Annotated in this window: 54 protein-coding genes and 1 tRNA gene (1 of these 55 running past the window's edge); 32 read left to right on the top strand and 23 right to left on the bottom strand. The window is 67.7% G+C overall.

From position 1 onward, the window contains the following. Positions 1-1,034, bottom strand: the 5' portion of a protein-coding gene (locus NHN26_RS00980) for a flagellar hook protein FlgE (protein WP_253087660.1). It extends 295 nt beyond the left edge of the window; the window shows 1,034 of its 1,329 coding nt (coding positions 1-1,034); it begins with the start codon at positions 1,032-1,034; the stop codon falls past the left edge of the window. A gap of 86 nt (positions 1,035-1,120) precedes the next feature. After that, the gene (locus tag NHN26_RS00975) at positions 1,121-1,984 is read right to left on the bottom strand and encodes a flagellar motor protein MotB (protein WP_253087659.1); all 864 of its coding nucleotides are present in this window, start codon (positions 1,982-1,984) and stop codon (positions 1,121-1,123) included. Positions 1,985-2,217: 233 nt separating this feature from the next. Between NHN26_RS00975 and NHN26_RS00970 the strand changes: the two genes are divergently transcribed. Then, positions 2,218-3,156, top strand: a complete 939-nt coding sequence (locus NHN26_RS00970; RefSeq protein ID WP_253087658.1) for a VOC family protein — start codon at positions 2,218-2,220, stop codon at positions 3,154-3,156. A gap of 40 nt (positions 3,157-3,196) precedes the next feature. On the opposite strand, the gene NHN26_RS00965 is transcribed toward NHN26_RS00970, so the two are convergent. The 4 genes from NHN26_RS00965 to NHN26_RS00950 all read right to left on the bottom strand — a co-directional run bounded on the left by NHN26_RS00965 (position 3,197) and on the right by NHN26_RS00950 (position 6,833). Further along, positions 3,197-3,272, bottom strand: a tRNA-Thr gene (locus tag NHN26_RS00965). Between the two features lie 58 nt (positions 3,273-3,330). Next, positions 3,331-4,728 carry a heme biosynthesis protein HemY gene (locus tag NHN26_RS00960; protein WP_253087657.1) on the bottom strand — a complete coding sequence of 466 codons (1,398 nt, stop codon included), beginning with the start codon at positions 4,726-4,728 and terminating at the stop codon, positions 3,331-3,333. Positions 4,729-4,741: 13 nt separating this feature from the next. Further along, a complete protein-coding gene (locus tag NHN26_RS00955; protein ID WP_253087656.1) occupies positions 4,742-6,031 on the bottom strand; it encodes a COG4223 family protein in 1,290 nt (429 codons plus the stop codon). Between the two features lie 79 nt (positions 6,032-6,110). Then, a complete protein-coding gene (locus NHN26_RS00950; protein ID WP_253087655.1) occupies positions 6,111-6,833 on the bottom strand; it encodes a uroporphyrinogen-III synthase in 723 nt (240 codons plus the stop codon). A gap of 75 nt (positions 6,834-6,908) precedes the next feature. On the opposite strand from NHN26_RS00950, the gene tsaD reads away from it, so the two are divergent. Genes tsaD through NHN26_RS00930 form a run of 4 tightly spaced genes read left to right on the top strand, consistent with a single transcriptional unit; the run spans position 6,909 to position 9,648 of the window. Next, positions 6,909-7,994: a tRNA (adenosine(37)-N6)-threonylcarbamoyltransferase complex transferase subunit TsaD gene (gene tsaD, locus NHN26_RS00945; protein WP_253087654.1), complete on the top strand. Its 1,086-nt coding sequence runs from the start codon at positions 6,909-6,911 to the stop codon at positions 7,992-7,994. Next, positions 7,991-8,956, top strand: a complete 966-nt coding sequence (locus NHN26_RS00940; RefSeq protein ID WP_253087653.1) for an NAD(P)H-dependent glycerol-3-phosphate dehydrogenase — start codon at positions 7,991-7,993, stop codon at positions 8,954-8,956. The genes tsaD and NHN26_RS00940 overlap by 4 nt, the downstream gene beginning before the upstream one ends. Positions 8,957-8,959: 3 nt before the next feature. Then, on the top strand, positions 8,960-9,235 hold the full coding sequence (locus NHN26_RS00935; RefSeq protein ID WP_253087652.1) for a YciI family protein: 276 nt from the start codon (positions 8,960-8,962) through the stop codon (positions 9,233-9,235). After that, positions 9,235-9,648, top strand: a complete 414-nt coding sequence (locus NHN26_RS00930; RefSeq protein ID WP_253087952.1) for an EVE domain-containing protein — start codon at positions 9,235-9,237, stop codon at positions 9,646-9,648. Before NHN26_RS00935 ends, NHN26_RS00930 begins: the two co-directional genes overlap by 1 nt. A gap of 252 nt (positions 9,649-9,900) precedes the next feature. Here NHN26_RS00930 and NHN26_RS00925 read toward each other — a convergent pair whose 3' ends face one another. Continuing rightward, positions 9,901-10,242, bottom strand: coding sequence for a DUF2853 family protein (locus NHN26_RS00925; RefSeq protein ID WP_253087651.1), 342 nt, complete (start codon positions 10,240-10,242; stop codon positions 9,901-9,903). A 183-nt stretch (positions 10,243-10,425) separates the two neighbouring features. Between NHN26_RS00925 and trpB the strand changes: the two genes are divergently transcribed. Continuing rightward, on the top strand, positions 10,426-11,631 hold the full coding sequence (gene trpB / locus NHN26_RS00920; RefSeq protein ID WP_253087650.1) for a tryptophan synthase subunit beta: 1,206 nt from the start codon (positions 10,426-10,428) through the stop codon (positions 11,629-11,631). Positions 11,632-11,728: 97 nt separating this feature from the next. On the opposite strand, the gene ahcY is transcribed toward trpB, so the two are convergent. Further along, positions 11,729-13,123 carry an adenosylhomocysteinase gene (gene ahcY, locus NHN26_RS00915; protein WP_253087649.1) on the bottom strand — a complete coding sequence of 465 codons (1,395 nt, stop codon included), beginning with the start codon at positions 13,121-13,123 and terminating at the stop codon, positions 11,729-11,731. A gap of 107 nt (positions 13,124-13,230) precedes the next feature. Here ahcY and NHN26_RS00910 point away from each other — a divergent pair, with 107 nt between their 5' ends. Beyond that, a complete protein-coding gene (locus NHN26_RS00910) occupies positions 13,231-13,821 on the top strand; it encodes an HD domain-containing protein (RefSeq protein ID WP_253087648.1) in 591 nt (196 codons plus the stop codon). Here the strand turns inward: NHN26_RS00910 and NHN26_RS00905 are convergent. The 3 genes from NHN26_RS00905 to NHN26_RS00895 are packed head-to-tail and all read right to left on the bottom strand — an operon-like array spanning position 13,818 to position 15,390. Then, the gene (locus NHN26_RS00905; RefSeq protein ID WP_253087647.1) at positions 13,818-14,147 is read right to left on the bottom strand and encodes a hypothetical protein; all 330 of its coding nucleotides are present in this window, start codon (positions 14,145-14,147) and stop codon (positions 13,818-13,820) included. The two genes, NHN26_RS00910 and NHN26_RS00905, sit on opposite strands and share 4 nt — an antisense overlap. Beyond that, a complete protein-coding gene (locus NHN26_RS00900) occupies positions 14,144-14,698 on the bottom strand; it encodes an ActR/PrrA/RegA family redox response regulator transcription factor (RefSeq protein ID WP_132696051.1) in 555 nt (184 codons plus the stop codon). The genes NHN26_RS00905 and NHN26_RS00900 overlap by 4 nt, the downstream gene beginning before the upstream one ends. Before the next feature lie 47 nt (positions 14,699-14,745). Further along, positions 14,746-15,390, bottom strand: coding sequence for an SCO family protein (locus tag NHN26_RS00895; protein ID WP_253087646.1), 645 nt, complete (start codon positions 15,388-15,390; stop codon positions 14,746-14,748). An 85-nt stretch (positions 15,391-15,475) separates the two neighbouring features. On the opposite strand from NHN26_RS00895, the gene regB reads away from it, so the two are divergent. The 11 genes from regB to NHN26_RS00840 all read left to right on the top strand — a co-directional run bounded on the left by regB (position 15,476) and on the right by NHN26_RS00840 (position 30,539). After that, positions 15,476-16,879, top strand: coding sequence for a sensor histidine kinase RegB (regB, locus tag NHN26_RS00890; RefSeq protein ID WP_253087645.1), 1,404 nt, complete (start codon positions 15,476-15,478; stop codon positions 16,877-16,879). A 49-nt stretch (positions 16,880-16,928) separates the two neighbouring features. Further along, on the top strand, positions 16,929-18,506 hold the full coding sequence (locus NHN26_RS00885) for a PAS-domain containing protein (RefSeq protein WP_253087644.1): 1,578 nt from the start codon (positions 16,929-16,931) through the stop codon (positions 18,504-18,506). 42 nt (positions 18,507-18,548) lie between these two features. Next, positions 18,549-19,064, top strand: coding sequence for a tRNA (adenosine(37)-N6)-threonylcarbamoyltransferase complex ATPase subunit type 1 TsaE (gene tsaE, locus NHN26_RS00880; protein ID WP_253087643.1), 516 nt, complete (start codon positions 18,549-18,551; stop codon positions 19,062-19,064). Then, entirely contained in the window at positions 19,057-20,073 is a 1,017-nt protein-coding gene (locus NHN26_RS00875) for an aminoglycoside phosphotransferase family protein (protein WP_253087642.1), read from the top strand. Before tsaE ends, NHN26_RS00875 begins: the two co-directional genes overlap by 8 nt. Beyond that, entirely contained in the window at positions 20,058-20,744 is a 687-nt protein-coding gene (locus NHN26_RS00870) for a nucleotidyltransferase family protein (protein WP_253087641.1), read from the top strand. The genes NHN26_RS00875 and NHN26_RS00870 overlap by 16 nt, the downstream gene beginning before the upstream one ends. After that, positions 20,737-23,679 carry a double-strand break repair protein AddB gene (addB, locus tag NHN26_RS00865; RefSeq protein ID WP_253087640.1) on the top strand — a complete coding sequence of 981 codons (2,943 nt, stop codon included), beginning with the start codon at positions 20,737-20,739 and terminating at the stop codon, positions 23,677-23,679. Before NHN26_RS00870 ends, addB begins: the two co-directional genes overlap by 8 nt. Beyond that, positions 23,676-27,050 carry a double-strand break repair helicase AddA gene (gene addA / locus NHN26_RS00860; protein WP_253087639.1) on the top strand — a complete coding sequence of 1,125 codons (3,375 nt, stop codon included), beginning with the start codon at positions 23,676-23,678 and terminating at the stop codon, positions 27,048-27,050. The genes addB and addA overlap by 4 nt, the downstream gene beginning before the upstream one ends. A gap of 59 nt (positions 27,051-27,109) precedes the next feature. Next, entirely contained in the window at positions 27,110-27,430 is a 321-nt protein-coding gene (gene trxA / locus NHN26_RS00855) for a thioredoxin (protein WP_253087638.1), read from the top strand. 116 nt (positions 27,431-27,546) lie between these two features. Continuing rightward, the gene (hslV, locus tag NHN26_RS00850) at positions 27,547-28,107 is read left to right on the top strand and encodes an ATP-dependent protease subunit HslV (protein WP_253087637.1); all 561 of its coding nucleotides are present in this window, start codon (positions 27,547-27,549) and stop codon (positions 28,105-28,107) included. Then, complete coding sequence (gene hslU / locus NHN26_RS00845) at positions 28,104-29,414, top strand: ATP-dependent protease ATPase subunit HslU (protein ID WP_253087636.1); 1,311 nt, start codon at positions 28,104-28,106, stop codon at positions 29,412-29,414. Before hslV ends, hslU begins: the two co-directional genes overlap by 4 nt. A gap of 21 nt (positions 29,415-29,435) precedes the next feature. Beyond that, positions 29,436-30,539: an alpha/beta hydrolase gene (locus NHN26_RS00840; protein WP_253087635.1), complete on the top strand. Its 1,104-nt coding sequence runs from the start codon at positions 29,436-29,438 to the stop codon at positions 30,537-30,539. A gap of 4 nt (positions 30,540-30,543) precedes the next feature. Here NHN26_RS00840 and NHN26_RS00835 read toward each other — a convergent pair whose 3' ends face one another. The 3 genes from NHN26_RS00835 to NHN26_RS00825 are packed head-to-tail and all read right to left on the bottom strand — an operon-like array spanning position 30,544 to position 32,823. Then, positions 30,544-31,122, bottom strand: a complete 579-nt coding sequence (locus tag NHN26_RS00835; protein WP_253087634.1) for a Smr/MutS family protein — start codon at positions 31,120-31,122, stop codon at positions 30,544-30,546. A gap of 4 nt (positions 31,123-31,126) precedes the next feature. Next, positions 31,127-32,158, bottom strand: a complete 1,032-nt coding sequence (gene mltA / locus NHN26_RS00830; RefSeq protein WP_253087633.1) for a murein transglycosylase A — start codon at positions 32,156-32,158, stop codon at positions 31,127-31,129. After that, positions 32,155-32,823 carry a Tim44/TimA family putative adaptor protein gene (locus NHN26_RS00825; protein WP_253087632.1) on the bottom strand — a complete coding sequence of 223 codons (669 nt, stop codon included), beginning with the start codon at positions 32,821-32,823 and terminating at the stop codon, positions 32,155-32,157. Before NHN26_RS00825 ends, mltA begins: the two co-directional genes overlap by 4 nt. A 105-nt stretch (positions 32,824-32,928) precedes the next feature. Here NHN26_RS00825 and NHN26_RS00820 point away from each other — a divergent pair, with 105 nt between their 5' ends. Both NHN26_RS00820 and secB read left to right on the top strand, forming a co-directional pair. Further along, complete coding sequence (locus tag NHN26_RS00820) at positions 32,929-33,414, top strand: FxsA family protein (RefSeq protein ID WP_253087631.1); 486 nt, start codon at positions 32,929-32,931, stop codon at positions 33,412-33,414. Between the two features lie 57 nt (positions 33,415-33,471). Continuing rightward, on the top strand, positions 33,472-33,987 hold the full coding sequence (secB, locus tag NHN26_RS00815; RefSeq protein ID WP_132696034.1) for a protein-export chaperone SecB: 516 nt from the start codon (positions 33,472-33,474) through the stop codon (positions 33,985-33,987). Positions 33,988-33,991: 4 nt separating this feature from the next. Here secB and dnaQ read toward each other — a convergent pair whose 3' ends face one another. The 4 genes from dnaQ to NHN26_RS00795 are packed head-to-tail and all read right to left on the bottom strand — an operon-like array spanning position 33,992 to position 36,705. Then, positions 33,992-34,684, bottom strand: a complete 693-nt coding sequence (gene dnaQ, locus NHN26_RS00810) for a DNA polymerase III subunit epsilon (RefSeq protein WP_253087630.1) — start codon at positions 34,682-34,684, stop codon at positions 33,992-33,994. After that, the gene (gene coaE / locus NHN26_RS00805) at positions 34,677-35,276 is read right to left on the bottom strand and encodes a dephospho-CoA kinase (RefSeq protein ID WP_253087629.1); all 600 of its coding nucleotides are present in this window, start codon (positions 35,274-35,276) and stop codon (positions 34,677-34,679) included. The genes dnaQ and coaE overlap by 8 nt, the downstream gene beginning before the upstream one ends. Beyond that, entirely contained in the window at positions 35,273-36,106 is an 834-nt protein-coding gene (locus NHN26_RS00800; protein WP_253087628.1) for a shikimate dehydrogenase, read from the bottom strand. Before NHN26_RS00800 ends, coaE begins: the two co-directional genes overlap by 4 nt. Further along, positions 36,103-36,705 (bottom strand): Maf family protein, encoded by a 603-nt coding sequence (locus NHN26_RS00795; RefSeq protein ID WP_253087627.1) that lies wholly within the window; start codon positions 36,703-36,705, stop codon positions 36,103-36,105. The genes NHN26_RS00800 and NHN26_RS00795 overlap by 4 nt, the downstream gene beginning before the upstream one ends. A gap of 423 nt (positions 36,706-37,128) precedes the next feature. Here NHN26_RS00795 and NHN26_RS00790 point away from each other — a divergent pair, with 423 nt between their 5' ends. The 7 genes from NHN26_RS00790 (at position 37,129) to NHN26_RS00760 (ending at position 44,505) form a co-directional block, all read left to right on the top strand. After that, positions 37,129-37,578 carry a CopD family protein gene (locus NHN26_RS00790; RefSeq protein ID WP_132696029.1) on the top strand — a complete coding sequence of 150 codons (450 nt, stop codon included), beginning with the start codon at positions 37,129-37,131 and terminating at the stop codon, positions 37,576-37,578. Positions 37,579-37,693: 115 nt separating this feature from the next. Continuing rightward, positions 37,694-38,965, top strand: coding sequence for a transcription termination factor Rho (gene rho, locus NHN26_RS00785; protein WP_253087626.1), 1,272 nt, complete (start codon positions 37,694-37,696; stop codon positions 38,963-38,965). Positions 38,966-38,987: 22 nt separating this feature from the next. After that, the gene (mnmE, locus tag NHN26_RS00780; protein ID WP_253087625.1) at positions 38,988-40,277 is read left to right on the top strand and encodes a tRNA uridine-5-carboxymethylaminomethyl(34) synthesis GTPase MnmE; all 1,290 of its coding nucleotides are present in this window, start codon (positions 38,988-38,990) and stop codon (positions 40,275-40,277) included. A 12-nt stretch (positions 40,278-40,289) separates the two neighbouring features. Continuing rightward, positions 40,290-42,155, top strand: a complete 1,866-nt coding sequence (gene mnmG / locus NHN26_RS00775) for a tRNA uridine-5-carboxymethylaminomethyl(34) synthesis enzyme MnmG (protein ID WP_253087624.1) — start codon at positions 40,290-40,292, stop codon at positions 42,153-42,155. Further along, positions 42,152-42,772, top strand: coding sequence for a 16S rRNA (guanine(527)-N(7))-methyltransferase RsmG (rsmG, locus tag NHN26_RS00770; RefSeq protein ID WP_435594156.1), 621 nt, complete (start codon positions 42,152-42,154; stop codon positions 42,770-42,772). Before mnmG ends, rsmG begins: the two co-directional genes overlap by 4 nt. Beyond that, positions 42,765-43,574 (top strand): ParA family protein, encoded by an 810-nt coding sequence (locus NHN26_RS00765; protein WP_253087623.1) that lies wholly within the window; start codon positions 42,765-42,767, stop codon positions 43,572-43,574. Before rsmG ends, NHN26_RS00765 begins: the two co-directional genes overlap by 8 nt. A gap of 16 nt (positions 43,575-43,590) precedes the next feature. Continuing rightward, entirely contained in the window at positions 43,591-44,505 is a 915-nt protein-coding gene (locus NHN26_RS00760; RefSeq protein WP_253087622.1) for a ParB/RepB/Spo0J family partition protein, read from the top strand. Positions 44,506-44,511: 6 nt separating this feature from the next. Here NHN26_RS00760 and hemW read toward each other — a convergent pair whose 3' ends face one another. From hemW to rph, 3 genes are read right to left on the bottom strand one after another with little or no spacing between them, the layout of a single operon-like run. Next, the gene (gene hemW, locus NHN26_RS00755) at positions 44,512-45,675 is read right to left on the bottom strand and encodes a radical SAM family heme chaperone HemW (protein ID WP_253087621.1); all 1,164 of its coding nucleotides are present in this window, start codon (positions 45,673-45,675) and stop codon (positions 44,512-44,514) included. Further along, the gene (gene rdgB / locus NHN26_RS00750; RefSeq protein WP_253087620.1) at positions 45,665-46,273 is read right to left on the bottom strand and encodes an RdgB/HAM1 family non-canonical purine NTP pyrophosphatase; all 609 of its coding nucleotides are present in this window, start codon (positions 46,271-46,273) and stop codon (positions 45,665-45,667) included. The genes hemW and rdgB overlap by 11 nt, the downstream gene beginning before the upstream one ends. A 3-nt stretch (positions 46,274-46,276) precedes the next feature. Further along, entirely contained in the window at positions 46,277-46,993 is a 717-nt protein-coding gene (gene rph, locus NHN26_RS00745; RefSeq protein ID WP_253087619.1) for a ribonuclease PH, read from the bottom strand. Between the two features lie 149 nt (positions 46,994-47,142). Here rph and hrcA point away from each other — a divergent pair, with 149 nt between their 5' ends. Then, on the top strand, positions 47,143-48,183 hold the full coding sequence (gene hrcA / locus NHN26_RS00740; protein WP_290442766.1) for a heat-inducible transcriptional repressor HrcA: 1,041 nt from the start codon (positions 47,143-47,145) through the stop codon (positions 48,181-48,183). Between the two features lie 3 nt (positions 48,184-48,186). Then, on the top strand, positions 48,187-48,732 hold the full coding sequence (locus tag NHN26_RS00735) for a nucleotide exchange factor GrpE (protein WP_253087618.1): 546 nt from the start codon (positions 48,187-48,189) through the stop codon (positions 48,730-48,732). Here NHN26_RS00735 and mutS read toward each other — a convergent pair. Beyond that, on the bottom strand, positions 48,729-51,356 hold the full coding sequence (gene mutS, locus NHN26_RS00730) for a DNA mismatch repair protein MutS (protein ID WP_253087950.1): 2,628 nt from the start codon (positions 51,354-51,356) through the stop codon (positions 48,729-48,731). The two genes, NHN26_RS00735 and mutS, sit on opposite strands and share 4 nt — an antisense overlap. A gap of 179 nt (positions 51,357-51,535) precedes the next feature. On the opposite strand from mutS, the gene NHN26_RS00725 reads away from it, so the two are divergent. The 3 genes from NHN26_RS00725 to NHN26_RS00715 are packed head-to-tail and all read left to right on the top strand — an operon-like array spanning position 51,536 to position 55,352. Next, positions 51,536-52,237 (top strand): YrbL family protein, encoded by a 702-nt coding sequence (locus NHN26_RS00725; protein ID WP_253087617.1) that lies wholly within the window; start codon positions 51,536-51,538, stop codon positions 52,235-52,237. Next, positions 52,234-54,492 carry an NADP-dependent malic enzyme gene (locus NHN26_RS00720; RefSeq protein WP_253087616.1) on the top strand — a complete coding sequence of 753 codons (2,259 nt, stop codon included), beginning with the start codon at positions 52,234-52,236 and terminating at the stop codon, positions 54,490-54,492. Before NHN26_RS00725 ends, NHN26_RS00720 begins: the two co-directional genes overlap by 4 nt. Beyond that, on the top strand, positions 54,492-55,352 hold the full coding sequence (locus NHN26_RS00715; protein WP_253087615.1) for a ribokinase: 861 nt from the start codon (positions 54,492-54,494) through the stop codon (positions 55,350-55,352). Before NHN26_RS00720 ends, NHN26_RS00715 begins: the two co-directional genes overlap by 1 nt. Here NHN26_RS00715 and msrA read toward each other — a convergent pair. Further along, entirely contained in the window at positions 55,349-56,005 is a 657-nt protein-coding gene (gene msrA, locus NHN26_RS00710) for a peptide-methionine (S)-S-oxide reductase MsrA (RefSeq protein WP_435594155.1), read from the bottom strand. The two genes, NHN26_RS00715 and msrA, sit on opposite strands and share 4 nt — an antisense overlap. Between the last annotated feature and the right edge of the window lie 184 nt (positions 56,006-56,189).

Below are 56,189 nucleotides of genomic sequence, written 5' to 3'. Positions count from 1 at the left end.
CCCGTGTCGAAGACGGCCTTGACGAACCCGTTGCCATCGACCTCGACCGAGGTCAGGTTGCCCACCGGAAAACCGTTCTTGATGATCGAGGTGGGCGCGAAACTGTCGGAAAGCTGGCTCATGATGCCGCCCGCATTCTGGGCGCCGATATTGATCGACATGGTATCGCCAAGCGGGCCCACATCGACGTTCAGAACCCCCGTCACCGGGTTCCATGCCCCCGCACCGGCCGCGGTTCCGGCTGCGGTCAGGGTGACCGACTGGAGCGTGCCGCCATTGGCCTGGGTTGCGTCGAAGACCAGTTCGTATTCGCCGATCAAGGCGCCGCCCTGGGCGGAGTCACGCAACTCCATCGTCCATCTGTTGGAGGCGGGAGCTGCGCCGGGAACGTCCGGCGTATAGGTCACCGCGATGCTCTGGGAGGTGCCGAGATTGTCGAAATACTCGACCGACAGGTTCAGCGGCGTCCCGGAGGCGCCGGGCTCGGTCTCGGTCGCGGGCAGGTTGACGCCCAGCGTGATCTCGGTGGTCGGTTCGGCCGCGAACTGGTTGGTCTGGATCTGGACCGGCCGCAAGCCGTCGGACGTGTCCCGGGGATAGGGCGGGATCGTGCCGTCGGGGTTGGCAGGCCAGCCCAGCAGCACAAGTCCGGTCGAGGTGCGCAGGATTCCGTTGGCATCGGTCCGGAACGAGCCCGTTGTTGAAAGAAACATCGGATAGTCGTCGGTGTTCGAGATCAGGGACGTTTCCTGCGTCACCGGCAGAAATCCCCGCCCGCGCACCGCAAGATCGGTCGGATTGTTCGTCGCCTCGAGCGCGCCCGACTGGTCGATCATGCGCGACGAGGTGATCCGCACGCCGCCGGCGGTATAGGTCCCGCGGTTGCCGTCCAGCACCATCGAGTGGAAATCGGTCTGCGCCCGCTTGTAGCCATAGGTCGACGAGTTCGCGATGTTGTCGGCAATGGTCGCAAGCCGGTTCGCATTGGCGGCGAGGCCAGAGACACCGGCGTTAAGCGAGGAGGAAATGGTCATGTAAGCGCCTTTCTGCAGCTTGATCCCCAGCCGACAGCACCGTTACACCCCGACATTTAACGCCCCCCTAACATCTAAAATCCCACCTAGTTCCCCGTGTCCGAGCGCAGCAGCACCAGTTCCAGCCGATTGTTGCGCGGCGCCATCGCGACCGAGACGGCGGGCTTGCGGTCGGCATAGCCGGTGATCCGCTCGAACCGGTCCTGGCGCAGCCCGGCCTCCTCGAGCAGGCGGCGGACCGCATGGGCGCGCGCGGTCGAGAGATCCCAGACCGGGTTGTCGGCCAGAACGATGGGCCGGGCGCTGACATGGCCGGCCACCGCCACCTCGTTGCGCACCAGCGTGAAGGCCTGGCCGATGACCGCGATCAGTTCGTCGAGCACAGGCATCGGCTCGGTGCCGTCACCGACGAAGAGCGGCGCGTCGTCGAGGTCGAATATCTCGACGATCAGCCCCTCGTCGGTCAGGCGCGTCGCGATGTGGCGCAGCAATTGCTCGCTGAAGACGGTTTCGCCGCTCTTGCCGTTCAGCAGTTCCTCGATCTCGCGCAGGGCCTCGGCCTCGGCCTGGGCCAACGCGTCGTTCTTCTGCCTTGCGTCCTGCTCCGAGCCGACCTCGCCGCGGGCCTGCCGTTCGGGCGTGGGGCTGGGCTGGGCTGCGCCGGTCCCGGTCTGGGACAGGATGCGTTCGGAGAACACGCTGTCCCCGCCGAAGGCGCCCTCGCCGCCACCGGAGACCCGGTTGACCGGAATCGTGGGATTGAAATAGTCCGCAATCCCCTTGCGTTGTTTTTCCGTCGTCGCGTTCAGCAGCCACATCAGCATGAAGAAGGCCATCATGGCGGTCACGAAGTCGGCATACGCGACCTTCCACGCCCCACCGTGATGTCCGTCGCCGCCCACTACCTTCTTACGCTTGATGATGACTGGCGCGTTCGTACCATGCGCCATCGCACCACCTTCGTATTTGTACCCCACCGCTTTTCTAGTGGGCAGCCATGCCGATCGGGCTAACGCCGAAACTTGGCGGAATTCGGGCGGTAACGCGCGGAACTGAAGCCTTTTTTCGCGCATGTCCCGAGCCTGGTGCGGCCTGGACGTGCAGACGCGCACAGGGCCGGTGTTCCGGCCCGCCCTTGCGGCGGGGCGTCGCGGCGCCAAGCTTCGTGCGAGGGAAAGACACGATGGAAGGGAGACGCGCGATGGCGGTGGAGGGTCTGCACCATGTCACCTCGCTGGCAAGCGGGGCGGTGGCGAACAATGCGTTCTTCACGACGGTTCTGGGCCTGCGGCGGGTGAAGACGACAGTGAATTTCGACGCGCCGGAGGTCTATCACCTCTATTACGGGGACGAGGTCGGGCGGCCGGGCAGCGTGCTGACCTGTTTCCCCTACGAAGGGGCCAGACGCGGGCGCCGGGGCACGGGCGAGGTGCATGTGACGGCGTTCTCGGTGCCCGAGGGCAGCCTGCCGGACTGGCAGGCGCGGCTGCATGCGGCGGGCGTGCCCGGGCTGTCGGTCGAGGAACGCTTTGGCGAGGCGCGGCTTCTGTTCGACGGGCCGGATGGCGAGCGGCTGGCGCTGGTCGAACGGGCGGACGGGCGCACGCCCTGGGCCGGGGGCGGCGTGGCCGCGGCAATGGCGATCCGGGGCTTTCATGCGGTGACGCTGCGGCTGGCCGATGCCGGACCCACGGCAGAGCTGTTGCAGGCCATGGGCTATGCCGAGACCGGCCGGGACCGGGCGCTGCGGCGGTTCGAACTGGCCCGTCATAACGGGGCCGGGATCGTCGATCTGGAAACGGTCGCGGCTGCGCCCGCGGTTCAGGGCGCGGGTTCGGTTCACCATGTCGCCTTCGCGGTGCCCGACCGGGCGGCGCAGGATGCGCTGCGGCAGGCGCTGGCCGATCAGGGGCTGCGCGCGACCCCGCCGATCGACCGCGACTATTTCCACGCGATCTATTTCCGCAGCCCCGGAGGCGTCCTGTTCGAGATTGCGACGAACGCGCCGGGCTTTACCCGCGACGAGGCGCCCGAGCATCTGGGCGAGGCGCTGAAACTGCCGCGCCAGCACGAACACCTGCGCGGGCGGCTGGAGCGCGACCTGGTCCCGCTCGACCCCTGAAACCGCAAGCGGCGCCCGATGGGGCGCCGCCTGGGAGGTCTGGTGCCGGTGAAGGGACTCGAACCCCCGACCCCATCATTACGAATGACGTGCTCTACCAGCTGAGCTACACCGGCACTGGTGGCGGGGTCTTTAGCACCCTCTTGGGGGGGTGTGTAGACCCTTTTTTCGCAGCTAGCCCGCAGACCCGCCCTTGGCCCCGCCGACCAGCAGGGGCAGCATGTCGGCCGCGCCGGGCAGGGCGATCTGGGGCGCGGGGGCGCGTTTCCAGGCCAGCGTGTCGAAGCCGTGGCAGCGGGTGCAGACCGGCGCCCAGGTTTCATGCGCGGCGCCGCAGCTGTCGCAGACCCATTGCGACCCGCGCGGCGCGCTGAGGGCACGGGCGAGGTAGCCGCGCACCACGCTGTCATCGGCGCCCATGCCGCGCTCGATCGCGGCCATCAGGGTCAGCACGCGCGCGGTGGGGTCGGTCTCGACCAGATCGCCCAGCGCCTTGCGGGCGGCGGGGAAATCCTCGGCGGCGATGTGCAGTTCGGCCATCAGCATGCGGGTTTCGGGCTCGTCGGGCTTGCCTGCGGCCAGGGTCTCGAACCGGGCCACCCGCTCGGCCGGGGTCTCGTCGGGCTGAAGCTCGGCGAAGGCGGCGGCGAGGTCGGGATGGGGCTGGATATCCCAGGCGCGTTTCAGGACCTTGAGCGCCTGTTTCGGCTTGTCCTGCTGGTCCAGCGCACGGGCGGCCAGCGCCGCGGCGGGAATCAGGTCGGGCGACAGCCGGTTCGCCTCGATCGCCATGTCGCGCGCCCGCGGCCCCTCGCCATCGACCATCAGGTCGCGCGCCTCGCACAGCGCGAGGATCGCATCGCGCCGCTTGTGGACGTCGCGGGGCAGCGAGCCATGGCGCAGCTTGGCGTTCAGGGTCTGGCGCGCGCCCTTCCAGTCCTCGGCCCGGGCCTGCAGCTGCAACAGCGTGTCCTGGGTTTCCTCATGCCGGGGTTTCAGCGCGAACGCCTTTTCGGCCAGCTTCATCGCGGTGTCGGTGTCGCCCTCGGACAGTTTCTGCTTCATCAGCCCGCGGATGCCGACGAAGCGGGTCCGGTCGTCCTGCAGGAGCTTCTTGTAGATCTCGGTGGCGCGCGTGCGGTCGCCGGACATCTCGGCGGCCTGCGCGGACAGGAGGTTGGTCAGTTCCGGCCGGCGCAGGTAGCGTTCGGCCTTGGCGGCATTCGACATCGCCAGCCGGGATTCGCCCGAGGCCAGCGCCAGCATGCCATCGGCCAGCGCCTGGAAGCCGCGGCGTTCGCGCGAGCGGTTGAAATAGCGCGAGATCGCGGTTTCGTCGCCGTTCAGAAAGCGCAGGAGCGCGACCAGAAAGCCCGCCAGCTTGAGCAACAGCCACACCGCGGCCATCAGCGCCAGCGCGAGGATCACCGCCTGCAGCGGGCCGAGGGCGAATTCGATATCGGCCACCGCGATGCGCAGGCCGGGGGCGTTTTCCATCAGGATGCCGGCGCCATAGGTCAGGCCCGCGACGATCGCGACGAAGATGAGGATCTTGAGAATAGACCAGAGCATGTGTCGCGCGTCCTTACTGGTTCAGGCTTTGCTCGAGCGCGCGGGCGGCCTCGAGGGCATCGGCGCGATCCGTGGCGGCGGCGATCCAGCCCGACATCTCGTCGCGGGCGGGGTCCGGCAGGGCGTCAAGCTCGGTCAGCGCGGCGCGCAGGTCGCCACCGCGCAGCGCCGCCTCGGCCCGCGAAAGGACGGCATCGGCGTCATCCCCCTCGCGAGGCGCGAGCGAGCGCAGGCCAAGCTGGCTGCGCAGGAAGGCATTGACGCGGTCGCCCGCGCTGCCCGCGGCCTCGACCCGCAGCGCCGCGTCCAGCGCCGCGCGCGCGGCGGGCGGGAAATCGCGCTGGAGCGTGGCGAGCGTGGGCGCGCCCTGTGCGGCGAGGCGCGCCAGCACCTCGGGCATCTCGACCCCCGCGAACTGGTCCAGCGCGCCGTCGAAGGCGGCACCGCTGGCCAGCGCGGCGTCGATCCGCATCAGCGCGGCGCGCGCCTCGATCTGGGCGGCGCGGTCCATGGCGGCATCGACCTCGGCCTCGGCCCGGTCGGCGACGGCAGACACCGACTCGGCCAGCTGGGCATTCTCGTCGCGCTGCGTGGCGAGTTCCGCGCGCATCGCGGCGATCTCGCGCTCATAGGCGGCGACGGCCTCGGCGGCCTGTTCCCCGGCCACGGCAAGCTGGGCCTTGGAAAGATCCTCGACCCGGGCATCGAGCCCGGCAAGGCGGTCGGCAAGATCCGCCGTCCGGCCCGATAGCCCGGAGGTCTGCTCGGCCAGGGCGGCGATCTGGGGGGCAAGCGCCTCGGCCCCGGCATTGCCCGCCTCGGCCAGCGCGGCGATCTGGTCCTGAAGGGCCGCGATCTGGGCCTGCGTCTCGGCCAGCCGGGCGTCCGAGGCGGCCAGGACGGCGCGCATCTCGTCGCCGAGACCGGCGCCGGATCCGGGGAAGGGCCAGCCCTCGGGCTTGATGACATTGGCGGCGGCAAAGCCGAGGCCCGCGGCCAGAACGCCGCCGATCACGGGCGCGAGGAAGCCGCCCCGGGCCTGGGGCGCGGGGGCCGGCTTCGCGGGTTTCGGGGCCGCGGCGGGTGCGGGCTCGGCGCTCGGCCTGGCATCCTCCCAGGCGGCGGTCGCCTCGTCGATCGTGTCGGCCAGATCGCGGGGCGCGTCGCCCTGGGTCTCTGTGCCGTCGGTGGCGGGGGGCGTCTCGGATTCCGTGGGCGCGGGCTGTTCGGGGCCGGTTTCGGCCTCTGGCTGCGACAGCGTGTCGGTCTTCACGGGATCCTTGTCGTCTGGGGTATTTGCCACGGAAAACCGCCTTTCGATTCGCTACGCCTTGGGCCGCGCTGGGCGACGCGGCGAACCATACTGGCTCGCCCCTGCGGTCTCAAGACGCTGGGGCCGTGGTAATCGCCTCGCCCAGGGCGTCCAGCATCGCCGGGCCGTCTGGCCGCGCGGCCGGGCACAGGACAACCGGCGCGGGGCCGGTCCAGGCGGCGGTGACCGCAGGGCTCATGGGCACAAGGGCAAGCCGGGCCGGGCTGTCGCCAAGCTGCGCGCCCACCAGCCGGGCGGAACGCGGCGAAAACAGCGGCAGCAGCGTCAGCGGCGCCTGCGCGACGCGGGCCAGAACATCCGCGCCGAAGGGCAGCGCCGCCTGCCGGTAGACCACGCGCGTCTCGATCTCGAAGCCCAGCGCGGTCAGATCGCCCTTTACATCGCCCGCGGCATGTTCGCCCCGCAGATGCAGCAGCATGCCGCTTGGCCCCGCCGCCGCAAGGTCGCGCACCAGGGTTTCGGCGGTGCCTTCGGACGCGGTGGCGGTGAACCCCGCGGCCCGGGCCGCATCCGCCGTCCGCTCGCCCACGCACCAGGCATGAAGCGAGCGGTCGGGCTGGACGGCGGCAAAGGCCGCGACCCCGTTCTCCGAGGTGAAGATCAGCGCCGCCACTCCGTCCAGCGGGATCGGATCGGCCTCGGGCACGATTTCCATCACCGGCGCGGTCAGGATGTCGAAGCCCGTGCCGAAGCGGGCGGTGAACTCGTCGGCGAAGCGGGCCGATTGCGCCCGGGGACGGGTCAGCAGCAGAAGGGGGCGTTCATGGGGCAAGGCGGGCCTCGCGGGATTGTGCCGGTGGTCGGGCTGGTGTTACCTGCCGCGGTCAGACGAGGCAACGGCAGAGCCATGGGCGACACCCTTACCGTATTGGGGCTGGAAAGCAGCTGCGACGATACCGCCGCGGCCGTGGTGCGCCAGCGCGCCGGGTGCCTGCCCGAAATCCTGTCCTCGGTCGTGCGGGGGCAGACCGCGCTGCACGCGCCCTTTGGCGGCGTGGTGCCCGAGATTGCGGCCCGCGCGCATGCCGAGAAGATCGACCTGTGCGTGGAGCAGGCGCTGGCCGCTGCGGGTGTGGGGCTGGGCGATCTGGACGCGGTGGCGGTGACGGCGGGGCCGGGGCTGATCGGCGGCGTGCTGGCGGGCGTGATGTGCGCCAAGGGGATTTGCGCGGCGACCGGGCTGCCGCTGGTGGGGGTGAACCACCTGGCGGGGCACGCGCTGACCCCGCGGCTGACCGATGGGCTGGGTTTTCCCTATCTGATGCTTCTGGCCTCGGGCGGGCATTGCCAGTTCCTGTCGGTCGCGGGGGTCGAGGATTTCACGCGGCTGGGCGGCACCATCGACGACGCACCGGGCGAGGCGTTTGACAAGACGGCAAAGCTGCTGGGCCTGCCCCAGCCCGGCGGGCCGGAGGTCGAGCGTGCGGCGATGGCGGGCGATCCGGGGCGGTTCGCCTTTCCGCGCCCGCTGATGGACCGGCCGGGCTGCGACATGTCTTTTTCCGGGTTGAAGACCGCGCTGCTGCGGGCGCGGGATGCCATCATCGCGGAAAAGGGCGGGATCACCGTTCAGGACCGCGCCGACCTGTGCGCGGCGTTCCAGGCGGCGGTGCGCGATGTGCTGGCGGGCAAGGCGGCCCGGGCGGTGGCGGCGGCCCCCGGCGCAACCGCGCTGGCGGTGGCGGGGGGTGTCGCCGCGAACCGCGTGATCCGCGCGGCGCTGGAGCAGGTCGCAGGCGATGCGGGGCTGCGCTTTGTCGCGCCACCGCTTGCCTTGTGCACCGACAACGCGGCGATGATCGCCTGGGCGGGGCTGGAGCGGTTCCGGCTGGGCGCGCGCGACGGGATGGACCTGGTCGCCCGGCCGCGCTGGCCACTGGACGAGACACAACCCGCCCTGATCGGTGCGGGCAAGAGGGGAGCCAAGGCATGAGCGTGATCGGGATTGCAGGCGCGGGGGCGTTCGGGACGGCGATGGGCGTCGTTCTGGCCGAGGCCGGGCGCGACGTGGCGATCTGGGCGCATGACGAGGCGTTTGCCGAGGAAATCCGGCAGCGCAACGAAAACCCCCGCCTGCCGGGTGTGCAACTGCCCTCGAACGTGGCGATCACTTCCGATATCGACGCGATCGGCGGCTCGGAACTGGTGCTGCTGGCAACGCCGATGCAGGTGCTGGCCAGCGTGCTGGAAACCTTTGGTCCCCGGCTTGGGGCGAAGGCGATGGTGGCCTGTTGCAAGGGCGTCGATCTGGCGACCGGGCGGGGGCCGGTGGAGATCATCGCCGAGAATTGCCCCGGGACGGTGCCCGCGGTGCTGACCGGGCCGAGTTTCGCCACCGACATCGCGCGCGGACTGCCCACCGCGCTGACGCTGGCCTGCGCCGACCCGTCCGTGGGCGTGGCCTTGCAGGAACGGCTGTCGACCCAGACGCTCAGGCTTTACCGCACGACCGACACGGTGGGGGCGGAACTGGGCGGCGCGCTGAAGAACGTGATGGCGATTGCGGCGGGCATCGTGATCGGAACGGGGCTGGGCGAAAGCGCGCGGGCGGCGCTGATCACGCGGGGCTTTGCCGAGATGCAGCGCTTTGCCCGCGTCTATGGCGCGGACCCCGAAACGCTGGCAGGGCTGTCGGGCTTCGGCGATCTGGTGCTGACCTGCACCTCGGCGCAGTCGCGCAATTTCAGCTTTGGCGTGGCGCTGGGCAAGGGTCAATATTTCGACCCCGAGGTGACGGTCGAGGGCGCGGCCACCGCCCGCGCCGTTGCCGCCATCGCCACGGCGCGCGGCATCGACATGCCGGTGACCCAAAGCGTCGCCCATGTGATCGACGGCCGGCGCAGCATTTCCGAGGCGGTCAAGATCCTCTTGAGCCGCCCGCTGAAGGAGGAATGAGACATGCCGCTTTTCGCGCTGATCTGCCGGGACAGGCCCGGCCATCTGCAAACCCGCCTGGACAACCGCGCCGCCCATCTGGGCTATATCGAACAATCCGGCGTGGTAGCGCAGGCCGGGCCGTTCCTGGACGGCGCCGGGCAGATGTGCGGCTCGCTGGTGATCCTGGACGTGGCCGACCGCGCGGCGGCCGAGGCCTGGGCGGCGGGCGACCCTTACGCCAAGGCGGGGCTGTTCGACAGCGTCGTGATCGAGGAATGGAAACGGGTGATCGGCTGATGGCGTATTGGCTGTTCAAGTCCGAGCCCAGCACCTGGAGCTGGGACGACCAGGTGGCCCGCGGCGATGCGGGCGAGGAATGGGACGGCGTGCGCAACTATCAGGCGCGCAACAACATGCGGGCGATGAGGCTGGGGGATCGGGGGTTCTTTTACCACTCGCTCAGCGAAAAGGCGGTGGTCGGCATCGTCGAGGTGATCGCCGAGGCCCATCCCGACAGCAAGGCCGACGATCCGCGCTGGGAATGCGTGGACATCAAGGCGGTGCAACCGCTGCCCCGGCCCGTGACGCTGGAGATGTGCAAGGCCGAGCCGCGTCTGGCGGACATGGTGCTGGTCAACAACTCGCGCCTGTCGGTGCAGCCGGTGACGGACGATGAATGGCGGATCGTCTGCGAGATGGGCGGGCTGTAGCGGGAATTTCCGCCAGCGGCACTCCGAAAAAAATGGAGGGCTCCACCAGATGCGGAACCCTCCATCACCCCACGTGCACCCTGCGCACCACACGTGAACCTATCTGAGGGCCCCACCATACTGGAGGGCATGTCCGGACCTTAACCCGGGCTGCCGCTCGGCGCAAAGGGCAAGTGCCCGCAATTTGAGACGACTGGGCAGGGAACGCTAAGGGCGCCCGCCGGGGGCGCCCCCGATCCGCGCCGCGAAGGATCAGCCGTAGATCTGTTCCTTGCCGAAATGCTTGGTCAGCATGTAGTAGACCACCGCGCGATACTTGTTGCGCTCGGACTGGCCATAGGTCTCGATCACCGCGTTGATCGCCTCGGTCAGTTCGGGACCGTCGGGCAGGCCAAGCTTCTTGATGAGGAAATTGGTCCGAACCGTCTCGATCTCTCCCGGCTGGGTGGCGGCGACGGTCGCGGCGTCGGCATCGTAGATCGCGGGGCCGCAGCCGATGGTGACCTTGGTCAGCAGTTCCATGTCCGGTTCGATCCCGCATTTGTTGCGCAGGTCGTCGGCATATCGTGCGATCAGCTCTTCGCGTTTTCCCATCTTGCTCCTCCACATATGGCGTTCCGGTTTCTCCGGATGGCCGAAGCCTAGGCCCAAACGAATCGGGGACAAAGGAAAAACCGGGCGACCCGGCGGCAGGCCGGGCATGTGTCGCTTTCACGCCTTGAGGCCGCCGCCGGGGCGCTGTCATATCGGCGCCAGTCACGACGAGGAGGGAACGGGATGGCGTCCTATCTGAAGACCACGCCGACGCGGGAGGGATGGTTTGGCGAGTATGGCGGCGCGATGCTGCCGCCGCCGCTGGAGCCGCATTTCAAGGCGATCCGCGACGCCTATGACCGGATTTCCAAGTCGGCCGAGTTCATCCGCGAGCTGCGCTATATCCGCAAGCATTTCCAGGGCCGGCCGACGCCGGTCTCGCATCTGAAGAACCTGTCGGCGCTGTGCGGCGGCGCGCAGATCTATGCCAAGCGCGAGGATCTGAACCATACCGGCGCGCACAAGCTGAACCATTGCATGGCCGAGGGGTTGCTGGCGCGCTTCATGGGCAAGACGAAGCTGATGGCCGAAACCGGCGCGGGCCAGCATGGCGTGGCGCTGGCCACGGCAGCGGCCTATTTCGGCATGGACTGCGAGATCCACATGGGCGAGATCGACATCGCCAAGGAGGCGCCGAACGTCACCCGGATGAAGCTGCTGGGCGCGACGGTGGTGCCGGTGGGCTTTGGCGGGCGGTCGCTGAAGGAGGCGGTGGATTCGTGCTTCCAGAGCTATCTGGGGCAGGCCGACACGGCGCTGTTCGCCATCGGCTCGGTGGTGGGACCGCATCCCTTTCCGATGATGGTCAGGAACTTCCAGCATGTGGTGGGCGTCGAGGCGCGCGAGCAGTTTCTGGAACTGACGGGCGAGCTGCCCGACATGGTGGCGGCCTGCGTCGGCGGGGGCTCGAACGCGATGGGCCTGTTCTCGGGCTTCATCGACGACGACGTGGCGCTTTACGGGGTCGAGCCGCTGGGCACGTCCTCGACGCTGGGCGACCATGCCGCGACGATCACCTATGGCGAGGATGGCGATATCCACGGGTTCCGGACCATGGTGCTGAAGGATGCGGAGGGCAATCCGGCGCCGGTGCATACCGTGGCCTCGGGGCTGGACTATCCGGGCGTGGGGCCGGAACATGCGCATCTGCATCGCACCGGGCGGGTCACCTATACGGCGGCCGACGACAAGGAGGCGCTGGCCGCCTTCTTCGCGCTGTCGCGGCACGAAGGCATCATCCCGGCGCTGGAAAGCGCGCATGCCGTGGCCTTTGCCATGCGCGAGGCGGAGAACCATCCGGGCAAGTCGATCCTGATCAACCTGTCGGGGCGGGGCGACAAGGATATCGACTATGTGACGCAGACCTACGGGTTCGGCGAGAACCTTTAGGCCGATCAGTCCCTGTTCCGGCTGAAAACGCCCGCCGAAACGAAACGCGCCGCCCGGTATCCCCGGACGGCGCAGCTGTCCCGCGAAGGGACCGATCTCAGTAGCGGTAATGTTCCGGCTTGAACGGGCCTTCGGGGGTGACGCCGATATAGGCGGCCTGTTCGGGCGACAGCCGGGTCAGCTTGACGCCGATCCTGTCCAGATGCAGGCGGGCGACCTTTTCATCCAGATGCTTGGGCAGGATGTAGACGCCGGGCTGGTAGTCGTCGCCCTTGGTCCACAGTTCGATCTGCGCCAGAACCTGGTTGGTGAAGCTTGCGGACATCACGAAGGACGGATGGCCGGTGGCGTTGCCGAGGTTCAGCAGGCGCCCCTCGGACAGAAGGATGATCCGCGCGCCCGAAGGCATCTCGATCATGTCCACCTGGTCCTTGATATTGGTCCATTTGTGGTTCTTCAGCGCGGCGACCTGAATCTCGTTGTCGAAATGGCCGATATTGCCGACGATCGCCATGTCCTTCATCTCGCGCATATGCTCGATGCGGATCACGTCCTTGTTGCCGGTGGTGGTGATGAAGATGTCGGCGGTGCCGATCACATCCTCCAGCAGCACGACCTCGAACCCGTCCATCGCGGCCTGAAGCGCGCAGATCGGGTCGACCTCGGTCACCTTGACGCGGGCACCGGCGCCGCGCAGCGAGGCGGCCGAGCCCTTGCCGACATCGCCATAGCCGCAGACGACGGCGACCTTGCCCGCCATCATCGTGTCGGTGGCCCGCCGGATGCCGTCGACGAGGCTTTCCTTGCAGCCATACTTGTTATCGAATTTCGACTTGGTGACGCTGTCGTTCACGTTGATCGCCGGGAAGGGCAGCAGGCCCTTGGCGTGCAGCTCGTAAAGGCGGTGAACGCCGGTGGTCGTTTCCTCGGACACGCCGCGGATCGCCTCGCGCTGGCGGGTGAACCAGCCGGGGGTTTCGGCCAGGCGCTTGCGGATCTGGGCGAACAGCGCCTCTTCCTCTTCCGAGGTGGGCACGGCGATCAGGTCTTCCTCGCCGTTCTCGACACGCGCGCCGAGCAGGACGTAAAGCGTGGCATCCCCGCCATCGTCGAGGATCATGTTGGCGGTGCCCTCCGCGAACTGGAAGATCCTGTCGGTATAGGCCCAGTAATCGACCAGCGTTTCGCCCTTGATGGCGAAGACGGGCACGCCCGCCTCGGCGATGGCGGCCGCAGCGTGGTCCTGGGTCGAGAAGATGTTGCACGACGCCCAGCGCACATCGGCGCCCAGCGCCACCAGCGTCTCGATCAGGACCGCGGTCTGGATCGTCATGTGCAGGCTGCCCGCGATGCGTGCGCCTTTCAGCGGTTTCGTCTCGCCGAATTCGGCGCGCAGCGCCATCAGGCCCGGCATCTCGGTCTCGGCGATGTCCAGTTCCTTGCGACCGAACGCGGCCAGCGAAATGTCCTTGACGATGTAGTCCTGCGCCATTGCGCCAATCTCCTCGTGTGTCGAAGCTCAGGCGGCACATAGCACCGCGCGCCCGGGTCGACAATGCGCGCGCCCCGTGGCAATCGAACGACCGAAGGAGAGCGGAAATGAAGCAACCGCGCGCGTGGCAAAGGATGCTGTCGGGCAGGCGGCTGGACCTGCTGGACCCGACACCCGTGGATATCGAGATCGAGGACATCGCCCATGGGCTGGCCTTTGTTGCGCGCTGGAACGGGCAGACGCGGGGCGACTGGCCCTATTCTGTGGCGGAACATTCTTTGCTGGTCGAGGCGATCTTTGCCCGGCTGATGCCCGAGGCGCCGGTGAAATGGCGGCTGGCGGCCTTGTTGCACGACGCGCCGGAATATGTGATCGGCGACATGATCTCGCCGGTGAAGGCCGCGGTCGGGCCAGCCTATGGCGAGCTCGACAAGCGGCTGGCGGCGGCGATCCATATCCGCTTCGGACTGCCGGCCGAGGTGCCGAAGACGGTCAAGGCCCAGATCAAGAAGGCCGACCAGATGTCCGCCTGGCTGGAGGCGACGCAACTGGCCGGGTTCTCGGAGAAGGAGGCGGACCGCTTCTTCACCGCGCCGAAACCCGAACTGGTCGCGGGGCTTTGCCTGCATCTGCGCCCGCCGGTCGAGGTGCGCGCGGCCTATACCGCGCGGCACGCGGAATTGCTGGCGCTGCTTTAAGCGCAGATCTGCCCGGCCGCGGCCCCGGCCTGTCGCCAGCCGACGAATTGTTCGCGGGTGAAGGTCAGGACAAGATCGCCCCAGGCCAGTTGCCGCTCGATCCCCTGCGGACAGCCGGTCAGCGGCAGGCTGCGGGGCGGCCCCAATTCGCGGGAGAGCGGCGCGATCACGCCTGATGGCGCGCGGCCGAAATCGACGCGCAGGGCGCTGCCGGAAACGGCAAGACCCCCCGCATCGGGCAGGAACAGGGTCGAAACCCTGTCCTGCGGCGGGGCCGCGACGCAGCCCGCCAGCAGAAGGGCAAGCGCAGCGGCGCCCGCCCTCACCTCGGGCTGCGCTTGGCGAGGATGCGTTGCAGCGTCCGGCGGTGCATGTTCAGCCGCCGCGCGGTTTCCGACACGTTGCGATCGCATTGCTCGTAGACGCGCTGGATATGCTCCCACCGCACGCGATCGGCCGACATCGGGTTCTCGGGCGGGGGCGGCAGCGCCTCGCCATCCGACAGCAGCGCGGCGGTCACATCATTCGCGTCGGCCGGTTTCGACAGGTAATCTGTCGCACCGATCTTGACCGCGGCCACGGCGGTCGCGATGGCGCCATAGCCGGTCAGCACCACGATCTTGGCATCGGGGCGCTTTTCGCGCAGCACCTCGACCACGTCGAGCCCGTTGCCATCCTCAAGCCGCAGATCGACCACCGCATAGGCCGGTGGGCGGGCGGTCGCGATGGCCTTGCCGGCCGCCACGGAATCCGCGGTTTCCGTCTGGAACCCGCGCTTTTCCATCGCCTTGGCAAGACGGCGCAGGAACGGTTCGTCATCGTCCACGATAAGCAGGGTCGGATCGGGGCCGAGATCCTTCAGTTCGCCGTCGGCCATGGGGGCAACCTCCTGATGGGGCCAGACATTTTTTTCCTTGTAGGACGTTAACGCGGATGGGTCAATTTCACTCGGAACGAATCGGCAAAGCAGGCAACCCGGTCCGCCATTTCCTCGGGCGTCATGTCGCGGCCGAAGACCTCGACCACACCAAGGCCCGGAAAGGCGAGGTAGGTAAAGGTGGAATGGTCGATCAGGTAATAGGGGTCTTCCGTGTCCTGCACGCTGTAGAAGGTGCGATAGGCGCGGCTGGCGGCGCGCACCTGTTCGGCTGTGCCGGTCAGGCCCAGCATCCGGGGGTGCATGTAGCCAGTGAACTCGGCCAGCAATTCGGGCGTGTCGCGCCCGGGATCGATCGAGATGAAGACCGGCAGAACCTGATAGCCCCGTGCGTCCAGCAGATGCACGGCCTCGGCGTTGCGGGCATTGTCCAGCGGGCAGACATCGGGGCAGAAGCTGTAGCCGAAATAGATCAGCGTCGGCCCGGTGATCACGTCGCGGTCGGTCACGGTGGCGCCGGTTTCGTCGATCAGGGTAAACGGACCGCCCAATTGCGCCGGATCGCCGCCGATCCGCCCGCTGCGGCATTGGGCGAACCGGTCGTCGGCCGGGCCCATCTGCAAGAGATAAAGCCCGCCGCCGACAAGAGCGGCAATCATCAACACGATCCCGGCTAGGGCTGTGCGGTTCATGGCCTGGCTCCCTGGAGGCGTCATCGCACATTGATCGGCCTTCCGGCGCGGATTAACAAGGGCGAAGCCCGCAACAGGATCCATCATGCCCGAGCCCGTACCCGCCCCCGGCCTCGTGCCGCCCGCAGAGCGCAGCAACTGGATCCGTCTCAGGACGCTGATCCTGCTGCGCTGGGCCGCGATCGCAGGGCAGGTGATCGCGATCGTGGTGGCCGAGGTCTATTTCCAGATCCAGCTCGATCTGGGGCTGTGCCTTCTGGTGGTGGGAACCGCGGTTCTGGCGAATATCATCGCGGTCGCCGTCTTCCCCGAGAACCGGCGGCTGTCGGAAACCGAGACGATGCTGACGCTGCTGTTCGACATCATCCAGCTTGCGGCGCTGCTTTACCTGACGGGCGGGCTGAACAACCCGTTTGCGCTGCTGATCCTGACGCCGGTCACGATCTCGGCCACCGCGCTCAGCCAGCGCTCGACCCTGTTCCTGGCCCATGTGGCCTTTGCGCTGCTCACGCTGCTGGCGTTCTACCACATGCCGCTGGTGACGGCCGACGGCGCGGTGCAGAGCCTGCCGCCGATCTTCCTGTTCGGGTTCTGGGCGGCGCTGGTGATCGGGATCTCGTTCCTGGGGCTTTATGCCGAGCGGGTGATCTCGGAGATGAACAAGATGTCGGACGCGCTTCTGGCGACGCAGATGGCGCTGGCGCGGGAACAGAAGCTGACCGATCTGGGCGGCGTGGTGGCGGCGGCGGCGCATGAACTGGGAACACCGCTGGCCACGATCAAGCTGGTCAGTTCCGAGATGATCGACGAACTGGCCGACCGGCCCGACCTGCGCGAGGACATGGAACTGATCCGCGACCAGGCCGACCGCTGCCGCGACATCATGCGCTCGATGGGCCGGGCCGGGAAGGATGACCTGCACATGCGCAGCGCGCCGCTGGAGGCCATCGTGGAGGAGGCGGCCGAGCCGCATTCGAGCCGCGGCAAGGAGCTGATCTTCCGCTCCGAGCCGATCCATGGCGGCACGCCGCGCATGCCCGTGGTCTATCGTCGGCCCGAGATCATCCACGGGCTGCGCAACCTGATCCAGAACGCCGTCGATTTCGCCGATGCGCGGGTCTGGGTGCTGGCGCAATGGACGCCGGCCGAAATCACCATCCGCATCATGGATGACGGGCCGGGCTATCCGCCGCATCTGCTGGGCCGGATCGGCGATCCCTTCGTGCGCCAGCGCAAGAACCCGCTGCAGCAGAAGAAGCGGCCGGAATACGAGGGGATGGGTCTTGGCCTGTTCATCGCCAAGACGCTTCTGGAACGCTCGGGCGCGCAGGTCATCTTTGCCAACGGGTCCGATCCGTTCCTGACGGATGCCGACAGGTCGGACCAGCGCGGCGCCGTGGTCGAGGTGAAATGGCCGATCTCGGCCATCGGGGTCAGCGCGGAATCCCAGCTGGCGGCGCTGGGCGAGAACATGCCCATCGAGGCCTGAGCGCGGGCAATCGCTGCATTAACGTGACATTAACCCTAATGTCCAAAACATGATCCCGAGGCTTCGGGCTGTGGGACAGGACATGACGGTCGACTGGGTTTTCGCGATGATCCTCGGGGCGACATCGGTCGCGACGGCCGCGCTTGCGCTGTTGGTGCTGCCTCTCGTCCCGCGCCTGGGCCGACCGGAAAAGGCCGCGCAGGGTGAGGCCGACATGGTTTTCCTGTTCGAGGGCGAGCAACTGGTCGATGCGACGCCCGAGGCGCTGCGCTTTCTGGCGGGCGGGCCGCCGGGACTGTCGGACTGGCATCGGCTTTGCGCGCTGGTCGGCCCCCGGTTTCCCTGCTTTCGGGATCGGATGTCGCGGCTTGACCGCGAGGGCAGCGCGCTGCTGACCGAGGCGGGCGGGTCGTCGCAACTGTCCGCGACATGGCTTGACGGCGTGATGCGCCTGTCGCTGCACCTGCCGGAGGAAGTCCGCGCGCAGGACACGCCCGATCCGCAAAGCCTGGCCGCGATGGCGGCGGAACTGACCACGCTGCGCGATGTCGTCGAGGCAATGCCCACCCCCGCCTGGCAAGAGGGCGAGGAGGGCGCCGTCGCCTGGGCCAACAGCGCCTATCTGACGCTCGTCCGCCGCTGCCAGGGCACGGACACGCCGCTGAGCTGGCCGCTGCCGGCGCTGTTCTCGCCCCCCGACAAGGACGACAACGCACCGCATCGCGCGGTGATCCAGACCGACGACGGCCGCGAGCACTGGTTCGACTGCGTCTCGGTGACGGCCGATGGCGCGCTTCTGCGCTTTGCCCTGCCTGCGGATGCCGCGGTCCGGGCCGAGACCGCGCTGCGCAATTTCGTCCAGACCCTGACAAAGACCTTCGCCGAGTTGCCGATCGGGCTGGCGGTGTTCAACCGGGCGCGCGAACTGGTGCTGTTCAATCCGGCGATGCTGGATCTGTTCAACCTGGAACCCGAATTCCTGACCGCGCGGCCAACGCTGGTCGCGGTTCTGGATCGGCTGCGCGAGACGCGGATGATGCCCGAGCCCAAGGATTACCGCACCTGGCGCGAACAGATCGTGAGGCTGGAACGCGACGCGCAGGACGGCGTCTATTCCGACACCTGGACCCTGCCTTCCGGGCAGGTCTACCGCGTGACCGGGCGGCCGCACCCGGACGGTGCCGTGGCCTTCCTGTTCGAGGATATCAGCGCCGAGATGTCGCTGACCCGCCGCTTCCGCGGCGAGATCGAGACCGGGCAGGCGGTGATCGACAGCCTGGACGAGGCCATCGCCGTGTTCTCGGGCGCCGGGCTGCTGATCATGTCGAACGCCGCCTATGCCGAGCTTTGGGGCGAGGACCCGATGCTGGTGATGGGCACCACCGACATCGCCGGAGCCATCGCACGCTGGCAGCAGAACTGCATGCCCGAGGACACCGGCACCACGCTCGAACTGTCCCGCATGATCCGCCAGAGAAAGCCGTGGTCGGGCACCCTTGTGCATCACGACGGGCGCAGGCTGGCCTGCCGGCTGCGATCGGTGGGCGGCGGGGCGGTTCTGGTCGGCTTTCGCCCCGACTGCCAGGTCCAGGGCGCACAGCCCGAGGTTTCGCGCGCGGTGGGCTGATCCGGCCTTGCGGGTCGCGGCCCGGGGCGTAAGACTGCGCCCATGCCGCACCATCCCGCCCCTTTCGCGATCCGCCTGACGCTTGCCTCGGAGGCCGGGATGCGGGCCTTTGCGGACCGGATGGCCGGGCTGCTGCGCGCGGGCGACACGATCCTGCTGGAGGGTCCGATCGGCGCGGGCAAGACGGCGTTTTCCCGGGCGCTGATCGGCGCGCTGCGCACTCGCGCGGGCCTGCCGCCCGAGGACGTGCCCTCGCCGACCTTCACGCTGGTTCAGGTCTATCAGGTCGGGCCGGTCGAGATCTGGCATGCCGATCTTTACCGCCTGTCCCATCCCGACGAGGTGGTCGAACTGGGCCTCGACGAGGCGTTCGGCACCGCGCTTTGCCTTGTCGAATGGCCGGACCGGCTGGGCGATCTTGCACCGGCGGGGGCGTTGCGGCTGCGCCTTACGCAGGGCGCGGACGAGGAAGGTCGCGAGGCGGTTCTGTCCTTCACCGATCCCGCATGGTCGGATCGTCTGGATGCCGCCCTTGCCGAGATCGCCGCCGATGCCTGAGCGGGCCGAATTGATCGCCGCCTTCCTGTCGGGCGCAGGCTGGGGCGGGGCCGCGCGCCGCCCGCTGGCAGGTGATGCCTCGAACCGGCGCTATGAGCGGCTGACCGACGGGCTGCGAACCGCAGTGCTGATGGATGCGCCCGCCGAGCGGGGCGAGGATGTGCGCCCCTTCCTTGCCATCGCGCGGCATCTGTCCGGCTTGGGTCTGTCCGCGCCCACGATCCTGTCGGCCGATCCGGGGGCGGGCCTGTTGCTGCTGGAGGATCTGGGCGACGATCTTTTCGTGCGGGTGGCGGCGCGCGACCCGGCGCAGGAAGAAACGCTTTATGCCGCCGCGGTCGACCTGCTGGCCGAGCTGCACCGCGCGCCGCCCCCCTCGGGCCTTGGCGCCTATGATGCGGCGGCGATGGCGCGGCTCGCCTGCCTGCCCTTCGAGTGGTATCTTCCGGGCATCGACGCCCCCGCCCCCGCCCCCGATGGTACGTCAGAGGCGTTTCGGGCCGGAATAGAGACGATGTTGGCCGAACATGCGTCGCCCTCCGTGCTGATCCTGCGCGACTATCACGCCGAGAACCTGATCTGGCTGCCCGCGCGGCAGGGGTTTGCGCGGGTCGGTCTTCTCGACTTCCAGGACGCGCTGCGCGGGCACCCGGCCTATGATCTGGTCTCGCTGCTGGAGGATGCGCGGCGCGATGTCGATCCGGCGCTGCAATCGCGGATGCGGGCGCGCTATGTCGCGGCGGCCGGCACGCCGCCCGATGCCTTCGAGCGTGCCTATGCCCTGCTGGGCGCGCAGCGCAACCTGCGCATCCTGGGCGTCTTTGCCCGGCTCTGCCTGCGCGACGGCAAGCCCGGCTATCTGCCCCTGCTGCCGCGGGTCTGGGGGCACCTGATGCGCGACCTGTCCCATCCCGACCTTGCCCCCTTGCGCGCGCAGGTGCTGGACCTAATCCCGCCGCCCGAACCCGCCCTTCTCGACCGGATCGCCCGAAAATGCCCGATGCGCTGATGCTGTTTGCCGCCGGGTTCGGCACGCGCATGGGCGCGCTGACCGCCGACCGGCCCAAACCCCTGATCGCGGTCGCGGGCCGCGCGCTGATCGACCATGCGCTGGATCTGGCAAGGGATGCCGGGATCGCCCGGATCGTGGTCAACACCCATTACCGGGCCGAGCAACTGCATGACCATCTGTCCGGGCGCGGCGTCACGATCTCGCACGAGGCGGGCGCGATCCTGGACACAGGCGGCGGGCTGCGCAAGGCGCTGCCGCTTCTGGGCGCGGACACCGTCTTCACGCTGAACAGTGACGCGATCTGGACCGGGCCGAACCCGCTGCGTCGGCTGGCCGACGCATGGGATCCGGACCGCATGGACGCGCTCTTGCTGCTGGTCGCGGCCGACGCGGCGCGCGGCTATCGCGGCAAGGGCGATTTCGCGCTGGACGCCGAAGGCCGGGTCAGCCGCGCGGGACCATCGGTCTATACCGGGGCGCAGATCGTCCGGACGGAACTGCTGGGCGAGATCGCCGAGGAGGCATTCTCGCTCAACTGCATCTGGGACAGGGCGATCGCCGCGGGGCGGCTTTACGGTATCCTGCACGGGGGCGGCTGGTGCGATGTCGGCCATCCGGGCGGCATCGCCGAGGCCGAAGCGATGCTGGCCGAGGCGGGCGATGGCTGACAGCGTGCCCCGCCTGTTCGGCCTGCCGCCGGGCACCGATTTCCCGGCCGCCTTCCTGACTGGGCTGGAGCAGCGGCTGGCCGACGCCCCGCCCGACGCCTGGGCGCGGACCGAGATATGGGTGAACACCCAGCGCATGCGGCGGCGCTTGCAGGATTTGCTGGCCGCCAGCCCCCCGCGGCTTTGGCCCCGCATCCGGCTGGTGGCCGAACTGGGCAGCCATCCGGTGCTGGCCGACCTGCCCGCGCCCCCCTCGCCGCTGCGCCGCAAGCTGGAACTTGCGACGCTTGTGGGCAAACTTCTGGAAATCGAACCGGATCTCGCGCCGCGCAGTTCGATCTTCGACCTTGCCGACAGCCTTGCGCGGCTGATGGACGAGATGCTGGCCGAAGGCGTGGATCCGCAGGCGCTGGACCGTCTCGACATGGGCGATCTGTCGGCGCATTGGGCACGGTCGCGGCGCTTTCTTGGCCTTGTCGACGCCTATCTCGGCCCCGACCCGACGGCGCGCGGCAATGACGGCGCCCGTCAGCGGATGGCGGCGCAACGGCTGGCCGCGCGGTGGCGGACCGATCCGCCCGGGCATCCGGTGATCGTTGCGGGCAGCACGGGGTCGCGGGGCGCGACGGCGCTGTTCATGGCGGCGGTTGCGCGGCTGCCGCAAGGGGCGGTGGTCCTGCCGGGTTTCGATTTCGACATGCCGGGCGCGACCTGGGCCAGCCTCGACGAGGCGCTGGCGGCCGAGGATCATCCGCAATACCGCTTTCGCCGCCTGCTGGACGCGCTGGAGATGGACGCGGCGGCGGTGCAGCCCTGGGATGCCGATGCCCAGCCGCCAAGCCCGGCGCGCAACCGGCTTGTCTCGCTCGCGCTGCGGCCTGCACCGGTGACGGATCAGTGGATGGATGAGGGACCGCGCCTTACTTATCTGGACGAGGCCACCGCCCGCATGGCCCTGATCGAGGCAGCCTCGCCGCGGGCCGAGGCGCTGGCCGTCGCCTTGCGGCTGCGCGAGGCGGCCGAGGCCGGACGAAATGCGGCGCTCATCACCCCGAACCGCACCCTGACCCGGCAGGTCGCCGCCGCGCTGGACCGCTGGGGCATCCTGCCCGACGATAGCGGGGGGGTGCCGCTGCCGCTGTCGCCGCCGGGCCGGTTCCTGCGGCAGGTGGCGGGGGTGTTCGGCCAGCGGTTGACGGTGGCGGGGCTGCTGGCGCTGCTCAAGCATCCGCTGACCGCCTCGGGCCTGGGCCAGCGGGCGCAGCATCTGCTCTGGACGCGCGAGCTTGAGTTGCATTTGCGCCGCCATGGCCCGGCCTTTCCCGATGGCGCGGCGCTGCGCGACTGGGCGGGCAAGGGGCGCACGGATGGGCGCGTTGACTGGGCCGCATGGCTGGGCGGGGCGCTCGACGGGCTGGATCGGGCCGGAACAGAGCCTTTGTCGGCCCATGTCGCGCGCCATCTTGCGCTGGCCGAGACACTGGCCGGTGGGCCGGAGGGCGCGGGCAGCGGGGGGCTTTGGGCCGAGGCGGCAGGCGAGGTTGCGCGCGCGGCCTGCGATGCCCTGCAAGCCGAAGCCGACGCCGGGGGCGAGATGTCGCCCGCCGATTACGCCGCCCTGTTCGAGGCCATCCTGCGCAAGCACGAGGTCCGCTCGGCCCCCGAACCGCATCCCGGCATCATGATCTGGGGCACGCTGGAAGCCCGCGTTCAGGGGGCCGATCTGGTGATCCTGGCCGGGCTGAACGAAGGCTCCTGGCCAGAGACGCCCGCGCCCGATCCCTGGCTCAATCGCCAGATGCGCGCCCAGCTTGGCCTGTTGCTGCCCGAGCGCCGGATCGGGCTGGCCGCGCATGACTACCAGCAGGCGATCTGTGCCCCCGAAATCGTGCTGAGCCGCGCGATCCGCGATGCCGAGGCACAGACCGTTCCCGCGCGCTGGCTGAACCGGCTGACCAACCTGCTGGACGGGCTGAAGGTCACCGGCGGACCCGAGGCGCTGAAGGCGATGCGGGCCCGCGGCGCAGAATGGCTGCGCCTTGCCGATGCGCTGGAACGGCCCGCCGCGCCCATCCCGGCCGCCCCGCGCCCCTCGCCCCGGCCGCCCGTCGCCGATCGGCCCGCGCAATTGTCGGTGACGGCTGTCGAGCGGTTGATCCGCGATCCCTACGCCGTCTATGCGCGCCATATCCTGCGGCTGAAACCGCTCGACCCGCTGTGCCACCAGGCCGATGCGCCCCTGCGCGGCACGGTTCTGCACAAGGTTCTGGAACGCTTCCTGGCCGAGCCGCTTGACCCCGATCCGGCCCAGGCCGAGGCGCGCCTGATGGCGCTGGCCGATTCCGTTCTGGCCGAGGATGCGCCCTGGCCCGCAGCGCGAGCGCTGTGGCGGGCGCGGTTGGGCCGCGTCGCGGCCGGGTTCGTGCGGGACGAGGCCAAACGGCAAGCCGCTGCGCAGTGCATCGCCCGCGAGCGTGCCGGGGCGGTGGCGCTGCCCGACGGGTTCCGGCTGACCGCGAATGCCGACCGGATCGACCTGCGCGATGACGGGCAGCTGGTGATCTACGATTACAAGACCGGCACGCCGCCCAGCCAGAAGGCGATGGAAGTCTTCGACAAGCAGTTGCTGCTGGAAGCCTGCATCGCCGAACGCGGCGGGTTCGAGGGCATCGCCGCCGCCCCGGTGCATGAGGTCAGCTATCTGGGCCTGGGCAACCCGCCGAAAACCGTGACGAACCCGCTTGAAAACGGGCTGGTCGCTCGCACCTGGGCCGAGCTTGGGCGGCTGATCGCGCATTATGCGCGGCCCGAACAGGGATACACCGCGCGCAGCCGGTTGCAGAAGCGGACGGATCGGACCGATTACGACCTGCTGTCGCGCTTCGGCGAATGGGACGAGACCGACGCCCCCCTCGCGATGGAGGTCGGCGGATGAGGCGCCATGATGCGACCGAGCGCCAGGTCCAGGCGGCGGATCCGGCGAACTCCACCTGGCTGGGGGCGAATGCAGGCTCGGGCAAGACGCGGGTGCTGACCGACCGGGTGGCGCGGCTCTTGCTGAACCGGGTGCCGCCGCAGCGCATCCTGTGCCTGACCTATACCAAGGCCGCCGCCAGCGAGATGCAGAACCGGCTGTTCGAACGGCTGGGCGGCTGGGCGATGCTGGGCGATGCCGATCTGCGCCGCGCGCTGCACGAACTTGGCGTGGACGGCCCGATCGAGGCCGCACTGCTGCGCGAGGCGCGGCGGCTTTTCGCGCGCGCAATCGAGACGCCCGGCGGGCTGAAGATCCAGACCATCCATTCCTTCTGCGCGTCCCTCTTGCGGCGGTTCCCGCTGGAGGCGGGCGTCTCGCCGCAATTCGCCGAGATGGACGACCGCGCGGCGCGGCGTCTGCGGGCCGAGATCGTCGAGGAGATGGCCGAGGGGCCGGAGGCAGCGGTCTTTGCCGGGCTGGCGCGGTTCCACACCGACGAAGACCTAGACGCCCTGACCGCCGAGATCGCGGGACAGCGCGACCGCTTTTCCGGGGCGGGGGATGCGGATGCGATCTGGCGGCTGTTCGGGCTGGCGCCGGGGTTCGATGCGGCGGCCTTGATGGCGCAGGTTCTGACGGGGGCCGAGGCCGATCTGATGGCATCGCTTCTGCCCGCCCTGCGTGCGGGAAGCTCGACCGATCAGAAGGATGCGGTGCGCCTTGCCGCGCTGGATCTGACCCGGCCCGATACGGCGCTTCTGGCCGGGCTTGAGGCGGTCTTCCTGACCGGCTCGGGCGCCAAGCAGCCGTTTTCGGCCAAGATCGGCGCCTTTCCCACCAAGGCGACGCAGGCCGCCCTTGGCCCCGCGCTGGACGATCTGAACGCGCTGATGGTCCGGGTCGAGGGCGCGCGCGCGCCCCGTATCGCGCGGGACGCCGCCGAGCGGACATTGGCGCTGCACCGCTTTGCCGCCGCTTTCCTGCCGCGCTATGCCCGCCGCAAGCAGGCGCATGGCTGGCTGGATTTCGATGACCTGATCCTGAAGGCCCGCGCGTTGCTGACCGATCCCGGCGTCGCGCAATGGGTGCTGTTCCGGCTGGATGGCGGTCTGGACCACATCCTTGTGGACGAGGCGCAGGACACAAGCCCCGCGCAATGGGCGGTGATCGAATTGCTGGCGCAGGAATTCACCGCCGGGCGCGGGGCGCGCGAAGGGGTCGAGCGGACGATATTCGTCGTCGGCGACAAGAAGCAGTCGATCTATTCCTTCCAGGGCGCCGATCCGGGCGGGTTCGACCGGATGAAGGCGGCTTTTGGAGAGCGGTTGCGCGGGATCGACCGCACGCTGGTCGATCTGACGCTGGAATATTCCTTCCGCTCCTCGCCCGCGATCCTGAACGTGGTCGATCTGACCTTTCCCGAAGGCGCGCGGCAGGGGCTGGACCGCGACATGCTGCACCGGGCGTTCCATGCCGATCTGCCGGGGCGCGTCGATCTCTGGCCGGTAGTCGAGGACAGCGAAAAGCCCGAGGCGGGCGACTGGGCAGAGCCGGTCGACATGCTGGCCGAGGAGCATCACACGGTCCGGCTGGCCCGGCAGGTGGCGGGCGCGATCCGGGGGATGATCGACCGGGGCGAGACGATTGCGGTCAAGGAGCAGGGCGGCTTCAGGCGGCGCAAGCTGCGCGAGCGGGATTTTCTGATCCTGGTGCAGCGGCGGTCGGACCTTTTCCACGAGATCATCCGCGCCTGCAAGGCCGAGGGGCTGGACGTGGCGGGCGCCGACCGGCTCAAGATCGGCGGCGAACTGGCGGTGCGCGATCTGACCGCGCTGCTGTCCTTTCTCGCGCTGCCCGAGGACGACCTGTCGCTGGCCTGCGCGCTGCGCTCGCCGCTGTTCGGCTGGGACGAGGCAGCACTTTACCGGCTGGCCGCGGGGCGAGGCCATGCCTGGCTGTGGCAGGCGCTTCGCGACGCGGATTGGGCCGGAACAGAGACGAAATCCATCCTGACCGCCCTGCGCGACGAGGCCGATTTCCTGCGGCCCTACGAATTGCTGGAACGTATCCTGACCCGGCATGACGGCCGCCGCCGCCTGATCGCCCGGCTGGGCGACGAGGCCGAGGACGGGATCGACGCGCTGCTGGCGCAGGCGCTGGCCTATGAACGGACCGAGGTGCCCTCGCTGACCGGGTTCCTGGGCTGGCTTGAAAGCGACGAGGTCGAGATCAAGCGCCAGCTCGATTCCGCGGGAAACCGGCTGCGGGTGATGACCGTGCATGGCGCCAAGGGGCTTGAGGCGCCGGTGGTGATCCTGCCCGATACGGCGGCCCGGCAAGTGCGCATCCACGACCAGCTATACCTGCTGGAAAATGGCAGCATCGCCTGGAAGACGCCCGCCGAGGACCGCCCGCCCGCGCTGGCTGCGGCGCATGAGGCGCGGGTGCGGCGCGAGGAGGAGGAACGCGCCCGGCTGCTTTACGTCGCGATGACGCGGGCCGAGCAATGGCTGATCGTCGCCGCGGCGGGCAAGCTGACCAAGGATGGCAGCGATTGGTACAGCCGGATCGCGGCGGGGCTGGACCGGGCCGGCGCGGTGACCTGGGATTTCGGCTTCGCGACCGGGCAGCGTTACGAATTGGGCGATTGGGGCGATGCTGCCGCGGACGAGCGCCCGGCACCGGCGCCGGCCCTGGCGCTGCCCGATTGGACGCAGCGCGAGGCCCAGCGCCCGCCACGCCCGCCGCAGCCGCTCTCGCCGTCTGATCTGGGCGGGGCCAAGGTGATGGCGGGCGAGGCAGGCGGGCTTGCGGCCGAGGCGGCGATGGCGCGGGGCACATGGCTGCACCTGCTGCTGGAACACCTGCCCGCCGCCGCGCCCGCCGACCGCCCGGCGCTGGCCCATGCGCTGCTGACCCGTTGCGACCCGCCAGCACCCGAAGCCGGGATCGACAGCTTGCGCGCCGAGGCCGAGGCGCTGCTGGCCGATCCGCGGCTCGCTCCCGTCTTTGCCCCCGGCACGCTGGCCGAGGTGCCGTTTTCCGCCGAACTGAACGGCCGCCCGCTGCGCGGCACCATCGACCGGCTGATCGTTGGCGCCGATCACGTTTGCGCGGTCGATTTCAAGACCAATGCCCTGAGCCCCGATCGGCCCGAGGATGTGCCCGAAGGGCTCTTGCGCCAGATGGGCGCCTATGGCCATTCCCTGGCAGGGATCTATCCCGGGACACGGATCGAAACCGCGATCCTGTGGACGCGGACGGGGCTGCTGATGCCCATCCCCGAGGCCTTGGGCAAGGCGGCGCTTGCCCGCGCGGCCCTGCCTTGACGGCCCATCCCCCGCTTCTTACTGTCCCGCAACGATCGCAGGTTCCAAGGAGAGACCCGATGCCGACCCATTCCGTCACCGACGACACCTTCGACGCCGAGGTGCGCAATTCCGACATCCCCGTGGTGGTGGATTTCTGGGCAGAATGGTGCGGACCCTGCAAGCAGATCGGCCCGGCGCTGGAAGAACTGGCGGACGAGTACGAGGGCAAGGTCAAGATCGTCAAGGTGAACGTGGACGACAACCCCAACACCCCCGCCCAGATGGGCGTGCGCGGCATCCCGGCCCTGTTCCTGTTCAAGGACGGGCAGGTGGTGTCCAACAAGATCGGCGCCGCACCCAAGGCCGCGCTGAAAGGCTGGATCGAAGAGTCGGTCTGAACGACCGCGTCCAGGGCTGAGACAATGGGGCGCTGCGGCGCCCCTTTCTGTTGCACGCCTTGTGGGGCAGCATCGGGCACATATATGCGCCGAAGCGCAAAGCACGGAGGGCGCCCATGGCAAGAGACGAGTTTCCCGGCTGGCACGGCACGACGATCATCGGCGTCAAGCGCGGCGGGCAGGTGGTGATTGCGGGCGACGGGCAGGTGAGCCTGGGCCAGACCGTCATCAAGGGCACCGCGCGCAAGGTGCGGCGCCTGTCGCCCGGCGGCTTTGACGTGGTGGCGGGGTTTGCGGGCTCGACCGCGGATGCCTTTACCCTGCTGGAACGCCTCGAGGCCAAACTGGAGGCGACGCCCGGGCAGTTGCAGCGCGCGGCGGTGGAACTGGCCAAGGACTGGCGCACCGACAAGTACCTGCAAAAGCTCGAAGCCATGCTGATCGTCAGCGACGGGGCCGAGTTGTATGTCATCACCGGCGTGGGCGATGTGCTGTCGCCCGAACATGACGTGGCGGCCATCGGGTCGGGCGGGAATTACGCGCTGGCCGCCGCCCGCGGTCTGATCGAGAACACCGAGTTGTCGGCCGAAGAGGTCGCCCGCAAGGCCATGGCGATCGCGGCCGATATCTGCGTCTACACGAATGGCAACCTGACGGTGGAGACGATTTCCAAATGACCGACCTGACCCCCCGCGAGATCGTCTCGGAACTGGATCGCTTCATCATCGGGCAGAAGGACGCCAAGCGCGCGGTTGCGGTGGCGCTGCGCAATCGCTGGCGGCGCAAGCAGTTGGCCGACGACCTGCGCGAAGAAGTCTACCCCAAGAACATCCTGATGATCGGCCCGACCGGCGTCGGCAAGACCGAGATCTCGCGCCGCCTTGCCCGGCTGGCCCGCGCACCCTTCATCAAGGTCGAGGCGACCAAGTTCACCGAGGTCGGCTATGTCGGGCGCGACGTGGAACAGATCATCCGCGATCTGGTGGACAGCGCGATCGCCCAGACCCGCGACTGGATGCGCGAGGAGGTCAAGGCCGCGGCGCATCTGGCCGCGGAGGAACGGGTGATCGAGGCCATCGCCGGGACGGATGCTCGCGAACAGACGCGCGAGATGTTTCGCGGCAAGCTGAAACGCGGCGAGCTGGACGAGACGATGATCGAGCTTGAGGTGGCGGATACCTCGAACCCGCTGCCGATGATGGAGATCCCCGGAATGCCGCCCGGCCAGGGCGGCGGGATGATGTCGCTGGGCGATCTGTTCGGCAAGGCGTTCGGCGGGCGCAGGGTGCGGCGCAGGATGACGGTGCGCGACAGCTACGAGATCCTGATCTCGGAAGAGGCCGACAAACTTCTGGATGACGAGACGGTGACGCGCACCGCGCTTGAGGCGGTACAGGAAAACGGGATCGTGTTCCTGGACGAGATCGACAAGGTCTGCGCGCGCTCCGACACGCGCGGCGCCGATGTCAGCCGCGAGGGGGTGCAGCGCGACCTGCTCCCGCTGATCGAGGGCACGACGGTTTCCACCAAGCACGGCCCGGTCAAGACCGACCATATCCTGTTCATCGCCTCGGGCGCCTTCCACATCGCCAAGCCGTCCGACCTGTTGCCCGAATTGCAGGGGCGGCTGCCGATCCGGGTAGAACTGCGCGCGCTGACCGAAGCCGATTTTGTGCGCATCCTGACCGAGACCGAAAACGCGCTGACCCGGCAATATGCCGCGCTGATGGAGACCGAGAAGGTCAATGTCACCTTCACCGAGGATGGCATCGCGGCGCTGGCGCGGATCGCGGCCGAGGTAAATGAAAGCGTCGAGAATATCGGCGCGCGGCGGCTTTACACGGTGATGGAGCGGGTGTTCGAGGAACTGAGCTTCACCGCCCCCGATCGCGGCGGCGAGGCGGTTGAAGTGAATTCCGATTTCGTCGAGAAGAATCTCGGGGCGCTGACACGGTCGGCCGATGTGACGCGCTACATTCTCTGATCCCGGCCGCTGGGGCTGCCCGTGCTGCGACAGATCGCCATGCTCCTGTGCCTTGTCGCGCTGGCGGGCTGTGCGGCACGCGGTATGGTGGCCATGGCGCCCGAAGCGACACCCGGGACGGTCGAGCGGATCGTCTATGTCGGCACGACGCGCATGGCGGATGCCGGGCGGCTGTTCGCCAATACCCGGTCCGAAGAACTCGACTTTGGCGCGTTCACGGTTTCCATCCCTCCGAACCGGGCACCGGGCGAGATAGCCTATCCCAAGGGCCAGCCCGATCCAGGGCGCCAGTTCCTGATGCGTTCGGCCCGATTGTTCGATCACCCCTCCGCTTTCACCGCGGCACTGGCCCGCGATATCTCCGCACGGCCCAGGGGAAAGCGAGCGGCGGTCGTTTTCGTCCATGGGTTCAACACGAATTTCGCCGAAGGTCTCTATCGCTCGGCGCAGCTGGCGCATGATTTCGGGATCGAGGGGGTCGCGGTGCATTACTCCTGGCCCAGCGCCGCCAGCCCCTTCGGCTATGCCCATGACCGCGACAGCGCGCTGTTCGCGCGCAGGGGGTTCGCCGAATTGCTGGAGGCGCTGATCGCGGCCCGCCCCGACGAGTTGCTGATCGTTGCCCATTCGATGGGCGGCCTGCTGACGATGGAGACCCTGCGCCACATGGCGCTGGCCAACCCCGGGCGCGTCGCGCGCGAGATCGACGGGCTGATCCTGCTCTCGCCGGATATCGACGTGGACGTGTTCCGCGCGCAGGTCCGCGATATCGACGCGATGCCGCAAAGCGTGGTGGTCTTCACCTCGCAACGCGACCGGGCTCTGTCATTGTCTGCCCGGCTGTCGGGCCAACGAGACCGGCTGGGCAATATCCGGAGTGTCGCCGACGTGGCCGATCTGAATGTCATCGTGCTGGACGTGACCGGGTTCTCGACCGGGATGGGCCATTTCACGGCCGGCACCTCGCCCGACCTGTTCCGGTTGTTGCGCGACGTGCCGACGCTGCAGCAGGCGTTCGACTCGGGCGCGGCCGGGCGGCCGGGGTTGTTGCCGGGCACGGTCATCACCGTGCAGAACGCAACCGCGGTCATCCTGTCGCCGCTGACCGCGCTGGCCCGGCAATGACGGCTCAGCGGGGGCGGCGCAGGTAGACGTAAACCGCCCCATCGCCGCCATGACGCCGATGCGCCTGCGCGACCTGCAGCACCGCGGCGGCCAGCGGCGGCTGGTGCAGCCAGTGCGGAACCTGCCGCCTGAGCACACCGCGTCTCTCGGGGATCGGGCCATTGCCTTCGGGCCCCTGTCCCTTGCCGGTGATGACCAGCACGAGGCGCCGCCCCTCGGCCTGGGCGCGCAGGATGAAGCCGGTCAGCGCCGGATGCGCCTCGGCCAGCGTCATGCCATGCAGGTCGATGCGCGCCTCGGGCGACAGCTTGCCGCCCTTGAGCCGGTTGAACGCCTTGCGGTCCATGCGGATCGCCGCGTCCGAGGGCGGGGCGGATGTCGCGGTCCCGGTCGCGCGCGCCCCGATGCGGAAAGGAGCAATCGGGGCGGGGCCCGGGGGCGGGGCGGCGGGCGGCTCTTTGCGTTCGCCCGGTTCGGGCGCGGGTCCGGGGCGCTTGCCCGGCAGGGGACGGGTGCGTCGGGCGACGAGATCCCACAGCGCGCGATCCTCGCCGCTCAGCTGGCCGGAACGGCGGCGGGCCACCGGCCTAGCCCTCGGGCAGCAGGGCAAGCGCGGTCTCGATCGGCAAGAGCACGATCATGCGCCCGCGGTCACGGATACGCCCGGCCCTTTCGCCCGCCGCCTTGCCCGTGCCATAGAAGATGTCCGCCCGCTGCGCCCCCTTGATCGCCGATCCGGTGTCTTGCGCCACCATCAACCGGTGCAGCGGCGCGCGGCCGCCCTTTTCGATCCACACGGGCGCGCCCAGCGGCACAAAGGCGGGATCGACGGCAATGGTGCGCATCGGCGTGATCGAGCGATTCATCGCGCCCAGCGGCCCCTTGTCGGCGGGCAACTGATCGAGTTCGCGGAAGAACACGAAGGAGGGGTTGTGATGCAGCAGCGCGCGCCCTTGCTCGGGGTTGCGGCGCACCCAGGACCGGATCACCTGAGCCGAGACCTGATGCGGCTCGTAGATGCCGCGCCGCACCAGTTCCTGCCCGATCGAGCGGTATTCATGCCCGTTCTTGCCGCCATAGCCGACCCGAAGCGTCGTGCCGTCCTTCAGACGGATACGGCCCGAACCCTGCACCTGAAGGAAGAAGACATCCACCGGATCGTCGAGCCAGGCGATTTCCAGCCCGCGGCCCCGCAGGACGCCGTCTTCCTCGATCTCGCGCCGGGAATGCCAGGGCTCGCCCTGGATCAGGTCCGGCGGGGTGCGATAGACCGGGTAGCGAAAGCGCGCATCGGGGCGGCGCGCGCCCTCGAGTTCGGGTTCGAAATAGCCGGTAAACAATGCCGGGCCGGTGCCGCCGATCAGCACGGGCCGAAAGAACAGTTCGAAAAAGCGGCGCGCATCCTGCTGGTGTTCGGCGACCGCGCAAAGCGATGACCAGGTCAGGTCGGGCAGATCAAGGCAGGTTTCGCGAAAGACGGCCAGCGCGGTGGCGTGGTCGTCCCGTTCCCAGCCCTTGAGATCGGAGAACCGCAGGATTTCGACCGGCAGATCGGGCCGCGCGGGCCCCGCGCTCATCGCAAGCGCCAGACAGGCCACCGCGCCCAGGCCACGGATCATTCGCCCGTGGCGACAAGCTGCCAGTTCGGGTCGTCGACCCCCATCCGCCGGGCGAAGGTCCAGATATCGCGCTGGCGCTTGATCTCGCTGGGGCTGCCCTCGACCACATCACCCGAAAGGTTGCGCACGACAGAGGTCAGTTCGCCCACGAATTTCACGACCAGTTCGGCCTCGCCGGTATCGCGGTCGAAGGTGGCATCCTTCAGTGCAAGTTCGCGCACGCCGACGAAATTCGCCTCGACCGTCAGGCCCTGGTCCTCGCGCAGCCGGACCACTTCGGCAAAGCTGTCCAGAACCTCGGGGGCGAGGAAGGACTCGACATCTTCAAGCTCGCCCCGCTCGAAGGCCATCAGGATCATTTCATAGGCCCCGCGCGCGCCATGCAGGAACTCGCCCACCGAAAAGCCGGGCTCGGCCATCTTCATGGCGGCAAGCGCCTTGGCCGCCGGGCTGCCATCGGGAACGTGATCGGTGATGTCGCTGTCGACACCGCCCTGGATCACCTCGAATTCGCGGCGCGAATCGGAACGGCGCGAGGCGGGGTCGGGCATCGACAGTGGCGGCTTCTCGAAACCCTCGCGCGTGCCGAGCACCGAACGCAGGCGCAGGATCAGGAACACGGCAATTCCCGCGAGAACCAGAAGTTGGATGATGGCAGAGCCCATGGTGACCTCGCAGCGTGCCGTCAGTCTTTGTATCTGAACATTACCGGACTTATGTAAGGCAGGTGCCGGGTCAAGTCCACCTGCGCGGTTCGTCGAGGGTTCTCCATGTGGATTTTCGTTCTCTTCCTGTGTGTGCCGCTGATCGAGATCGCCCTGTTCATCCAGGTGGGCGGTGCGATCGGCCTGTGGGCCACGCTGGCCATCGTCGTCCTGACGGCGGTGATCGGCACCTTGCTGATCCGCCAGCAAGGCGCGATGGCGATGGCGCAGCTTCGCAATTCGTTCCGGGAATTACGCGATCCGGCCGAGCCGCTGGCCCATGGGGCGATGATTCTCTTCGCCGGCGCGCTGCTGCTGACGCCCGGTTTCTTTACCGATGCCGTGGGTTTCGCGCTTCTGATGCCGCCCGTGCGCGCCGCGGCCTATCGCTGGCTGTCGCAACGGATCGTCGTCCAGAGCATGACATATGGCGCGGACCCCGGCCCCCGGCCCCGCGCACCGACCCATGGTGACGTGATCGAGGGCGAGTTCGAGGAACTGGAGCCCAGGGACGACCAGCCGCGCGGCCGATCGGGCTGGACGCAGCATTGAGCCGATGCGCCCAAGCTGCTAATCGGATCGCGACGTAACATTCGCCAGGAGCACATCATGAGCGAGACCGAAGGCAACGGCGCGGGCGCACAGCAACCGCCCCAGGTGCGGATGCAAATCCTTGGCCAGTATATCCGCGACCTCTCGTTCGAGAACGTCCTTGTCCAGAAGGGCGTGCAGGGGGAGGTCACGCCCGATATCAGCGTTCAGGTCGGGCTGGATGCACGCAAGCGTCCCACCGAGCATCAGTTCGAGATCATCTGCAAGTTCACGATCAACTCGAAGAACAAGAACGACGGCGCGACGCTGTTCCTGCTGGAGATCGACTATGGCGGGGTCTTCCATGTCGAGAACGTGCCCGAAGACCAGCTTCACCCGTTCCTGCTGATCGAATGCCCGCGGATGTTGTTTCCCTATATCCGGCGCATCGTGTCCGACATGACCCGCGATGGCGGCTTCCCGCCGCTGAACCTGGAACCTGTGGATTTCGTGGCGCTCTACAGGCAGGAAATCGCCCGCCGGGCGCAGGAGGCCCAGCCGGCCCCGAATGTGGGCAATGGCGGAACGGCCTGACGGTCTATCCGAACTGCCGCCAGAGGGCCTTGTCACCCAGACCCTCGACAAAGGCGGCATGCGCCGCTGCCTCCTCCTCTGTCAGACGGGGGGGCAGCGATTTTGGACGGGGGCGAGGGCGCCATTCTCCGCCCGTCGCGGCGTCGGTCCCGGCCGCCGGACCTGAAGACAGCACAAGGTCGGGTTGCCGCCCGCCGACAAGTTCCAGATAGACCTCGGCCAGGATCTCGGAATCGAGGAGCGCGCCGTGCTTTTCGCGCGCCGAGTTGTCGATCCCGAAGCGTCGGCACAGCGCATCCAGCGAGGCGGGCGAGCCCGGAAATTTCTGCCGTGCCATCGCCAGCGTGTCCAGGGCCCGTTCCCACGGGATCGCGGGCAGGCCGACCCAGCCCAGTTCGGCATTCAGGAACTTCATGTCGAAGGCGGCGTTGTGGATCACCAGCCGCGCCTCGGCGACGAATTCCAGGAACTCGGCGGCCACCAGCCGGAACACGGGCTTGTCGCGCAGGAAGTCGTCGCCCAGCCCATGCACCTGGAACGCCTCGGGCGGCATCGGGCGTTCGGGATTGATGTACTGGTGATAGGTCCGCCCCGTGGGCAGGTGGTTCCACAGCTCGACCGCGCCGATTTCCACGATGCGATGGCCTTCGGACGGCTCGAAGCCTGTGGTCTCGGTGTCGAGAACGATCTCACGCATGGTTTTCCCTCAGCTTGTCGAGCAAGGCTTGCACCTCGGCGCGGGTCTGTTCAAGGCTGCGCGTCTCGATGACATGGTCGGCGCGGGCGCGTTTCTCGGCATCGGGCATCTGCCGCGACAGCAGAAGGTCGAATTGCGCCTCGGTCATGCCCGGGCGGGACAAGACGCGGGCGCGCTGCACCTCGGGCGCGGCGGTCACGACCAGCACCGCGTCAAGCCAGTCCTCGGCACCGGTCTCGAACAGCAGGGGGATATCCAGCACCAGCACCGGCGCGTCGGCATGCGCCTTCGTGAACGCTTCCCGGTCGGCGGCTACCAGCGGATGCACCACCGCCTCGATCCGGGCCAGCGCCGATGGATCGCGCCCGATCCAGTCCTTGAGCGTGGCACGGTCCACACCCGCCTGGCCGACCGCGTCGGGGCAAAGCGCGGCAATCGCGGGAATGGCGGCTCCGCCCGGGCCATAGAGCCGGTGAACAGCCGCATCGGCATCCCAGACCGGCACGCCCAGCACGCGGAAGATGTCCGCGGTCGTCGATTTCCCCATCCCGATGGATCCCGTCAGGCCCAGCAGGAAAGGACGCCCGCTCATTCCGCCAGCAACACCGCGCGGGCGGCGGCATCCACCTCGGGACGGCGGCCGAACCAGCGTTCGAAACCGGGCGCGGCCTGGTGCAGCAGCATGCCCAGCCCGTCCACCGCGATGCAGCCCCGCGCCCGCGCCTCGGCGAGGAATGTGGTTTCGAGCGGCGTGTAGACCAGGTCCGAGACCACCGCGCCCGGGCTGAGCGCATCCAGCGGCACGCGGAACTCCGACTTGCCGACCATGCCCAGCGAGGTCGTGTTGACCACGGTCGCCGCGCCCTCGATCATTCCGGCAGCCTGCACCCAGTCATGGATGACGATCTTGGGGCCGAACTCGGCGCGCAGCGCCTCGGCGCGGGATCGGGTGCGGTTGCTGACGCGGATCTCGCGCACCCCCTGTTCGGAGAGCGCCGCGATCACCGCCCGTGCGGCCCCGCCAGCGCCGAGGATCGCGGCCGGCCCCGCCGCCGGATCCCAGCCCGGTGCGCCCTGGCGCAGGTTCTCGATGAAGCCGATTCCGTCGGTATTATCGGCATGCACCTTGCCATCGGCGCGGAAGATCAGCGTGTTCGCCGCCCCGATCAGCGCCGCCCGGTCGGACACCAGATCGGCAAGGCCCAGGATCGTCTCCTTGTGCGGGATGGTCACGTTCACCCCGACGAAACCCATGCGCGGCAGGGCGGCCAAAACCTCCTTCAGGTCGGCCTGTGCGACATCCATGGGAATGTAATAGCCCCGGATCCCGTAGCGTTCCAGCCAGTGCCGATGGAGCAGCGGTGACTTGGAATGGTCAACCGGAGAGCCGATCAGCCCGGCCAGCGGTATCTTTTCACTCATGCCATCAACGCTCCGCGCGTGGTCAGAAAGGTCAGAAGCGGCAGAAGGGGCAACCCCAGGATGTCGAAATAGTCCCCTTCGATGCGCGAGAACAGCCGGATCCCCTCTTCCTCGATCTTGTAGGCGCCGACTGCGTCACGCACGCCATGCCAGTTGCGGTTCAGATAGTCCTCCAGGTAAGCGTCCGAGAAGGGGCGCATGGTCAGCTTGACCCGGCCGACATGGCGCCAGAGCGGCTTGAGGTCGTCATAGACGACGACGGCCGACAGCAATTCATGCGGGGGGGCTCCCCGCAAGGCCCGCAATTGCGCGCGCGCCTCGTCCATCGAGGCGGGCTTGCCCAGGACCCGGCCGCGATGGGCCAGAATCTGATCACAGCCGATCACCAGCGCCTCGGGTGCCTTGGCCGCGGCGCGTTCGGCCTTGAAGGCGGCCAGCGTCTCGGCGATCTCGGCGGGGGCGGCGCCCTCGGCCTCCAGACCGTCGCGGATCGCGGCCTCGTCGACGGCAACCGGCATGGCCTCGAACACCAGACCTGCCCGTTCGAGAAGCTGTCGCCGGATCGGCGAGCCGGAAGCAAGGATCACGCGTTCGGACATCTCGGTAGAACCCTGTGGAAAAGCGTAGGAACGGTTTTCGCATGTGATGGAACAAGCCGCCCCAGAGCCTCCGAGGTGCCGGTCGGTCGGGAAAAAGTCAAGCCAAGGGCCCTGTCGATCCACGGTGGATCGTCGCATCCCGGTCCTGTGAGGGACTCGCCCCGACCGGAACAATCCCCCGACATCCACAGATCCGTATCGGATTAACTATATCTAAAGTATTGTTAAAGATTGGTTTTTATCATGTCTCCCCGATGTCCCGAAGATACCAACACGCTTTTCAACATCCGTGTCCCTGTGGACAGAGTCGGGGAGGGATCGGTAATCCCCACAACCCACAGCCCCTACAGAAACATCATCTTTTCTTTTCTTTCCTTATTCCCTTAGAAGGGGCCCGATCGGATCCTGCGCTGGAGTGAGAGAATGGCCGAGTTCCTGGCGTCCTACTATCCCTGGACCAAGTCGCTGCACATCATCGTGGTGCTGACCTGGATGGCCGGCCTTTTCTACCTGCCCCGGATCTTCGTCTATCACGTCGAACGCGCAGCCGTGGGCAGCGAGACCGACGAGGTTTTCAAGGTCATGGAGATGAAGCTCTACCGCTACATCATGAATCCCTCGATCATCCTGGTCTGGGTGTTCGGCCTTGCGCTGGTCTTTACGCCCGGCATCGTCGACTGGGGATCGGTCTGGCCCTATGCCAAGGGCGCGGCAGTGATCGGGATGACCTGGTTCCACATGTGGCTGGGCCTGCGGCGCAAGGAATTCCTCGCGGGCACCAACACGCGCACCGGGCGCAGCTACCGGATGATGAACGAGGTGCCGACGCTTCTGATGCTCGTGATCGTCTTCGCGGTGGTCCTGAAATTCTGAAAGATTGACTCGGGCCGGTCCGGGTTCTATTGACGTCGGTCAGCGGGCCGTCCGGCCACGCGCATTCCCCTTTTCCGCAAGCCGCGCCTCCGGGTGCCCCTGTCGCGATATTCCCATGACCCAGGAAAGCCTGAACCTCGCCGATCTCAAGGCCAAGAGCCCCAAGGATCTCCTCGCCATGGCCGAGGAACTGGAGATCGAGAACGCCTCGACGATGCGCAAGGGCGAGATGATGTTCTCGATCCTGAAGGAGCGTGCCGAGGAAGGGTGGGAAATCTCGGGCCAGGGCGTGCTCGAGGTGTTGCAGGACGGCTTCGGCTTCCTGCGCTCGCCCGAGGCGAACTATCTGCCCGGTCCCGACGACATCTATGTCTCGCCCGACATGATCCGGCAGCATTCATTGCGCACCGGCGACACGGTCGATGGCGTCATGGTCGCTCCGCGCGAGAACGAGCGCTATTTCGCGATCACCAAGGTCACGCGCATCAATTTCGAGGATCCCGACCGCGCGCGGCACAAGATCAACTTCGACAACCTGACGCCGCTCTATCCCGACGAGCGGCTGAAGATGGAAATCGAGGATCCGACGATCAAGGACCGCTCGGCCCGGATCATCGACCTGGTGGCCCCCATCGGCAAGGGTCAGCGCGCCCTGATCGTTGCGCCGCCGCGCACCGGCAAGACGGTGCTGTTGCAGAACATCGCCCATTCGATCGAGACGAACCACCCCGAGACCTATCTGATCGTCCTGCTGATCGACGAACGCCCCGAAGAGGTGACCGACATGCAGCGTTCCGTGAAGGGCGAGGTCATTTCCTCGACCTTCGACGAGCCTGCAACACGTCACGTCGCGGTGGCCGAGATGGTGATCGAAAAGGCCAAGCGTCTGGTCGAGCACAAGCGAGATGTTGTTATCCTTCTGGACTCGATCACAAGACTTGGTCGTGCGTTCAACACCGTGGTGCCGTCCTCAGGCAAGGTGCTGACCGGTGGTGTGGACGCCAACGCCCTGCAACGCCCGAAACGGTTCTTCGGTGCCGCGCGCAATATCGAGGAGGGCGGGTCGCTCACCATCATCGCGACGGCGCTGATCGACACCGGTAGCCGCATGGACGAGGTGATCTTCGAAGAGTTCAAGGGCACCGGCAACTGCGAGATCGTTCTGGACCGCAAGGTGGCGGACAAGCGCGTCTTCCCGGCGATGGACATCCTGAAATCCGGCACGCGGAAAGAGGATCTTCTGGTGGATCAGAAGGATCTGCAAAAGACCTTCGTTCTGCGGCGTATCCTGAACCCGATGGGCACGACCGACGCCATCGAGTTCCTGATCTCCAAGCTCAAGCAGACCAAGACCAATTCCGAATTCTTCGATTCGATGAACACCTGAGGGCTGCGCCCGGAGGTGACCAATGGACACGATCTTCGCTCTGGCGACGGCGCGCGGAAAGGCCGGCGTGGCCGTCATCCGCGTTTCCGGTCCGCAGGCGCCGAACGCGGCCCGCGCGCTGGCAGGGACCCTGCCGTCCGCGCGGCTGGCCGGGCTGCGCCGATTGGTCGATGCGCAGGGCGAGGTGCTGGATAGCGCGCTGGTCCTGCGCTTCGAAAAGGGGGCCAGTTTCACCGGCGAAGACGTGGTCGAACTGCATTGCCATGGCAGCCCGGCGACCGTGACCGCGCTGTTGCGGACATTGGGCGAAATGGATGGCCTGCGCATGGCCGAGCCTGGCGAATTCACCCGCCGTGCGCTGGAGAACGGCGTGCTCGATCTTGCCCAGGTCGAAGGGTTGGGCGATCTGCTGGAGGCCGAGACCGAGGCGCAGCGGCGGCAGGCCTTGCGCGTTCTGTCCGGGGCGCTGGGTGAAAAGGCGGAGGGTTGGCGCGCGGCATTGATCCGGGCCGCGGCCTTGCTCGAGGCGGTGATCGACTTTGCAGACGAGGATGTGCCCGTCGATGTGACGCCCGAAGTGGCGGATCTCTTGCAAGGCGTCGCCCGCTCGCTGAACACCGAAATTGCCGGGGTCGCAGCGGCCGAGCGCATCCGCGATGGGTTCGAGGTCGCCATCGTCGGTCCGCCGAATGCCGGAAAATCGACGCTTCTGAACCATCTGGCCGGACGCGAGGCGGCGATCACGTCGGAACATGCGGGAACCACGCGGGATGTGATCGAGGTTCGGATGGACCTGAATGGCCTGCCCGTGACGATCCTCGACACGGCCGGGCTGCGCGACAGTGCCGATGCGGTCGAGACGATCGGAATCGAACGTGCGATTGCCCGGGCGCGGAGTGCCGATCTGCGTGTCTTTCTCCTGGACGAGGCCGGGCGCATCGAGGGGTTGGAACCGGCGCCCGGGGATATCGTCGTGCGGGGCAAGGCGGATCTGGTCGGGGCTGGGCAGTTCGCGGTGTCCGGCAAGACGGGCGAGGGCGTTGGCGATCTGGTCGCGCGGATCACCGCATTCCTCGAAACCCGCGCGGCCCGTGCCGAAACCGCCACGCGGGAGCGGCATCGTCTGGCGATGCTTCGCGCAGGCGAATCTATTGCCGAGGCGCAGAATCGGCTATCGCTGGGGATGGACGCGGCGGAACTGGCCGCCGAGGATCTGCACCGTGCAATTCGTGCTCTTGATTCCCTTGTCGGCCGTGTCGATGTGGAGCAGGTGCTGGACGAGATCTTCGCGCGGTTCTGCCTGGGGAAGTGAGGAGTGTTTCACGTGAAACATTGCGACTTCGATGTCGTTGTCGTGGGGGGCGGTCATGCCGGGGCCGAGGCCGCCCATGCCGCCGCGCGCCTTGGCGTCCGGGTCGCGCTGATCACGCTGCGCCGCGACGCGATTGGCGTGATGTCCTGCAATCCGGCGATCGGCGGGCTGGGCAAGGGCCATCTGGTGCGCGAGGTCGATGCGCTGGACGGAATCATGGGACAGGCCGCGGATCGCGCGGGCATCCAGTTCCGTCTGTTGAACCGCCGCAAGGGGCCGGCCGTGCAGGGGCCACGCGCCCAGGCTGACCGGCGGGCCTATCGCGAGGCCGTTCAGGCGGCGCTGTCCGCCGTGCCGAACCTGACGATTCTCGAGGCGGAGGTTGCGGACCTGATCGAAGCCGCCGGGCGGATCGTCGGTCTCCGCCTTGCGGATGGGGCGGAGATCGCCGCGGGCGCGGTCGTTCTGACCACAGGCACTTTCCTGCGCGGAGTTATCCATATCGGCGACCGGCAGGTCCCGGGCGGTCGGATGGGCGACCGTCCATCCGTGCCATTGGCCGAAAGGATCGACAGTTTCGGCCTGCCGCTGGGTCGGCTCAAGACGGGCACGCCGCCGCGCCTGGATGGCCGCACGATTGACTGGGATCGTCTGGAGGGTCAGCCCGGCGACCAAGAGCCGGTGCTTTTCTCTTTTCTTTCCAAAGAGCTGCGCCTGCCGCAAGTCTCCTGCGGTATCACCCACACCAATGCGCAAACGCATGAGATCATCCGGCAGAACCTGTCGCGCTCGGCGATGTATGGGGGGCATATCGAAGGGGTCGGGCCGCGCTATTGCCCCTCGATCGAGGACAAGATCGTGCGGTTCGCCGAGAAGGACTCGCATCAGATCTTCCTCGAACCCGAGGGGCTGGACGATCCGACCGTCTATCCCAACGGTATCTCGACCTCGCTCCCCGAAGAGGTGCAGCAGGCCTATGTCCGCTCCATCGCCGGGCTTGAGAACGCGGTGATCCTGCAACCCGGTTACGCGATCGAGTATGATTATGTCGATCCCCGCGCGCTGCGCAGCACGCTGGAATTGCGCGACGTGCCGGGGCTGTATCTTGCCGGGCAGATCAACGGCACCACGGGCTATGAAGAGGCCGCGGCGCAGGGGCTGGTCGCGGGGCTGAATGCTGCGCGCCATGTGCGGGGCGAGGGCCCGGCGCAATTCACCCGGACAAGCAGCTATATCGGCGTGATGATCGACGATCTCGTGACCCGCGGCGTCAGCGAACCCTACCGGATGTTCACCTCGCGGGCCGAGTTCCGGCTGTCCTTGCGGGCCGACAATGCCGATCAGCGGCTGACCCCGCTGGGTCTGGAACTGGGGTGCATCGGGGAAGAGCGCGCGCAGGTCTTTGCTGACAAGATGGAGCGGATGGCGCGGGTGCGGGGACAATTGGACGCCATGTCGCTCACGCCGCGCGAGATATCGGCGGCCGGAATCAGGGTGAATGCCGATGGAAACCGGCGCAGCGGCTTCGACCTGCTGGCCTTTCCTGACGTCCGCTTTGCGGATCTCCTGGCGCTGGACCCATCCCTTGCAGCGGTGGATGCAGAGGTTGCGGCCCAGCTGGAGCGGGACGCGCTTTATGCGAATTACATCCGCCGTCAGGAACAGGACGTGCAGGCGATGCGGCGCGACGAGGCGCATGCCTTGCCGAATGATTTCCCCTATGACCGGATCGACGGGTTGTCGAACGAGTTGAAGGGCAAGTTGATGGCGGCCCAACCGGAAACCCTGGCGCAGGCGGCGCGACTCGAGGGGATGACACCGGCCGCCCTGACGCTGATCCTTGCCCGGTTGCGGCAGATCGACCGGCGCTCGGCATGATGGCGTCGCCCGGGGGGATTTCCGATGTTTCACGTGAAACATCGGACCGGCTTGACCACCTTGCTGCTCTGCTGCGGAAGTGGAACCCGGCGATCAACCTGGTTTCGCGCGCAACGCTCGACGTTCTGGAAATCCGACATATCGTTGATTCCGCGCAGCTTTTCGGACATTTACCGAATGGCGCACGACGCTGGACCGACTTGGGCAGCGGCGGCGGCTTTCCCGGCCTGGTCATCGCGATCCTCGCCGCCCAAGGCGCGCCGGATCTGGCGGTTGACCTGATCGAAAGCGATCAGCGCAAGGCCGTGTTCCTGCGGACGGCGGCGCAGGAGCTTGGTCTTGATAATGTGACCGTTTTCGCAAGCCGGATCGAGACCGTGCCATCGCGACAGGCGGACGTGATCTCGGCACGCGCCCTGGCGCCGTTGAGCCAGCTTCTGGACTTTGCCGACCGGCATCTGGCGCATGGCGGGATCGCGCTTTTTCCCAAAGGCGCGCGCCATGACGAAGAACTGGACGAGGCGCTTGTATCCTGGCGGTTCGAAGTTCAGAAGATCCCCAGCACGACCGACCCCCAGGCCGTCATCCTGAAAATCGGAGGCATCGCCCGTGTCTGATCCGACGCGTCCCAAAGGCCCGAAGATCATTGCCGTGGCCAACCAGAAGGGCGGCGTCGGCAAGACCACGACCGCGATCAACCTGGCCGCCGCGCTGGTCGAAGAGGGCCGCAAGGCGCTGATCGTCGATATCGACCCGCAGGGCAACGCCTCGACCGGGCTGGGGATCGAGGCCGGACAGCGCGCGCGCACCACCTATGACCTGCTGCTGGAAGAGGCACCGCTGGATCAGATCGTGGTGAAGACCGAGATCGACGGCCTGTTGATCGCGCCCGGAACCACCGATCTCAGCTCGGCCGATATCGAGATGGTCGCGAATGAAAAGCGCAGTTTCCTGCTGCATGACGCGTTGCGCCAGCCCGCGATCGACGCCTATGGGTTGGATTTCGTGCTGATCGATTGCCCGCCCTCGCTGAACCTGCTGACGGTGAACGCGATGGTTGCCGCGCATTCGGTTCTGGTGCCGCTGCAAAGCGAGTTCTTCGCGCTCGAGGGGCTGTCGCAACTCATGCTGACGATTCGCGAGCTGCGCCAGACCGCGAATCCCTCGCTGCGAATCGAGGGGGTCGTGATGACAATGACCGACCGCCGCAACAACCTGTCCCAGCAGGTCGAGAATGACGCGCGGGCCTATCTGGGGGATCTGGTATTCCAGACCGTGATTCCGCGGAACGTGCGGGTGAGTGAAGCGCCATCGTTTTCGATGCCGGTGTTGAGCTACGATCCCATGTCCAAGGGCGCGCAGGCCTACCGGGCCTTGGCACGCGAGATATTGGGGTTTAAACCAGCGGTAACCGCATGATGTTGGGAGATTGCCGATGACCCTGAAGAACACGGGCAAGCGGGGCCTCGGCCGGGGTCTGTCGGCGCTGATGGCGGATGTGCAGATCGACCCCGTGCCGGAGCGGGGCGAGGCGCCGCGCGGCAAGCCCGACCAGATCGTGACGCTCGACCTGCTGGAACCGAATCCGGACCAGCCGCGGCGGCAATTCTCGGACGAGGCGTTGCAGGAGCTCGCCGCCTCGATTCGCGAGAAGGGTGTAATTCAGCCCCTCATCGTCCGCCCCAGCAAGCGGACCGAGGGGCGATTCGAGATCGTGGCGGGCGAACGCCGCTGGCGGGCCTGCCAGATGGCGCAGACCCACGAGGTTCCGGTGATCGTGCGCGACCTCGACGATATCGAGGTGCTGGAAATCGCGATCATCGAGAATATCCAGCGCGCCGACCTGAACGCGGTCGAAGAGGCGATGGGCTATCGCCAACTGATGGACCGGTTCGGCCACACCCAGGACAAGGTGGCCGAGGCGCTGGGCAAGAGCCGCAGCCATATCGCCAACCTGTTGCGGCTGCTGCAACTGCCCGAAGAGGTGCTGGACCATGTTCGTCATGGGCGGATGAGCGCGGGCCATGCGCGGGCGCTGATCACCACCGAAAACCCGGTGCGGCTGGCGCAAGAGGTCATCGCGGGCGGGCTGTCGGTGCGCGAGACCGAGAAACTGGCCAAGCGCACGGCCGATCCGCCCAGCGCGCCGCGCAAGGCGGGCGGGGCGGCGGAAAAGGATGCCGATACCCGCGCGCTGGAACAGGATCTGTCGGCCAATCTGGGGATGAAGGTCTCGATCGAGCATTCCGCCGACGGCTCGGGGCGGCTGGTGATCGGCTATCGCAGTCTCGACGATCTGGACCGGCTTTGCGGCGCGCTGAGTTCCGCGCGCGGCAGCGACTTCGGCTAGGGCAGGTCAGTCCGGCAGAAGCTCGCGGATCACCGCGTTCAGCACCGCGCGACCGGCATCTGTGGTCCGCAAGCGGTCGCCCTCGCATCGGATCAGGCCAAGCGCCTCTAGCCCTGCGATCCGGCTGGCGTCCAGCGGCTGCCCGGCAAGGCGCTGATACCGCACAAGGGATAGCCCCTCGGTCAGCCGCATCCCCATCATGAGGTATTCCGTGGCCTGTTCCTGCGGGGAAAGCGCTGTCCGCGGCGCCTCGCCATGCCCGTCGCGCGCCACACGGTCCAGCCACTCGGCCGGGGCAAGTGGTGTTTCCGTTGCCCAGCGCTGCCCGTCCAACGTAAGGCGGCCATGGGCGCCGGGGCCGATCCCGGCATAATCGCCATAGCGCCAATAGATCAGGTTGTGGCGCGACTCTGCGCCGGGGCGGGCGTGGTTCGACACCTCATAGGCGGGCAGGCCAGCGGCGGCGCAGATCTCCTGCGTGGCCAGATACATGTCGGCGGCGCGGTCGTCATCGGGAAGGCCGCGCAGCCCGCCCCGTGCGTGCCGGTCGCCGAAGGCCGTGCCGGGCTCGATCGTCAGCTGGTAAAGCGACAGGTGATCGACGGCCATCGCCAGCGCCTGACCAAGTTCCGCCTGCCAATCGGCCAGAGTCTGGTCCTGCCTTGCATAGATCAGGTCGAAACTCACCCGCTCGAACGTGCTGCGCGCGATGTCGAAGGCGGCGCGCGCCTCGGCGGCAGAGTGCAACCGGCCCAGGCGGTGCAGATCGGCATCGTTCAGTGCCTGCACGCCCAGCGATACCCGGCTCACGCCCGCATCGCGATAGCCGGCGAACCGGCCCGCCTCGACCGAGCCGGGATTGGCCTCCAGCGTCACTTCCATGTCGTTCGCGCAGGGCCATGTCGCGCGCACGGTGTCCAGGATCGCGGCCACCAGGTCGGGTGCCATCAGGCTGGGCGTGCCGCCGCCGAAAAAGACGCTGTTCAGCGTGCGCGAGCCGGTTTCTGCGCCGATGCGGCGGATCTCGGACAGGTAGGCGCGTTGCCATTCGCCCATGTCGATGCTGGCCGCGACATGGGAGTTGAAGTCGCAATAGGGGCATTTCGACAGGCAGAACGGCCAGTGGACATAAAGCCCGAAGCCGCCCGCCTGCCAGTCCTCAGCCGCCAATGGCCTGCACCAGTTTTTCGAAGGCGCGGCCGCGATGGCTGATCCGGTTCTTTGCCCAGCGGTCCATCTGGGCAAAGGTCACGTCGAACCCGTCGGGCTGAAAGATCGGGTCATAGCCATGCCCCTGATCGCCGCGGCCGGGCCAGACGATGCGGCCGGGAACCTCGCCCACGAAGACCTCGTCCTGCCCATCGGGCCAGGCGAGGACAAAGGTGCAGGAAAACCGCGCGGAGTAGGGCGCTGGCGTCCCGGTTGCCTGAAGCTCGCGCCAGACCCGTTCCATCGCCATTCCGAAGTCACGACCAGACCCTGTTTCGGCCCAATCCGCCGTATGCACCCCCGGCGCACCGCCCAGCGCATCGACCGAAAGTCCGCTGTCATCGGCCAGGGCGGGCAGGCCGGTTGCCCTGGCGGCGGCATGGGCCTTGATCCGGGCATTGCCGATGAAACTGTCCTCGGTCTCGGGGGGTTCGGGCAGGTTCATCTCGGCCGCGCCGACCACGGAAATGCCGTGCGGCTCCAGCAGATGCGCGATCTCGTCCAGCTTGCCCCGGTTATGGGTCGCCACCAGCAGCCGGTTGCCCGTGAAACGGCGCATCGCTCAGGCTCCGACCGCGGCCCTTTGCGCCGCGACCAGCTGGGCGACACCGGCATCGGCCAGCCCCAGCAGCTTGTCCATCTGCTCGCGCGTGAAGGTGGCGCCCTCGGCTGACATCTGCACCTCGATCAGCCGACCCGAGCCGGTCATCACGAAATTCCCGTCGACGCCCGCCTCGCTGTCCTCGGGATAGTCCAGATCCAGCACGGCTTGTCCGGCATAGATCCCGCAGGACACCGCCGCGACCGGATCGGTCATCGGGTCCGAGATCACTTCGCCGGTCTTCATCAGCTTGTTCACCGCCAGCCGCAGCGCGACCCAGCCGCCGGTGATCGCCGCGCAGCGGGTGCCGCCATCGGCCTGGATCACGTCGCAATCGACGGTGATCTGCCGCTCGCCCAGCGCGACCCGGTCGACACCGGCCCGCAAGGACCGCCCGATCAGCCGCTGGATTTCCACCGTGCGCCCGCCCTGCTTGCCCGCCGACGCCTCGCGCCGCATCCGCGTCGTGGTCGCGCGCGGCAGCATCCCGTATTCCGCCGTCACCCAGCCAAGGCCCGAGTTCTTCATGAAGGGCGGCACGCGCTCTTCCAGAGAGGCGGTGCACAGCACATGGGTATCGCCGATCCGGATCAGGCACGACCCTTCGGCATGTTTCGTCACGCCGGTCTCGATTGAAACGGGGCGCATTTCGCTTACATCACGACCAGACGGGCGCATGGGATATCCTCTCTCGGGTTCGGCGCTTTGCTCCCATGAGAGGGGCCATGATGCAAGCCCGATTGACGCAAGCGCGACCTGTCCTTTAATTGCTCCGCCTCTCAGGAAAGCTGCCCAAGGTGACCGAAACCCCGAGACTTCTCGACGAGATGAACGACCGCTCGCGCGAGGTGTTCCGCCGCGTGGTCGAGGGCTATCTGGAAACCGGCGATCCGGTCGGCTCGCGCACGCTGACCCGCAGCATGAGCGAGAAGGTCAGCGCCGCCACCATCCGCAACGTGATGCAGGATCTGGAATTCCTGGGACTGCTGGACAGCCCGCATGTCTCGGCCGGGCGGATACCGACGCAGCTGGGCCTGCGCATGTTTGTCGATGGCCTGCTGGAGATGCGCGAACTCGAGAGCGAGGATCGAGAAAAGATCGACGCGACGCTGGGCAGCAACGAACGCGATGTGGGCGTGATGCTGGACCGGGTCGGCGCGGCGCTGTCGGGCGTGACGCGGGGGGCGTCGCTGGTCCTGGCGCCGAAATACGAGGCGCCGATCAAGCATATCGAGTTCGTGAGCCTTGCCCCCGATCGGGCGCTGACGGTTCTGGTCTTTGCCGATGGCCATGTCGAGAATCGCATCTTCCAGCCCGCGCCGGGCCAGACGCCGTCCTCGATGCGCGAAGCGGCGAATTTCCTGAACGCCCTGGCCGCCGGCAAGACGCTCAGCGAGTTGCGCGACGTGATGCAGGTCGAGATCGCGCGCCGTCGCCGCGAGTTGAACGAACTGGCCCGCGTGATGGTCGAGGCCGGGCTTGCCGTCTGGGAGAACGAGGGTGAGCCGCATGAGCGGCTGATCGTGCGTGGCCGGGCGAATCTGCTGGCCGACAGCGCCGAGGCCGAGGAACTGGACCGCATCCGCACCCTGTTCGACGATCTGGAACGCAAGCGCGACATCGTCGAGTTCCTTGAGCTTGCCGAGGAAGGCGAGGGCGTGCGCATCTTCATCGGCTCCGAAAACAAGCTTTTTTCACTTTCGGGTTCCTCTCTGGTGGTCTCTCCATATATGAACGCTGACCGGAAGATCATCGGAGCCGTTGGCGTGATCGGGCCGACCCGGCTGAACTACGGGCGGATCGTGCCCATCGTGGACTATACGGCACAGCTGGTCGGAAAGCTGATTTCCGACCGGGGCAAGGGATAAGGCATGGCACAACCAGAAAAGACCGACATCGAGATCGACGATATCGCCGAGGATGCCGCGGCCGAGGGGCTGGCGCCCGAGGCCGAGATCGAGGCCCTGCGCGCCGAGCGCGACGAGCTGCGCGACCGTTTCATGCGGGCGCTGGCCGATGCCGAGAACTCGCGCAAGCGGGCCGACCGCGACCGGCGCGAGGCCGAGAATTACGGCGGGGCCAAGTTCGCCCGCGACATCCTGCCGGTCTATGACCACCTGTCGCGCGCGCTGGATATCGTGACCGAGGAACAGCGCGAGGCGCAGAAGGCGTTCCTCGAAGGTGTGGAACTCACGCTTCGCGAATTGCTGAACGTGTTCTCCAAGCACGGGATCGAGCGGATCTCGCCCGAACCCGGCGACCCGTTCGACCCGCAGCAGCACCAGGCCATGTTCGAGGCGCCGGTCCCCGGCACCAGGGCGGGCGAGATCATCCAGGTGATGACCGTGGGCTTCATGCTGCATGACCGGTTGCTGCGGCCCGCGCAGGTCGGCGTTTCGTCCTCGCCCGCGTCCTAGTCGCCGCGGGCAAGCGCCTTCAGCTCGTAGACCAGTTCCAGCGCCTGTTTCGGTGTCAGCTCGTCGGGATGCACCCCGGCGAGCCTTTCTTCGAGCGGCGAGGGGGCCTTCGGGGCAGCAGCGGGCGCTGTGCTGCGCGTGGCCGAGAACAGCGGCAGGTCGTCGATCAGCGCAATCTGCGGCCGGCCGCCCTCGCGCTCGCCGCGTTCCAGCGTGTCCAGAACGGTGCGGGCGCGGTCGATCACCGTCTCGGGCAACCCGGCCAGGCGCGCGACCTGCACGCCATAGGACCGGTCCGCCGCCCCCTTGCGCACCTCGTGCAGGAAGATCACGTCGCCCTGCCATTCCTTGACCGCCACGGTCGCGTTCTCGACCCCCGCCAGCCGGTGCGCCAGCGCGGTCAGTTCATGGTAATGGGTGGCGAACAGCGCGCGGCAGCGGTTCGCGTCATGCAGATGTTCCAGCGTCGCCCAGGCGATCGACAGCCCGTCCCAGGTCGCCGTGCCGCGCCCGATCTCGTCCAGGATCACCAATGCGCGGTCATCGGCCTGGTTCAGGATCGCGGCGGTTTCCACCATCTCGACCATGAAGGTCGACCGCCCCCGCGCCAGATCGTCGGACGCGCCGACCCGGCTGAACAATTGCGAGACCAGCCCGATATGGGCGCGGGCCGCAGGCACGAAACTGCCCGCCTGCGCCAAGAGCGCGATCAGCGCGTTCTGGCGCAGGAAGGTCGATTTCCCCGCCATGTTCGGCCCCGTCAGCAGCCAGATCGCTGCGCCCTCCGCACCATCCGACAGCGCGCAGTCATTGGCGACAAAGGGTGTGCCGCCCTGCCGCCGCAACGCCCGCTCCACGACCGGATGCCGCCCGCCCTCGATCGCGAAGGCGCGGCTGTCATCCACCTTGGGCTCGCACCAGTCCTCGCCCCGGGCAAGGTCGGCCAGCGCTGCCGCTAGGTCGATCTCGGCCAGCGCCGCGGCGGCCTGTGCGACGGGCCCGGCCTTGGCCAGAATGGCGGCTTTCAGGCCGTCATAGAGCCGCTTTTCGATCTCCAGCGCCCGGTTGCCCGCGTTCAGGATGCGGGTTTCCAGTTCGGACAGTTCGACCGTGGTGAACCGCACCGCATTCGCGGTGGTCTGGCGGTGGATGAAGCGTTCCGACATGGGGGGCGACAGCATCCGCTCGGCATGGGTGGCGGTGACCTCGATGAAATAGCCCAGCACGTTGTTGTGCTTGACCTTCAGCGACCCGATCCCGGTTTCCCTCGTGAACTCGGCCTGCATCGCCGCTATCACCCCGCGCCCCTCGTCGCGCAGCTTCCGCGCCTCATCCAGCTCGGCATCGTGGCCCGGCGCGATGAAGCCGCCATCGCGGGTCAGAAGCGGCGGTTCGGCGATCAGCGCGGCGTCCAGCAGATCGTGCAGGTCGTCATGGCCCAGAAGCGCCCCGCGCGCCTCGGCCAGCAGCCCCGGCAGATCGCCCGACAGGTGCAAGGCCACCGCGCCCGCCTGCGCCAGACCGTTGCGGATCGCCGCCAGATCGCGCGGGCCGCCCCGGTCCAGCGCAAGGCGGGACAGCGCGCGGTCCATGTCGGGGCATCTCCGCAATGCATCGCGCAGCGCATTGCAAAGCCCCGCATCCTCGACCAGCAAGCGCAACGCCGCCAGCCGGGCGTGGATCGTGGCCAGATCCCGCGAGGGGCTGGAGATCCGTCGTTCCAGCAGCCGCGCGCCCGGCGCGGTCACGGTGCGGTCGATGGCGTGCAGCAGGCTGCCGTCGCGCCCGCCCGACAGGCTGGCGGTCAGCTCCAAGTTGCGCCGCGTCGCCGCGTCGATCTGTACGCTGCCGCCCGCAGCCTCGCGCACCGGCGGGCGCAGCAGCGGCAGCTTGCCCTTCTGGGTGATCTCCAGGTAATCGACCAGCGCGCCCATGGCCGACAGTTCCGCCCGGCCGAAGGCGCCGAACCCGTCCAGCGTGTCCACCCCGAACAACGCGGCCAACCGTTTTTCGGCCGACATGCTGTCAAAACTCGCCCGCGAGAGCGGCGTCAGCGCGGCGCCGGATTCAGTCACTATCTCGGCCCAACCCGGCTCGAACGGATCGCTCAGCAGCACCTCGCGCGGGGTCAGCCGGGCCAGTTCCGGCCCCAGCCGGACCGGCGGGCAGTCCGTCACCCGGAAGGCACCTGTCGAGATATCGACCCAGGCCAGCGCCCCCGCGCCCCGCATCTCGGCAAAGGCCGCGAGGAAATTGTGCCGCCGGGCTTCCAGCAGCGACTCCTCGGTCAGCGTGCCGGGGGTGACCAGCCGCACCACGTCGCGTTTCACGACCGCCTTGGAGCCGCGCTTCTTCGCCTCGGCCGGATTCTCCAGTTGCTCGCAGACCGCGACGCGAAACCCCTTGCGGATCAGGGTCAGCAGGTAGCTTTCGGAAGAATGGACCGGCACGCCGCACATCGGGATGTCCTGTCCCTGATGCTTGCCGCGTTTCGTCAGCGCGATGTCCAGCGCCTCGGCCGCCGCCACGGCGTCGTCAAAGAACATCTCGTAGAAATCGCCCATCCGGTAGAACAACAGCGCCCCGGGATGCGCCGCCTTTATCTCCAGATATTGCGCCATCATCGGCGTGACGCTGCCCGGCGCGCTATCCAACAGACCCTCCCGCATTGCTGGTTCGGCGGGACACTAGACAAGAGCCCCTGCAAGGGGAAGCGCCATTGCCGGTGGCGCAAGGCCCGCCTTTCGTCGGTTGTCGCGTCCGAGACCCCATTGTAATGTCCGCGGGTTCGAGGAGGAGGCCCGTGGCATCCGATATGCTGATTGTCGAAAAGCCCCTGCAATTGAAGGGGCAGCAACCGATTGCACATGGCAACCGGCGTGCGATCTATCCTGTCGAGGACCATCCGGGGATCCTCGTCAAGGTGCTGCTGAGCGCCAGCGCCCAGAGGCGGGTCATGCCCGCCAAGCGCCTTCTCCGGCAGCTTTTCCCGTCGCTGGCCTATCGCTTCCTGTTCCGCGAATACGCCTGCTACCTGCGCGCCAAGATCGCGCAATCCGACGATTCCGGACCGCTTCCGATCTCCGAACTGCGCGGGCTTGTGCAGACGGATCTGGGGCTGGGGATGATCGTCGAGAATGTCTGCGACCGTGACGGAAATCCGGGCCCGACCTTGCGCCGCTTGCTGGCCTCTGGCGCGTTCGACGCGCGGCATCTCGAGTTGTTGAACAATTTCGTACGCCGCATCTACACCCTGCACATCCGCGCCAACGACCTCAACCCCGGCAATATCGTTCTGGGCCATCGCGGCGGAGTGGAGCAATTCGTCCTGATCGACGGTCTGGGCGACAGTCACCTGATCCCGGTCAGGTCCTGGGCCCGCTGGATGAATACCCGAAGCCTCAACCGCCGTTTCGCGGCCCTTACGAATCCCGGCCGACTGGTTTGGGATGTCGGCACCCGCGAATTCCGCCTGCCCCAAAGTCGTGAAGGAACTGCCCTTTGAGCAACAACAACCGCGTCACCCCCGAAGAGGCGCTGAGCTACCATATCGAGCCCGTTCCGGGGAAATACGAGATCGTGGCCACCAAGCCCATGACCACGCAGCGGGATCTGAGCCTGGCCTATTCCCCCGGCGTCGCGGTGCCCGTGCAGGCGATCGCGGACGCACCCGGAACCGCCTATGACTACACCACCAAGGGCAACATGGTGGCGGTGATCTCGAACGGCACGGCGATCCTTGGCATGGGCAATCTGGGCGCGCTGGCCGCCAAGCCGGTGATGGAGGGCAAGGCGGTCCTGTTCAAGCGGTTCGCCGACGTGAACGCCATCGACATCGAACTGGACAGCGAGGATCCCGAGGAGCTCATCCGCGCCATCAAGCTAATGGGGCCGACCTTCGGGGGCATCAACCTCGAGGATATCAAGGCACCGGAATGTTTCATCATCGAGCAGCGGCTCAAGGAAGAGATGGACATTCCCGTTTTCCACGACGACCAGCACGGAACGGCGGTGATCTGTGCGGCGGGGCTGATCAACGCGCTGCACCTGACCGGCAAGAAGATCGAGGACTGCCGGATCGTCCTGAACGGGGCGGGGGCGGCGGGCATCGCCTGCCTGGAACTGATCAAGGCGATGGGGGCGAAGCACGACAACTGCATCGCCTGCGATACCAAGGGCGTGATCTGGCAGGGCCGCACCGAGGGCATCAACCAGTGGAAATCGGCCCATGCGGCGAACACGGACGCCCGCACGCTGGAAGAGGCGATGGTGGGCGCCGACGTCTTCCTGGGCGTCAGCGTCAAGGGCGCGGTGACGCCCGAAATGCTGGCCTCGATGGCGGACAACCCCGTGATCTTCGCCATGGCCAACCCCGACCCCGAGATCACGCCCGAAGAGGCGCATGCGATCCGGCCCGATGCGATCGTGGCCACCGGGCGGTCCGACTACCCCAACCAGGTGAACAACGTCCTGGGCTTTCCCTATCTCTTCCGCGGCGCGCTGGACATCCATGCCCGCGCCATCAATGACGAGATGAAGATCGCCTGCGCCGAAGCCCTGGCCGAGCTTGCCCGCGAGGACGTGCCCGACGAGGTCGCCATGGCCTATGGTAAGAAGCTGAGCTTCGGGCGCGACTACATCATCCCGACGCCCTTTGACCCGCGGCTGATCTACACGATCCCGCCCGCCGTCGCCCGCGCGGGCATGGACACGGGCGCGGCGCGGCGCCCGATCGTCGACATGGACACCTACCGCCACAACCTCAAGGCGCGGATGGACCCCACGGCGTCCGTGCTGTCGGGGATCGCCGCGCGGGCCAAGGCGGCGCAGGCCCGGATGATCTTTGCCGAGGGCGACGATGAGCGCGTGCTGCGCGCTGCGGTCGCCTATCAACGGTCCGGCTATGGCAAGGCGCTGGTCGTGGGCCGCGAACATGACGTCAAGGAAAAGCTGAAACAGGCCGGGCTGGGAGATGCCTATCGCGAGCTCGAGGTGGTGAACGCCGCCAACACGCGCCACCTTGAGTCCTATCGCGCGTTCCTTTACCAGCGGCTGCAGCGCAAGGGCTTCGACACCCACGACATCCACCGGCTGGCGACGCGCGACCGGCATGTGTTCTCGGCGCTGATGCTGGCGCATGGCCATGGCGATGCGCTGGTGACGGGCGCGACCCGCAAGTCCGCCCATGTGCTGGAACTCATCAACCACGTCTTCGACGCTAGGGCGCAGGACGGGGCGGTCGGCGTGACCGCGCTGCTGAACAAGGGCAAGATCGTCTTCATCGCCGACACGCTGGTGCATGAATGGCCCGAGCCCGAGGACCTTGCCACCATCGCCGAGCGGGCGGCGGATGTTGCGCGCAGCTTGGGTCTGGAACCCCGTGTCGCCTTCCTGTCGTTCTCGACCTTCGGCTATCCGGTGTCCGAGCGCGCGACCAAGATGCACATGGCGCCCCAGGTGCTGGACCGGCGCGGCGTCGATTTCGAGTATGACGGCGAAATGACCGTGGACGTCGCCCTGAACCCCGCGGCGATGGCCCGATATCCGTTCTGCCGCCTGACGGGCCCCGCCAACATCCTCGTGATGCCGGCGCGCCACTCGGCCTCGATCTCGGTCAAGCTGATGCAGGAGATGGCGGGGGCCACGGTGATCGGGCCGATCCTTGCGGGTGTCGACAAGCCGATCCAGGTCTGCGGCACCGTCTCGACGGTGAACGACATCCTGAACATGGCGCTTCTGGCCGCCTGCGAGGTCGGCTAGTGACGGTCTACTGCCTGGGCTCGATCAACGCGGACCATGTCTACGCGGTCCCGCATCTGCCCGCGCCGGGCGAAACCCTTGCCGCCACCGGCCTGACGCGCGGTCTGGGCGGCAAGGGCGCGAACCAGTCGGTCGCCGCGGCACGGGCAGGGGCCCGCGTGGTCCATATCGGCGCGGTCGGCGCGGATGGCGACTGGGCGGTGCAGCGGCTGGCGCGCTTCGGGGTCGAGACCGATCACATCGCGATCTGCGACGCGCCCACGGGCCATGCGATCATCAATGTCGCACCCGATGGCGAGAATGCCATCGTGATCCTGCCCGGTGCGAACATGCAGCAGGATGCTGGCCGGATCGCCGACGCGCTGGCGGGGGCGGGGCGGGACGACACGCTTCTCCTCCAGAACGAAACCTCGCACCAGGCCGAGGCGGCCGCTCTGGCCACCGCTTCAGGGTTGCGCGTGGTCTATTCCGCCGCGCCCTTCGATCTGGCGGCGCTGGGCGCTGTCCTGCCGCATCTGTCGCTTCTGGTGCTCAACGCGGTCGAGGACGCCCAGATGCGCGCCGCACCGGGCCGGATCGACGGGCCAGAGATCATCGTCACCGATGGCCCACGCGGCGCGGTCTGGCGGTTCGACGGCCGGACCCTCTCGATGCCCGCTTTCCCGGTAACCCCGGTCGATACCACCGGGGCGGGCGACTGTTTAATCGGTTCGCTCGTCGCGGCGCTGGATCGCGGCCTCACCCGTCCCGAGGCGCTGCGCTATGCCAGCGCCGCCGCCGCAATCCAGATCACCCGCCCGGGCACCGCCGACGCCATGCCACCACGCGCAGAGGTCGAGGCGTTCCTCGCCCGCGCCTAGGATCCGGCAAAGGGCGCGGCATCGCCCCAAAGCGCGCGAACCCGCGCGTCGCGCCCGCAGCCCTCGCGATACAGCTTGTAGGCCTCGGCCTTGGATTTCGGGCCGAAGCGGGTGATCACGATGTCCCGCTTGCGGTAATAATCCTGATGATACTCCTCGGCCGGATAGAAGGGCGCGGCCTCCAGGATCGGCGTCACCACCGATTGCCCCAATGCGGCCTGCGCCTCGGCCTTGGCAGTCTCGGCAACCCGCCTTTCCGCCGGATCAGAGACGAAAACCGCCGTCCGATAGCTCTCGCCCCGATCACAGAACTGGCCCCCCGCATCGGTCGGATCGACCGAGCGGAAGTACAGCGACAGGATCTGCTCATAGCTGATCACCTGCGGGTCATAGACGATGCGGACCGCCTCGTAATGCCCGGTGCCGCCCGCGGTGACCTGCCGATAGGTCGGGTTCGCCACCGTCCCGCCGGTATAGCCCGACACGACCTCCGCCACCCCCGCGACCCGTTCGAAATCGGCCTCGACGCACCAGAAACATCCCCCCGCCACGATCGCGGTCTGCATCTCGCCCGCCTGCGCCCCCGGATGCCTGACGGTCAGGCCCAGAACGATTGCTGCCGCCAGCACCAGCGGCTTGAGAGTGTCACGCATGCGCATCTTTCCCGGACTCCTTCCGGGCGAAAGGATAAGCCCGGTTCAGGCCATCCCGAAAGCCACAAGCCCGTGACCATGCGTGCGGAGGGCACAGGTGACCCGGGCGCACCCTGTCCCCCTCCTTCTTCTGGCCTCAAATATCCCGGGGGTCCGGGGGCAGCGCCCCCGGCGGGGGGGGGGG

Source organism: Rhodovulum tesquicola, assembly GCF_024128855.1.
Lineage (GTDB): Bacteria > Pseudomonadota > Alphaproteobacteria > Rhodobacterales > Rhodobacteraceae > Rhodovulum > Rhodovulum tesquicola.
Note: the sequence above shows the minus strand (reverse complement) of the source record. Positions and strands in the feature narration are given on the sequence as shown.

Bases quoted from the DNA above. Each gene is read 5' to 3' on its own strand.
- NHN26_RS00800 (WP_253087628.1), bottom strand. From the start codon at position 36,106: ATGAGTGAAAAGATACCGCTGGCCGGGCTGATCGGCTCTCCGGTTGAC.
- rsmG (WP_435594156.1), top strand. From the start codon at position 42,152: ATGATGGCGTCGCCCGGGGGGATTTCCGATGTTTCACGTGAAACATCG.
- coaE (WP_253087629.1), bottom strand. From the start codon at position 35,276: ATGAGCGGGCGTCCTTTCCTGCTGGGCCTGACGGGATCCATCGGGATG.
- dnaQ (WP_253087630.1), bottom strand. From the start codon at position 34,684: ATGCGTGAGATCGTTCTCGACACCGAGACCACAGGCTTCGAGCCGTCC.
- NHN26_RS00925 (WP_253087651.1), bottom strand. From the start codon at position 10,242: ATGGGAAAACGCGAAGAGCTGATCGCACGATATGCCGACGACCTGCGC.
- hslV (WP_253087637.1), top strand. From the start codon at position 27,547: ATGGCAAGAGACGAGTTTCCCGGCTGGCACGGCACGACGATCATCGGC.
- trxA (WP_253087638.1), top strand. From the start codon at position 27,110: ATGCCGACCCATTCCGTCACCGACGACACCTTCGACGCCGAGGTGCGC.
- NHN26_RS00910 (WP_253087648.1), top strand. From the start codon at position 13,231: ATGAAGCAACCGCGCGCGTGGCAAAGGATGCTGTCGGGCAGGCGGCTG.
- hslU (WP_253087636.1), top strand. From the start codon at position 28,104: ATGACCGACCTGACCCCCCGCGAGATCGTCTCGGAACTGGATCGCTTC.
- tsaD (WP_253087654.1), top strand. From the start codon at position 6,909: ATGGGCGACACCCTTACCGTATTGGGGCTGGAAAGCAGCTGCGACGAT.
- rdgB (WP_253087620.1), bottom strand. From the start codon at position 46,273: ATGCGCCGTTTCACGGGCAACCGGCTGCTGGTGGCGACCCATAACCGG.
- addA (WP_253087639.1), top strand. From the start codon at position 23,676: ATGAGGCGCCATGATGCGACCGAGCGCCAGGTCCAGGCGGCGGATCCG.
- NHN26_RS00790 (WP_132696029.1), top strand. From the start codon at position 37,129: ATGGCCGAGTTCCTGGCGTCCTACTATCCCTGGACCAAGTCGCTGCAC.
- rph (WP_253087619.1), bottom strand. From the start codon at position 46,993: ATGCGCCCGTCTGGTCGTGATGTAAGCGAAATGCGCCCCGTTTCAATC.
- NHN26_RS00885 (WP_253087644.1), top strand. From the start codon at position 16,929: ATGATCCCGAGGCTTCGGGCTGTGGGACAGGACATGACGGTCGACTGG.
- NHN26_RS00795 (WP_253087627.1), bottom strand. From the start codon at position 36,705: ATGTCCGAACGCGTGATCCTTGCTTCCGGCTCGCCGATCCGGCGACAG.
- hrcA (WP_290442766.1), top strand. From the start codon at position 47,143: ATGAACGACCGCTCGCGCGAGGTGTTCCGCCGCGTGGTCGAGGGCTAT.
- NHN26_RS00970 (WP_253087658.1), top strand. From the start codon at position 2,218: ATGGAAGGGAGACGCGCGATGGCGGTGGAGGGTCTGCACCATGTCACC.
- NHN26_RS00735 (WP_253087618.1), top strand. From the start codon at position 48,187: ATGGCACAACCAGAAAAGACCGACATCGAGATCGACGATATCGCCGAG.
- NHN26_RS00875 (WP_253087642.1), top strand. From the start codon at position 19,057: ATGCCTGAGCGGGCCGAATTGATCGCCGCCTTCCTGTCGGGCGCAGGC.
- addB (WP_253087640.1), top strand. From the start codon at position 20,737: ATGGCTGACAGCGTGCCCCGCCTGTTCGGCCTGCCGCCGGGCACCGAT.
- mltA (WP_253087633.1), bottom strand. From the start codon at position 32,158: ATGATCCGTGGCCTGGGCGCGGTGGCCTGTCTGGCGCTTGCGATGAGC.
- secB (WP_132696034.1), top strand. From the start codon at position 33,472: ATGAGCGAGACCGAAGGCAACGGCGCGGGCGCACAGCAACCGCCCCAG.
- ahcY (WP_253087649.1), bottom strand. From the start codon at position 13,123: ATGGCGCAGGACTACATCGTCAAGGACATTTCGCTGGCCGCGTTCGGT.
- rho (WP_253087626.1), top strand. From the start codon at position 37,694: ATGACCCAGGAAAGCCTGAACCTCGCCGATCTCAAGGCCAAGAGCCCC.
- NHN26_RS00760 (WP_253087622.1), top strand. From the start codon at position 43,591: ATGACCCTGAAGAACACGGGCAAGCGGGGCCTCGGCCGGGGTCTGTCG.
- NHN26_RS00930 (WP_253087952.1), top strand. From the start codon at position 9,235: ATGGCGTATTGGCTGTTCAAGTCCGAGCCCAGCACCTGGAGCTGGGAC.
- NHN26_RS00975 (WP_253087659.1), bottom strand. From the start codon at position 1,984: ATGGCGCATGGTACGAACGCGCCAGTCATCATCAAGCGTAAGAAGGTA.
- NHN26_RS00820 (WP_253087631.1), top strand. From the start codon at position 32,929: ATGTGGATTTTCGTTCTCTTCCTGTGTGTGCCGCTGATCGAGATCGCC.
- mutS (WP_253087950.1), bottom strand. From the start codon at position 51,356: ATGATGGCGCAATATCTGGAGATAAAGGCGGCGCATCCCGGGGCGCTG.
- NHN26_RS00960 (WP_253087657.1), bottom strand. From the start codon at position 4,728: ATGCTCTGGTCTATTCTCAAGATCCTCATCTTCGTCGCGATCGTCGCG.
- NHN26_RS00940 (WP_253087653.1), top strand. From the start codon at position 7,991: ATGAGCGTGATCGGGATTGCAGGCGCGGGGGCGTTCGGGACGGCGATG.
- tsaE (WP_253087643.1), top strand. From the start codon at position 18,549: ATGCCGCACCATCCCGCCCCTTTCGCGATCCGCCTGACGCTTGCCTCG.
- msrA (WP_435594155.1), bottom strand. From the start codon at position 56,005: ATGCGTGACACTCTCAAGCCGCTGGTGCTGGCGGCAGCAATCGTTCTG.
- NHN26_RS00900 (WP_132696051.1), bottom strand. From the start codon at position 14,698: ATGGCCGACGGCGAACTGAAGGATCTCGGCCCCGATCCGACCCTGCTT.
- regB (WP_253087645.1), top strand. From the start codon at position 15,476: ATGCCCGAGCCCGTACCCGCCCCCGGCCTCGTGCCGCCCGCAGAGCGC.
- NHN26_RS00870 (WP_253087641.1), top strand. From the start codon at position 20,058: ATGCCCGATGCGCTGATGCTGTTTGCCGCCGGGTTCGGCACGCGCATG.
- NHN26_RS00935 (WP_253087652.1), top strand. From the start codon at position 8,960: ATGCCGCTTTTCGCGCTGATCTGCCGGGACAGGCCCGGCCATCTGCAA.
- NHN26_RS00895 (WP_253087646.1), bottom strand. From the start codon at position 15,390: ATGAACCGCACAGCCCTAGCCGGGATCGTGTTGATGATTGCCGCTCTT.
- mnmE (WP_253087625.1), top strand. From the start codon at position 38,988: ATGGACACGATCTTCGCTCTGGCGACGGCGCGCGGAAAGGCCGGCGTG.
- trpB (WP_253087650.1), top strand. From the start codon at position 10,426: ATGGCGTCCTATCTGAAGACCACGCCGACGCGGGAGGGATGGTTTGGC.
- NHN26_RS00825 (WP_253087632.1), bottom strand. From the start codon at position 32,823: ATGGGCTCTGCCATCATCCAACTTCTGGTTCTCGCGGGAATTGCCGTG.